The organism is Ideonella oryzae, assembly GCF_024055665.1.
In the GTDB taxonomy this organism is placed as follows: Bacteria; Pseudomonadota; Gammaproteobacteria; order Burkholderiales; family Burkholderiaceae_C; genus Ideonella; species Ideonella oryzae.
This window is the reverse complement of the sequence record NZ_JAMXMC010000016.1, coordinates 1-56,229: the sequence shown is the minus strand read 5'-3', so window position 1 is coordinate 56,229 and position 56,229 is coordinate 1. Positions and strand designations below refer to the sequence as shown.

Genomic DNA, 56,229 nt, shown 5'->3' with positions numbered 1-56,229 from the left:
TCAGGATGTGTGCGGTGAATGCGGACAGTCGGCGCTGATTCGGCGAATGCGCTACGCTGTCAGATTGCCCGGGCGACGGCTGTCGACCGGTGCCGGGATTTTACGCGTTCACCAAGGGAAGACCCCATGTCCGATGCCAGCGCCGTCACCGCTGCCCAGGCCGAGTCCGCTGGAGAGAGCCCCCAGGGGCAGTTCGTCAGCTTTCCGGGCTCACCCTTCCAGCTCTTCCAGCCCTATCCGCCCGCCGGGGACCAGCCCGCGGCCATCGATCAACTGGTGGAAGGGATTGAGGACGGTTTGGCCTACCAGACCCTGCTGGGCGTGACCGGCTCGGGCAAGACCTTCACCATGGCCAACGTGATCGCCCGCCTGGGCCGGCCGGCCATCGTCTTTGCGCCCAACAAGACACTGGCCGCACAGCTGTACAGCGAATTCCGCGAGTTCTTTCCGAAGAACGCGGTGGAGTACTTCGTCAGCTATTACGACTACTACCAGCCCGAGGCCTATGTGCCGCAGCGCGACCTGTTCATCGAGAAGGACAGCGCGATCAACGAGCACATTGAGCAGATGCGGCTGTCGGCCACCAAGAGCGTGCTGGAACGGCGCGACACCATCGTGGTGGCCTCGGTCAGCGCTATCTACGGCATTGGCAAGCCCGAGGACTACACCCAGATGCGGCTGATCGTGCGGGTGGGCGACAAGGTGGGGCAGCGCGACCTGATCGCCCATCTGATCCGCATGCAGTACACCCGCAACGACATGGACTTCGGCCGCGGGACCTTCCGCGTGCGGGGCGACACCATCGATGTCTTTCCGGCCGAACACTCCGAGTTGGCGGTGCGCATCGAGCTGTTCGACGACGAGATCGACGGGCTGGCGCTGTTGGACCCGCTGACTGGTCAGGTGCGGCAGAAGATCCCGCGCTTCGTGATCTATCCGGCCAGCCACTACGTGACGCCGCGCGAGACGGTGCTGGCCGCCATCGAAGGCATCAAGGCCGAGCTGCGCGAGCGCCTGGACTTCTTCGTCAAGGAGGGCAAGCTGGTCGAGGCCCAGCGCCTGGAGCAGCGCACCCGCTTTGACCTGGAGATGCTGCAGGAGGTGGGGCACTGCAAGGGCATCGAGAACTACTCACGCCATCTCTCGGGCGCCAAGCCCGGTGAGCCGCCACCGACCATGGTGGACTACATGCCCGCCGACGCGCTGATGTTCCTGGACGAGAGCCATGTGCTGATCGGCCAGTTCGGCGGCATGTACAACGGCGACCGGGCCCGCAAGACCACGCTGGTGGAATATGGCTTCCGCCTGCCCAGCGCGCTGGACAACCGGCCGCTGAAGTTCGACGAGTTCGAGCGCCGCATGCGGCAGTGCGTCTTCGTCTCGGCCACGCCGGCCGACTATGAGAAGACCCATGCCGGCCAGGTGGTCGAGCAGGTGGTGCGGCCCACCGGCCTGGTGGATCCGCTGGTCGAGGTGCGGCCGGCCACCCACCAGGTGGACGATGTGCTGCAGGAGATCCGGATCACGGTGGACAAGGGCGAGCGGGTGCTGATCACCACACTGACCAAGCGCATGGCCGAGCAGCTGACCGACTACCTCACCGAGAACGGCGTCAAGGTGCGCTACCTGCACTCCGACGTGGACACGGTGGAGCGGGTGGAGATCATCCGCGACCTGCGCCTGGGCACCTTCGACGTGCTGGTGGGCATCAACCTGCTGCGCGAGGGCCTGGACATTCCCGAGGTCAGCCTGGTCGCCATCCTGGATGCCGACAAGGAAGGCTTCCTGCGGGCCGAGCGCAGCCTGATCCAGACCATTGGCCGCGCCGCGCGGAACGTGAACGGGCGGGCCATCCTGTACGCCGACCGCATCACCGAGTCGATGAAGAAGGCCATGGGCGAGACCGAGCGGCGGCGGGCCAAGCAGGTGGCCTACAACGAGGCCCACGGCATCGTGCCGCGCGGCATCCGCAAGCAGGTGCGCGAGATGATCGATGGCGTGGTGGCAGACAAGTCCGGCCAGGACGACTTGCGCTTGGCCCAGCAGGCGGCCGAGGTTGAAGCCTTGTCCGAGAAGGACCTGTCCAAGCGCATCAAGGCCCTGGAGAAGCAGATGCTCGAACACGCCCGCAACCTGGAGTTCGAGAAGGCCGCCCGGGTGCGGGACCAGCTGGCGCAGCTGCGCGAGCAGGCTTTCGGCGGGGGACCGGTCCACGATGGCAATGTGGTGCCGTTCCCGGCCAAGGCCTGAGGCGGGCACGCGATCGGAGAGGGGCCTGTGATCCGTGTTCTCTTCGTCTGCACCGGCAACATCTGCCGCTCGCCCACCGGCGAGGCCGTGCTGCGCCAGCAGGTGGCCCTGCGTGGCTGGGGCGAACGCATTGAAGTCGACTCCGCCGGGGTGGCCGGCTACCATGTGGGCGAGCCGCCGGACCACCGTTCGCAGGCCCATGCCGCGCGCCGTGGCCTGGACCTGAGTGGCTTGCGAGCCCGACAGGTCGGATTGGCGGACTTCTCCCAATTCGACTGGCTGCTGGCGCTGGACCGCAGCCATCTGGTCGCGCTCAGGGCACAATGTCCCCCTGCGCTGCGGTCGCGCGTCTGTCTGCTGATGGACTTCGCCCCCGATCATCCGCTGCGCGAGGTGCCCGACCCTTACTACGGGGGCGCCCAAGGTTTTGAGCAGGTGCTCGACATGATCGAGCTGGCTTGCCGGAACTTTCTGGACCAACTGCCCATGACGGGCGTGTGACGGTTCGCGGAGGCGTCTCCACGCTGGCGGCGATCTTGCTTTTTGCCCCCTGGAACTGCGTCTGCCACCGAGGCTGGGAACTTGTCGCCGTCAATCTCGACTAAAAGACTCGGCTTCGTATATAATCGACCAAAACACTCGGGATAGCCCGAGGGTTGACCCTTCCCCTGCTTGTGGGGGTGGGGTGGCGAGGCCGCTGTTCAGCGGTGCTGCGGCATGGTGCGGTAGCCCGATCGCCAACCGAGTTGACAGGAGATTCACATGCGTCTGACCACCAAAGGCCGTTTCGCCGTCACGGCGATGATCGATCTGGCCCTGCGGTCCACCAATGGGCCGGTGGCGCTGGCTGCCATCAGTCAGCGTCAGCAGATCTCCCTGTCCTACCTGGAGCAACTGTTCGGCAAGCTGCGCCGCCACGAACTGGTGGAAAGCACCCGTGGCCCGGGTGGGGGTTATTCGCTGGGCCGCAAGGCCGAGGAAATCAGCGTGGCCGACATCATCGTGGCCGTGGACGAGCCCATCGACGCCACGGGCTGTGGCGGCAAGGAAAACTGCATGGGCGACGACATCGGCCGTTGCATGACCCACGAACTCTGGGCCAACCTGAACGCCAAGATGATCGAGTACCTCGACTCCATCAACCTGCGCAAGCTGGTGGACGACCAACTGGCCAAGGGCGTGACCATCGAAGAGGCCCCCGTCAAACGGGCCATTTCCTCGGTCCCCGTGGTCAAGCCGATCAAGGTCACGGCGCCGAACTCCGTGTTCGCCCTGGGCAACGCCTTTTCCAAGTAAGTCGACGGCGTCCTTCTCACTCTTTCACGCTGCTTGTTTCGTCAGGGCAGGGCGGCCGCCGATGGGCGGGCCGTGGCTGCGCCATCAAGAAGACTCATCATGGACATGACCCCGCATTTCCCGATCTACATGGACTATGGCGCCACCACCCCGGTGGACCCCCGCGTGGTGGACGCCATGATTCCCTGGCTGCGGGAGCACTTCGGCAACCCCGCGTCGCGCAGCCATGCCTGGGGCTGGGAGGCGGAGGAAGCGGTGGAGAAGGCTCGACAGCAGGTGGCGGACCTGATCGGCGCGGATCCGCGTGAGATCGTCTGGACCAGCGGTGCGACCGAATCCGACAATCTGGCGCTGAAGGGCGCGGCCCACTTCTACCAGGACAAGGGCAAGCACCTCATCACCGTCAAGACCGAGCACAAGGCCATCCTGGACCCCATGCGTGAACTGGAGCGCCAGGGCTTCGAGGTGACCTACCTGGACGTGCAGCCCGATGGCCTGTTGGACCTGGAGGCCTTCAAGGCCGCCATCCGGCCCGACACCATCCTGGCCTCGGTCATGTTCGTGAACAACGAGATCGGCGTGATCCAGGACATCCCGGCCCTGGGCGCGATCTGCCGCGAGCACGGCGTGCTCTTCCATGTGGATGCGGCCCAGGCCACCGGCAAGGTCGAGATCGACGTCAAGACCCTGCCCATCGACCTGATGAGCCTGGCTTCGCACAAGAGCTATGGCCCCAAGGGCATCGGTGCGCTGTACGTGCGCCGCAAGCCCCGCGTGCGGCTGGAGGCCCAGATGCACGGCGGCGGCCATGAGCGCGGTCTGCGTTCGGGCACGCTGCCCACGCACCAGATCGTCGGCATGGGCGAGGCTTTCCGCATCGCCAAGGAAGAGATGGCCATCGAGCTGCCGCGCATCCGTGCGCTGCACGAGCGCCTGGTCAAGGGACTGACCGAGATCGAGCAGGTCTTCATCAACGGCGACCTGAGCCGCCGGGTGCCGCACAACCTGAACATCTCCTTCAACTATGTCGAGGGCGAGTCGCTGATCATGGGCGTCAAGGGCCTGGCGGTGTCCTCCGGCTCGGCCTGCACCTCGGCCAGCCTGGAGCCCAGCTACGTGCTGCGCGCCCTGGGCCGAAGCGACGAGCTGGCGCACTCGTCCCTGCGCATGACCATCGGTCGTTTCACGACCGAGGAAGAGATCGACTACGCCGTTGCCACACTGAAGGACCGCGTGGCCAAGCTGCGTGAGCTGTCCCCGCTGTGGGACATGTACCGCGACGGCATCGATCTGTCATCCATCCAGTGGAGCGCGCACTGAGCGCCGCACCTTGAAGATCAGGAGTTAGCAACATGGCATACAGCGACAAGGTCATCGACCACTACGAACACCCCCGCAATGTGGGCAGCTTCGACAAGGGTGACGACACGGTGGGCACCGGCATGGTCGGTGCACCGGCCTGCGGCGACGTGATGAAGCTGCAGATCAAGGTCGACCCGGCCACCGGCCTGATCGAGGATGCCCGCTTCAAGACCTACGGCTGCGGTTCGGCCATCGCCTCGAGCTCGCTGGTGACCGAATGGGTCAAGGGCAAGACGTTGGACCAGGCGCTGGAGATCAAGAACACCCAGATCGCCGAAGAGCTGGCGCTGCCGCCGGTGAAGATCCACTGCTCCATCCTGGCCGAAGATGCGATCAAGGCCGCGGTGGACGACTACCGTGCCAAGGCCACCAGCGCGGAGAAGGTGGACTGAAGCCATGTCTGTCACGCTCACCGAAGCCGCCGCCCGGCATGTCACCCGCTACCTGAGCCGCCGTGGCAAAGGGGTGGGGGTGCGTCTGGGCGTCAAGACCACCGGCTGCTCCGGCCTGGCCTACAAGCTGGAGTATGCCGATGAAGTCGCGCCCGAGGACATCATCTTCGAAGAGCATGGTGTGAAGGTTCTGGTGGATCCCAAGAGCCTGCCCTACATCGACGGCACCGAGCTGGACTTTGTCCGCGAAGGACTCAACGAGGGCTTCAAGTTCCACAATCCGCGCGAGAAGGACCGTTGCGGTTGCGGGGAGTCCTTCCGCATCTGAGTCCCCTGTCGCCCAGACGGGCTCAGGTTTCGCCGACAATGTCGGCCCCAGGTCATCGGCGCGGCGCCTCTGGGCCGCGCTTTTTTGTTGTCTCTGCATGTCCATGTCTTCCGATTCCGCCCTCGTCATCCGTCCCGAGCGGGCCGACCGTCCCGAGGTCGTGGCCTTGCTGGATGCGCTGGATGCCTACCTGGGCGGCCTGTATGCGCCGGAAGACAACCACATCCTCGACGTGGCGGCGTTGCTGGCGCCGGACGTCGACTTTCTCGTGGCGGAACTGGACGAGCGCCTGGTGGGCTGCGGGGCCATCCGCCGCATGCCGGGTGAGCCCGACACCGCCGGTCAGCCCTATGGCGAGGTCAAGCGCATGTTCGTGGCACCGGCCGCCCGCGGGCGCCGTATTGCCGAGCAGGTGCTGAGCCTGCTGGAGCAGCGTTTGCTGGCCGCCGGCCTGTCCCTTGCAACGCTGGAGACCGGACGCGACCAGCACGAGGCGATTCGTCTGTACGAGCGCTGTGGCTACACGCGTCGGGGACCGTTTGCCGGCTATCCGGACAACGGTTTGTCCGTGTTCTACGAAAAGCGACTCTCGGCATGAACCTGCAAGACGACGATTTCACCCTGTTTGGCCTGCCTCGGCGGTTCAAGCTGGACCGTGCGGCCCTGGATCAGCGCTGGCGTGAACTGCAAGCCCAAGTGCATCCCGACCGCTTTGCGGCCGAGGGGGCCGCCGCCCAGCGGGTGGCCATGCAATGGGCGGTGCGCGTGAATGAAGCCTACCGTCGGCTGAAGGATCCGCTGGCCCGTGGCGGCTATCTGTGCGAACTCGCCGGGGTCGAGGTGGGCGCCGAGAACAACACGGCCATGCCCGCCAGCTTCCTGATGCAGCAGATGGAATGGCGCGAGGCGCTGGACGAGGCTGTCGGGCTGGCCGCCGTCGAGGCACTTGACCGCCAGGTGGCCGCTGAAGAACAACACATGCTGGCCGAGCTGGAACGCCTGCTCGACCAAGCCCACGATGCCGCCGCGGCGGCACAACAGGTTCGCGCGCTGATGTTCGTGAACCGCTTCCGGGCCGACATCGACCGTCGACTGGAAGCTCTGGATTCCTGAATTCCTCTCATGGCACTGCTGCAGATCTCCGAGCCCGGCCAGGCGCCGGATCCCCACCAACGCCGCATTGCGGTCGGCATCGATCTGGGGACCACCAACTCCTTGGTGGCCTCCTTGCGCCACGGGGTGGCCGAGTGCCTGCCCGACGGGCAGGGACGGGTGATGTTGCCGTCGGTGGTGCGGTACCTGGACGGCAGTGGGCGTCAGATCGGCTGGGATGCGGCCGCGGCACAGGCCGAGGATCCCGAGAGCACCATCGTGTCGGTCAAGCGCTTCATGGGGCGACGACTGGCGGATGTGGCTGGTCACGAAAAGCTGCCTTACCAGTTCGTCGACCAGCCCGGCATGGTGGCTCTGCAGACGCGGCAGGGCCTGAAGACACCGGTCGAGGTGTCGGCCGAGATTCTGGCGACGCTGCGTTTCCGGGCCGAGGACACCTTCAACGACGACATCTTCGGCGCGGTGATCACGGTGCCGGCCTACTTCGACGACGCCCAGCGCCAGGCCACCAAGGACGCTGCCCAGCTCGCGGGCCTCAACGTGCTGCGACTGATCAACGAACCCACGGCCGCGGCGGTGGCTTACGGCCTGGACAACGGCTCTGAAGGCTTGTACGCCGTCTACGACCTGGGCGGCGGCACTTTCGACATTTCCCTGCTGCGACTCTCGCGCGGGGTGTTCGAGGTGGTGGCCACTGGGGGCGACGCTGCTTTGGGGGGCGATGACTTCGACCATGCCCTGGCCGACTGGGCAGCCGAGTCCGCTGGCCTGGTGCCGAAAACGCCCCAGGACAAGCGGGGTCTGCTGGTGGCCGCACGGGCGGCCAAGGAGGCCTTGACGGCGTCCGACGTCGTGGAACTGCGTGCGTCTGTGGATGGTCAGGCGCTGGCCGTGTCGATCAGCCGTGCCCAGTTCGACGGGCTGACCCGCCCCCTGATTGACCGCACCCTGCAAGCGGTGCGTCGCGTGCTGCGCGATGCCCGTGTCACGCGGGACGAGGTCAAGGGTGTGGTGATGGTGGGGGGCTCGACCCGGGTGCCGGCGGTGCAGGCCGCCGTGGGCGAGTTCTTCGGCCGGCCGCCACTGACCAATCTGAATCCGGATCAGGTGGTGGCGCTCGGCGCCGCCATCCAGGCCAATGCCCTGGCGGGCAACGCGGTCGATGGCGAACTGCTGCTGCTGGATGTGATCCCGCTGTCGCTGGGCCTGGAGACCATGGGCGGGCTGGTGGAACGCGTGATCGAGCGCAACACCACCATCCCGGTGGCCAAGGCCCAGGACTTCACCACCTTCAAGGATGGCCAGACCGCGATGGCCATCCACGTGGTGCAGGGTGAGCGCGAGCTGGTGTCCGATTGCCGCTCCCTGGCCCGTTTCGAACTGCGGGGCATTCCACCGATGGCGGCCGGCGCCGCGCGCATCCGGGTCAGCTTCCAGGTGGACGCCGATGGCTTGCTGAGCGTTTCCGCACGCGAGCAGACCTCCGGCGTGGAAGCGACGGTGCAGGTCAAGCCCAGCTATGGGCTGGCCGACGAGGAGATCGCTCGCATGCTCAAGGAGGGCTTCTCCAGCGCCGAGGCTGACATGCAGGCCCGCGCCTTGCGCGAAGCCCAGGTGGAGGCGGACCGCATGAGCCTGGCCACCCAGGCCGCGTTGGCGGCCGACGGCGATCTGCTGTCTGCGCAGGAGAGGGGGGAGATCGATGGCCTCCTCCAGGCGCTGCAATCGGCGAAGGCCGGAGAGCGGGCAGAAGCCATCACCGAGGCGGTCGAGGCCCTGGCCAAGGGGACCGAGGCCTTTGCCGCTGCGCGCATGAACCGTGGTATCCAGGCTGCCCTGACCGGGCGGCGTCTGGATGCCTTGTGACCTGAACTGTTCCCGGACCGACCATGCCGATCATCCACATCCTGCCGCACGCCAGCCTGTGTCCCGAAGGCGGTGACATCGAGGCGCCCACGGGCACCTCCATCTGCGAAGCACTGCTCGACCACGGCATTGCCATTGAGCACGCCTGCGAGATGAGCTGCGCCTGCACCACCTGCCATGTGGTGGTGAAGCAGGGTTACCGTTCGTTGGGTGAGCCCGATGAGATCGAGGAGGATCTGCTGGACAAGGCTTGGGGCCTCACGCCGACCTCACGGCTGTCCTGTCAGGCGATTGTGGGGGCCGAGGATGTGACCATCGAGATCCCGAGGTACACCATCAACCACGCGAGAGAGAATCATTGAATAAAAACCCGCCAACCTCCAAGGAGCACGGCGGGTTTTCTTTCAGGAAGTCAGTGGCTGGTGAACAGCTGGAAGGGCCAGCTCAGGCGGCGGCGCTTGGGGAGCTCTTCCTCGGCTTCCCGGGCGTCGAGCAACTCGCAAGTACCCAGGTGGCTGAGCAGGCGCGTGACATCGTGGGCAGAGGCCCCAGTGCATTTCTGCAGATGGATTTCAGTCACGTAGCGCTGCGAGAGTTCACTCACCATGCGCCGGTAGGCGGTTCGGCGAAACTCAGCAGGCAAATCGGGCCAAGCCGTGATCTTGTATTCCTTCATGGTCCCAACGTCCTCGGAAGGGCGGGGCGTTTGTAACGCCCTCATCGATGCACAACAACCCAATTCTCACCAGATTTAGTGACAATATGCTAGCCCTAGATCAAGCAAATTGCGAGATTTCGTGACACTCACTGCTTCCGCCCTGATTCTGGGATTCGAGTCTTCTTGTGATGAAACCGGTGTGGCGGTGGTGCGCTGTGGCTCTGCCGGCGTGCCTCGGTTGCTGGGCCAGGCCCTGCACAGCCAGATCCAGATGCACCAGGCCTATGGCGGCGTGGTGCCCGAACTGGCTTCTCGGGACCATGTTCGGCGTGCCATTCCCCTGGCGCGAGAGGCCTTGCGCGCGGCAGGCGTCGGGCTGAAGGACGTGGATGCGGTGGCCTACACGCAAGGGCCTGGGCTGGCCGGTGCGTTGCTGGTCGGTGCAGGGGTGGCCACTGCGCTGGCGGCGGCGCTGGATCGCCCCACGCTGGCGGTGCACCACCTGGAAGGCCATCTGCTCTCGCCTTTTCTGTCGGCCGATCCTCCCCAGTTCCCCTTTGTGGCCTTGTTGGTCTCGGGGGGGCATACCCAATTGATGCGGGTGGATGGCGTGGGCGCTTATGAGATGCTGGGCGAAACCATCGACGATGCTGCGGGCGAGGCCTTTGACAAGTCCGCCAAACTGCTGGGTCTGGGGTATCCGGGCGGCCCGGCCTTGGCTCGGTTGGCGGAAGAGGGGAGGCCGGACGCCTACGGGTTGCCCAGGCCGCTGTTGCACCAGCCCAATCTGGATTTTTCCTTTGCCGGGTTGAAAACCGCTGTCATGACCACCCTGCAGAAGATGGGGGCCGACCCCTCGGACGCGGCCCGGGCGGATCTGGCGGCCAGCGCCCAGGCGGCCATCGTCGATGTACTGGTGCAGAAGTCCATCAAGGCGATGAAGGCCACCGGTCTGAACCGGCTGGTGGTGGCCGGTGGAGTGAGTGCGAACCGGATGCTGCGCGCTCAACTGGATGCGGCCGCGGCGCGGCGCCAGTGGCGGGTGCACTACCCCGAGCTGGCCCTGTGCACCGACAATGGCGCGATGATCGCCCTGGCTGCGGCCATGCGCTGGCAGGCGGGGCTGGTGCAGCCCTCGCGGGCCTACAGTTTCGAGGTGCGCCCGCGCTGGGAACTGGCCGAGGCTTGAGCCGGCCATCGCTCTGGCGCTGATTGCCTCTTTGGGCTAGAATATTCGACTCTGCACAGGTTTACCCTGTCGGAAGAGCACGGCGCGGGTTGGTTTCACCTGCGACCGCAAGTCATCAACGGAAACCGCAGGCGTCCTGGTCGGCCCCGAGAAGAGGTCAATTCGGAAGTGGCGGAATCCCAAACAAAGGAAATCGCCATGTCCGTGGCAGACCTCAACAAGGCCGAGATCGTCAAGGCCCACGCCCGCGGTGCAGCCGACACTGGCTCGCCCGAAGTCCAGGTGGCCCTGCTGACCGCCCGCATCAACGAGCTGACCCCCCACTTCAAGACCCACGCCAAGGATCACCATGGTCGCCGCGGTCTGCTGAAGATGGTCAACCAGCGCAAGCGCCTGCTGGCCTACCTGAAGGGCAAGGACGCTGAGCGCTACACTGCACTGATCCAGAAGCTGGGCCTGCGCAAGTAAGCCAGGCATCGCTGGTCAAGAGCCTGTCTGGAGTTCCACCCAGCACAGGCTCTTTGTTTTTTCGGAGTGCAACCGGGTTCGGGGTACTGTCGTGTCATTCCAGGGTGAGGGCGGGTCTCTCACGCTGGAATGGCATACCGCCCGACACGGTGACTCCCGGTCCCACGGCGCCGCCGCCAAGAGCGCCGCGTTCACCGGAGACATCCATGAGCATGTTCAACAAAGTCACCAAGTCCTTCCAATGGGGCCAACACCAGGTCACCATGGAAACCGGCGAGATCGCCCGCCAGTCCAGCGGTGCCGTGATCGTCAACATCGAAGACACCGTGGTGCTGGCCACCGTGGTGGCCAAGACCGACCCCAAGCCGGGCCAGGATTTCTTCCCGCTGACCGTCGACTACATCGAGAAGACCTATGCCGCGGGCAAGATCCCGGGCAGCTTCTTCAAGCGTGAAGGCCGCCCCAGCGAACTGGAAACCCTGACCAGCCGCCTGATCGACCGCCCGATCCGTCCGCTGTTCCCTGAGGGCTTCTTCAACGAAGTCCAGGTGGTGATCCATGTGCTGAGCCTGAACCCCGAGGTGCAGGCCGACATCGCCGCGATGATCGCCACCTCGGCCGCGCTGTCCGTCTCCGGCATCCCGTTCAATGGCCCGATCGGCGCCGCCCGCGTGGGCTACGTCAACGGCGAGTACGTGCTGAACCCGGGCAAGACCCAGCTGGCCGACTCCAAGCTGGATCTGGTTGTGGCGGGCACCGAAGCCGCCGTGCTGATGGTGGAGTCGGAAGCCGACCAGTTGTCCGAAGACGTGATGCTGGGTGCCGTGGTGTTCGGCCATGACCAGGGCAAGACCGCGATCAATGCCATTCACGAGCTGGTGCGTGAAGCCGGCAAGCCCGTCTGGGACTGGAAGGCCCCGGCCAAGGACGAGGCCTTCATTGCCAAGGTGACCGAGCAGGCCGAGCCGCAGCTGCGCGCCGCCTACCAGATTCGCTCCAAGCAGGCCCGCACCCAGGCTTGCCGCGAGGCCTACGCCGCCGTGAAGGCAGCACTGACCGAGCAGGGCCTGAGCTTCGACGGCGTCGAGGTTGACGGCCTGCTGTTTGAGATCGAGGCCCGCATTGTGCGCGGCCAGATCCTGGCCGGTGAGCCCCGCATCGACGGTCGCGATACCCGCACCGTGCGCCCGATCGAGATCCGCAACAGTGTGCTGCCGCGCGCCCACGGCTCGGCACTGTTCACCCGTGGTGAGACCCAGGCCCTGGTGGCCGCCACGCTGGGCACCGACCGCGACGCCCAGGTGATCGACGCGCTGGCTGGCGAGTACAGCGAGCGCTTCATGCTGCACTACAACATGCCCCCGTTCGCCACCGGCGAAACCGGCCGCGTGGGCAGCCCCAAGCGCCGCGAGATCGGCCACGGCCGTCTGGCCAAGCGTGCCCTGGTGGCCTGCCTGCCGGACAAGGAAGACTTCCCCTACAGCATCCGCGTGGTCTCCGAGATCACCGAATCCAACGGCTCTTCGTCGATGGCCTCGGTCTGCGGCGGCTGCCTGGCGCTGATGGATGCGGGCGTGCCGATGAAGGCCCACGTGGCCGGCATCGCCATGGGCCTGATCAAGGAAGACAACCGCTTCGCGGTGCTGACCGACATTCTGGGCGACGAGGATCACCTGGGTGACATGGACTTCAAGGTGGCCGGTACCACGCAGGGCGTGACCGCGCTGCAGATGGACATCAAGATCCAGGGGATCACCAAGGAAATCATGCAAGTCGCTCTGGCCCAGGCCAAGGAAGCGCGCATGCACATCCTGGGTAAGATGGTGGAAGCCATGGGCGGCGCCAAGACCGAGGTCTCGCAGTTCGCTCCGCGCCTGTACACCATGAAGATCAACCCGGAGAAGATCCGTGACGTGATCGGCAAGGGCGGCGCCACCATCCGCGCGCTGACCGAGGAAACCGGCTGCACGATCGACATCGGCGAGGACGGCACCATCACCATCGCCTCGACCGACGCCGACAAGGCCGAGTTCGCCAAGAAGCGCATCACCGAGATCACCGCCGAGGCGGAAGTGGGCAAGATCTACGAAGGCCCGGTCACCAAGATCCTGGACTTCGGTGCCCTGGTCAACATCCTGCCGGGCAAGGACGGTCTGCTGCACATCAGCCAGATCGCCCATCAGCGCGTCGAGAAGGTCGAGGACTTCCTGAAGGAAGGCCAGATCGTCAAGGTCAAGGTGCTGGAGACCGACGAGAAGGGCCGCATCAAGCTGTCGATGAAGGCGCTGCAAGAACGTCCGGAAGGCATGGAAGAGGAGCGCTATGAGCGTGCTCCGCGTGATCGTGGCGAACGCGGTGACCGCGGCGAGCGTCGTGACCGCGGCGAGCGCAGCGAGCGCCCCCGCCGCGAGCGTGCCGAGCAGCAGCCGGCTCCTGAGGCGGTGACGGACGACGGCGTCGCCCAGCAGCAGCAACAGCAGCAATAAGCGGCCGCCGATGCGTGCGATCGAGATCACCCGCTTCGGCAAGCCCGAGGTCCTGGTCGAGGCGGTTCGCCCCGATCCGGTCCCGGCGGCCGGTGAAGTCCTGGTGCGTGTGCGTGCCTCCGGCGTGAACCGTCCGGATGTGCTGCAGCGCAAGGGCGCCTACGCGCCCCCGCCGGGAGCCTCCGACCTGCCGGGGCTGGAGATCTCGGGTGAGATCGTGGCGGGCGATGCAGCGGAACTGGCGGCAGCCGGGTTCGCGCTGGGCGATGCGGTGTGCGGCCTCGTGGCCGGTGGCGGCTATGCCGAGCTGTGCGTGGTGCCGCTGGCCCAGTGTCTGCCGGTGCCCGCGGGCCTGAGCATGGTCGAAGCCGCCAGCCTGCCCGAGACCTTCTTCACCGTCTGGTCGAACGTCTTTGATCGCGGCCACCTGGCCGCGGGAGAGACGCTGCTCGTGCAGGGCGGTGCCAGTGGCATCGGCGTGACGGCCATCCAGTTGGGCAAGGCCCTGGGGGCGACCGTGATCGTCACCGCAGGCAGCGACGAGAAGTGTGCGGCCTGTGTGGCGCTGGGCGCCGACCATGCCGTCAACTACCGCACCCAGGACTTCGCCGAGGAGGTCAAGCGCCTCACGGCTGGTCGTGGTGCCGACGTGGTGCTGGACATGGTGGCCGGCGACTACGTCGCCCGCGAGGTGTCTTGTCTGGCCGACGATGGTCGCATCGTGATCATCGCCATCCAGGGCGGTGTGAAGAGCGAGTTCAACGCCGGCGAAGTCCTGCGTCGTCGCCTGACGATCACCGGGTCGACGCTGCGCCCTCGACCGGTGGCCTTCAAGGGCGCCATTGCCGCGGCGTTGCGCGAAAAGGTCTGGCCACTGTTGGTCGCCGGTCGCATCAAGCCGGTGATCGAGCGGGTGTTCCCGGCCGCGCAGGCGGCGCAGGCGCATGCGCTGATGGAATCCAGCCAGCACGTTGGCAAGATCGTGCTGGACTGGGCGGCCTGAGGGCCTGAGAAGAATCGAGAGACAAGAGAGGTTCCATGCGACGCAAGTTGGTGGTTGGCAACTGGAAGATGCACGGCAGCCACAAGGGCAATGCCGAGCTGCTGGCCGGCATCGTCGGTGCGCGCCCCTTCGGTTGCGATGTGGCCGTCTGCGTGCCGTTTCCCTACCTGTCGGAAACGGCTGTGACGCTGGCTGGGGGCGATCTGCGCTGGGGTGCCCAGGACTGCTCGGCTCATGAGCAGGGCGCCTACACCGGTGAGGTGTCCGCGGGCATGCTGGCCGAGTTCGGTTGCCGCTACGCCATCGTCGGGCATTCCGAACGCCGCGCCTACCACGGCGAGACCGATCAGGTGGTGGCGGACAAGGCCAAGGTGGCCCTGTCCCGTGGCATCACGCCCATCGTCTGCGTGGGTGAGACCCTGGCGCAGCGCGACGCGGGGGAAACCGAAGCCGTGGTCAAGCGCCAGCTGTCGGCGGTGATCCAGAAGCTGGCGCACTGCGTCGGCGAGATGGTGGTGGCCTATGAGCCTGTCTGGGCCATCGGCACCGGACGCACGGCTACGCCCGAGCAGGCCCAGGCGGTGCATGCCGTGCTGCGGGCCCAGCTGAAGGCGGCCACACCCCGTGCGGACACCATGGTGCTGCTCTACGGCGGCAGTATGAAGCCGGACAACGCGGCCAGCCTGCTTGCCCAGACCGACATCGACGGTGGGTTGATCGGCGGCGCCGCCTTGAAGGCGGAAGACTTCGTGGCCATCTGTCGCGCGGCCGGCTGAGGACGGCCCGGCACCGTATACATCAATCTTTGGAGTAAGAATTCATGCATATCTGGATGAACCTGCTGGTCGTGCTGCAAATGGTGGCCGCCATCGTCATGATCGGTCTGGTGCTGGTGCAGCACGGCAAGGGGGCCGACATGGGGGCCTCGTTCGGCAGTGGGGCTTCGGGCAGCCTGTTCGGCGCCACTGGCAGCGCCAGTTTTCTGTCGCGCACGACGGCCGTGTGTGCTACGGTGTTCTTCCTGGCGACACTGGGCCTGGCCTTCATGTCCAACAGCGTGTCGCGTGCCCAACCTGCGGATACCGGCAGCAGCGTGCTGGAAAAGGCGGCTCCGGCCGTGCCCCAGATTCCGACGGCGGGTCAGATGCCTGCTTCTGGTGCATCGAACTGACAATCTGTTCGAATGGACTGCCTGGAAGATGAGTTAAGTCATTTTTCAGGCTAGAATCAGTGGCTGTTCGGTGAGCAACACCTCACGCAAACTGGACAGGCACTAGACAGGACTGAACCACGCCGACGTGGTGAAATTGGTAGACACGCTATCTTGAGGGGGTAGTGGCGAAAGCTGTGCGAGTTCGAGTCTCGCCGTCGGCACCAGATTCATCGGCAGAGCCTTCATCCGGAAGCTCTGTCGAGCGCCCTGAATCATCGGGGAAGGCTGGGCGCGCAGTGCCTGGGGGCAAAGCCCCAGGGGGCGCGCCTTTCTCATGTCCGGATGCGCTTTTGACGACTGCTGGAACCTGCCGACCATGGACCTGCAACCTTATCTTCCCGTCATTCTCTTCATTCTGGTCGGAGCGCTGGTCGGGGTTGCCCCGCAGGTGCTGGGCTTTGTGCTAGGCCCCAATCGGCCGGATGCCGAGAAGAACTCCCCCTACGAGTGCGGTTTCGAAGCCTTCGAAGACGCCCGCATGAAGTTCGACGTTCGCTACTACCTCGTGGCGATCCTGTTCATCCTCTTTGACCTGGAAATCGCGTTCCTGTTTCCGTGGGCGGTGTCGCTCAAAGACATCGGGGCGTCAGGTTTCTGGGCGATGATGGTTTTCCTGTCGATCCTGGTGGTCGGCTTTGCCTACGAATGGAAGAAGGGCGCTCTCGACTGGGAGTGATCCCCGGCCGGGTGTTCGAGGCGGCATTCCCTTTGGGGTGTCACGACCACAGCGAGAAGCACACTACACATGGGTAATGAAGGCATTCTGAAGGAAGGCTTTGTCACCACCTCGGTCGACAAGCTGGTGAACTGGTCCAAGACGGGCTCGCTCTGGCCCATGACCTTTGGTCTGGCCTGTTGCGCGGTCGAGATGATGCACGCCGGTGCGGCGCGCTACGACATCGACCGTTTTGGCATGCTGTTCCGCCCCAGCCCCCGTCAGTCCGATCTGATGATCGTGGCGGGCACGCTCTGCAACAAGATGGCCCCGGCGCTGCGCAAGGTCTACGACCAGATGGCCGAGCCGCGCTGGGTGTTGTCCATGGGCTCCTGTGCCAACGGCGGCGGTTATTACCACTACAGCTACTCTGTGGTGCGTGGCTGCGATCGCATCGTGCCGGTGGATGTGTATGTCCCCGGCTGCCCGCCCACGGCGGAAGCCCTGCTGTACGGCATCCTGCAGTTGCAGGCCAAGATCCGGCGCGAAAACACCATTGCCCGCTGAGTGCGGGTGGGTCTACACATGACGCAGAAACTCGATAACCTGCAAGCTGCCCTGACGGACGTGCTGGGTGAGCGCATCCAGCGCCTCCAGCGCGAGCGAGGCGAGATCACCATCACGGTGAAGGCCGCGGACTACCTGGGCGCTGCCAAGGCGCTGCATGACGATCCCCGGCTCCAGTTCGAGCAGCTGATCGACCTGTGCGGCATGGACATGTCCGCCTACCGTAACGCGCCCTGGGAGGGCTCCCGTTTTGTGGTGGTGACGCATTTGCTGTCGGTGTCGCTGAACTGGCGTGTTCGTCTGAAGGTGTTCGCGCCGGATGACGATCTGCCGATGGTGGCCTCGGTGAATGACCTTTGGAATTCGGCCAACTGGTTCGAACGCGAGGCCTTCGACATGTACGGCATCATCTTCGAAGGCCACCAGGATCTGCGTCGCATCCTGACCGACTACGGCTTCATCGGCCACCCGATGCGCAAGGACTTCCCGGTTTCCGGCCATGTGGAGATGCGCTACGACGCCGAAACCCGCCGCGTGGTCTACCAGCCGGTGACCATCGAGCCGCGCGAGATCACCCCGCGCGTGGTCCGCGAAGACAACTACGGCGGCCTGCACTGAGCCCGGGAACCCGTCATGGCAGACATCAAGAACTACACCCTGAACTTCGGTCCGCAGCACCCGGCCGCGCACGGCGTGCTGCGCCTGGTGCTGGAGCTGGACGGCGAAGTCATCCAGCGTGCTGACCCCCACATCGGGCTGCTGCACCGCGCCACCGAGAAGCTGGCCGAGCAGAAGACCTTCATTCAGTCGCTGCCCTACATGGACCGGCTGGACTACGTGTCGATGATGTGCAACGAGCACGCCTACTGCCTGGCCACCGAGCGGCTGCTGGGCGTCGAGGTGCCGCTGCGGGCGCAGTACATCCGCGTGATGTTCTCGGAGATCACCCGCCTGTTGAACCACCTGTTGTGGATCGGCGCGCACGGCATCGACTGCGGGGCGATGAACATCCTGATCTACGCGTTCCGCGAACGCGAAGATCTGTTCGACCTGTACGAGGCGGTGTCGGGCGCGCGCATGCACGCGGCCTACTTCCGTCCGGGTGGTGTCTACCGCGACCTGCCGGACGCCATGCCGCAGTACCAGGCCAGCAAGATCCGCAATGAGCGCGCGATCAAGAAGCTCAATGAGAACCGCCAAGGTTCGATGTTGGACTTCATCGACGACTTCTGCGCACGCTTCCCGAAGAACGTCGACGACTACGAGACCCTGCTCACCGACAACCGGATCTGGAAGCAGCGCACGGTCGGTATCGGCGTGGTGTCGCCCGAGCGTGCCCTGAACATGGGTTTCTCGGGCCCGATGCTGCGCGGCTCCGGTGTGGCCTGGGACCTGCGCAAGACCCAGCCCTACGACGTCTACGCCAACATGGACTTTGACGTGCCGGTGGGCAAGAACGGCGACACCTACGACCGCTACCTGGTCCGCGTGGCCGAGATGCGCCAGTCCAACCGCATCATCAAGCAATGCGTGGACTGGCTGCGCGCCAACCCCGGGCCGGTGATCACCGACAACCACAAGGTGGCACCGCCCACGCGGGTCGAGATGAAGTCGAGCATGGAAGAGCTGATCCACCACTTCAAGCTCTTCACCGAAGGCTTCCACGTGCCCGAAGGCGAGGCCTATGCCGCCGTCGAGCATCCCAAGGGCGAGTTCGGCATCTACATGGTCAGCGACGGCGCCAACAAGCCGTACCGCCTGAAGATCCGCGCACCGGGCTTTGCCCACCTTGCCGCGCTGGACGAAATGGCCCGCGGCCACATGATTGCCGACGCCGTCGCGGTGATCGGCACCATGGACATTGTGTTTGGCGAGATCGATCGATGACACTTTCTGACGCCACCAAGGCCCGCTTCGCCAAGGAAGTGGCCAAGTACCCCAAGGAGCAGGCGCAGTCGGCCGTGATGGCCTGCCTGTCCATCGTGCAGCAGGAGCAGGGCTGGGTGTCCTCCGAGGCCGAGGCCCAGATCGCCGAGTACCTGGGCATGCCCGCCATTGCGGTGCACGAGGTCACCTCCTTCTACAACATGTACAACCAGCAGCCGGTCGGCAAGTTCAAGCTGAACGTCTGCACCAACCTGCCTTGCCAGTTGCGCAACGGCCAGCAAGCGCTGGAACACCTGTGCGAGAAGCTGGGTGTCGAGGACGGCGGCACCACCGCTGACGGCTTGTTCACCGTGGCCAAGTGCGAATGCCTGGGTGCCTGTGCCGATGCACCGGTGATGCTGGTGAACGACCGCCAGATGCTGAGCTACATGAGCAACCAGAAGCTCGACGAGATGATCGACCTGATCCGCTCGGAAGCAGGAAAGGCGGCCTGACCATGGCATTGGATCTCTCCCGTTTCCAAGCCACTGGCCTGGAAACCTGTTTCCATGACCGTCATATCGGCGCCCAGATCTATGCCGGCCTGACCGGCGGCAACTGGCGCCTGCAGGATTACCTGGCGCGCGGTGGCTACCAGGCCCTGCGCAAGATCCTGGGCAAGGATGGCGGCGAAGGCCTGACGCAGGATCAGGTGATTGCCGAGGTCAAGGCCTCGGGTCTGCGTGGCCGCGGCGGCGCCGGCTTCCCGACGGGCCTCAAGTGGAGCTTCATGCCCCGCGCGTTCCCGGGCCAGAAGTACCTGGTGTGCAACTCCGACGAGGGCGAGCCCGGGACCTGCAAGGACCGGGACATCCTGCGCTACAACCCGCACATCGTGATTGAGGGCATGGCCATTGCCGCCTACGCGATGGGCATCAGCCAGGGCTACAACTACATCCACGGTGAGATCTTCGAGGTCTACGACCGTTTCGAGGGAGCCCTGGACGAGGCGCGCGCCGCCGGTCTGCTGGGTGACAACATCCTGGGCAGTGGTTTCAGCTTCAATCTGCACGCCCACCACGGCTTCGGCGCCTACATCTGCGGCGAAGAAACCGCGCTGCTGGAGTCGATCGAAGGCAAGAAGGGGCAGCCCCGCTTCAAGCCGCCGTTCCCGGCCAGCTTCGGCCTGTACGGCAAGCCCACCACCATCAACAACACCGAGACCTTCGCGGCGGTGCCCTGGATCATCCGCAACGGCGGCCCGGCCTACCTCGAATGCGGCAAGCCCAACAACGGCGGCACCAAGATCTTCTCGATGGTCGGCGATGTGGAGCGCCCGGGCAATTACGAGATCCCGATGGGCACGCCGTTCTCCAAGCTGCTGGAACTCGCCGGCGGCGTGAGGGGTGGCAAGAAGCTCAAGGCGGTGATCCCGGGCGGTTCGTCCGCACCGGTGCTGCCGGCCTCCATCATGATGGACTGCACGATGGACTATGACTCCATCAGCAAGGCCGGCTCGATGCTGGGCTCCGGCGCGGTCATCGTGATGGACGAGACCCGCTGCATGGTCAAGAGCCTGCAGCGTCTGTCCTACTTCTACTCGCACGAGTCCTGTGGCCAATGCACGCCTTGCCGTGAAGGCACGGGCTGGCTGTGGCGCGTGGTGGACCGCATCGAGAACGGCCATGGCCGTGCCGAAGACCTCGAACTGCTGGACAGCGTGGCCGGCAACATCATGGGCCGCACCATCTGCGCCCTGGGTGATGCCGCCGCGATGCCGGTGCGCGGAATGCTGAAGCATTTCCGCGACGAGTTCGCGCACCACATCGAACACAAGACCTGCAAGGTCCCGGCCTACGTCTGAGCGGGGCACACACGATATGTTGGAAATCGAACTCGACGGCAAGAAGGTCTCGGTGCCCGAAGGCAGCATGGTGATGCATGCGGCCGATGCGGCTGGCACCTACATCCCGCACTTCTGCTATCACAAGAAGCTCTCCATCGCGGCCAACTGCCGCATGTGCCTGGTGGACGTGGAAAAGGCACCCAAGCCGATGCCGGCCTGTGCGACGCCCGTCACGCAAGGCATGGTGGTGCGCACCAAGAGCGAGAAGGCCGTGGTGGCGCAGAAGTCCGTCATGGAATTCCTGCTGATCAACCACCCGCTGGACTGCCCAATCTGCGACCAGGGCGGCGAATGCCAGTTGCAAGATCTGGCGGTGGGCTACGGGGGGGGGGCCTCGCGCTACGAAGAAGAGAAGCGCGTGGTCTTCCACAAGAACGTGGGCCCGCTGATCTCCATGGAGGAGATGAGTCGCTGCATCCACTGCACCCGCTGCGTGCGCTTTGGCCAGGAAGTGGCCGGCGTGATGGAGCTGGGCATGCAGAACCGCGGCGAGCACTCCGAGATCACGACCTTCGTCGGACAGACCGTGGATTCGGAGCTGTCGGGCAACATGATCGACCTGTGCCCGGTCGGCGCGCTGACGAGCAAGCCCTTCCGCTACAGCGCCCGCACCTGGGAGCTGTCGCGCCGCAAGAGCGTCAGCCCGCACGATGCCACCGGTTCCAACCTGATCGTCCAGGTGAAGAACCACCAGGTCCTGCGTGTCGTTCCGCTCGAGAACGAGGACGTCAACGAGTGCTGGCTGGCCGACCGCGACCGCTTCAGCTACGAGGCCCTGAACAGCGAGCAACGCCTGACCACCCCGATGATCAAGCAGGGTGGCCAGTGGATCTCGGTGGACTGGAACACCGCGCTGGGCTACGTTGCCGACGGCCTCAAGCGGGTCAAGGCCGAGTTCGGCGCCAGCGGTATCGGTGCTCTGGGCTCCGCACACAGCACGGTGGAAGAACTGCATCTGCTGGCCAAGCTGGTGCGCGGTCTGGGCAGCGACAACATCGACCACCGCCTGCGTCATGCCGATTTCACGGCAGGGCAGGGCGTGCGCTGGCTGGGGACCTCCATCGCCGCGCTGTCTTCTCTGGACCGTGCTTTCGTCGTGGGTTCGTTCCTGCGCAAGGATCATCCACTGTTCGCACAGCGCATCCGCCAGGCGGTTCGCCGCGGTGCCCAGGTCTTCAGCCTGAACGCCGTGCATGACGACTGGGCCATGCCGCTGAGCGGTACGGTGACGGCAGCGCCGGCCGACTGGGCCCAGGCCCTGGCCAATGTGGCTGGCTACGTGGCGTCTGCCAAGGGCGTGGCGGCACCGGTCACCGCGCTGGTGTCGACCGAAGCCGAGACCGTGGCGCAGTCGCTGCTGTCCGGCCAGAGCTCGGCCATCCTGCTGGGCAACGCCGCGGCGCAGCATCCGCAGGCGGCCACGCTGCTGGCTCTGGCCAACTGGATCGCTGCGCAGACGGGTGCCACGGTTGGCTACCTGACCGAAGCTGCCAACACGGTGGGGGCTCAGTTGGTGGGCGCGCAACCGGCCCAGGGTGGTCTGAATGCCGGCCAGATGCTGTCTCAGCCGATGAAGGCGCTGCTGCTGCTGAACACCGAGCCAGTGCTGGACGCAGCCGATGCCGCTGCGGCCCGGGCCGCGCTGGAAGGTGCCGGCCTGGTGGTGGCGCTGACCTCGTTCAAGGATGCGGTGGTGCCGAACGCTGATGTGATGCTGCCCATCGCGCCGTTCACGGAAACCGCCGGCAGCTTCGTCAACGCCGAGGGGCGCGTGCAGTCCTTCCATGGCGTGGTGCAAGCCAAGGGCGATACCCGTCCGGCCTGGAAGGTGTTGCGCGTGCTGGGCAACCTGCTGGGCCTGCCGGGCTTCGAGCAGGAGTCGGTCGAGGAAGTCCGTGCCGAGGCCCTGGGCGACGTGTCGACGATTCCCACCCGCCTGAACAATGGCATCGCGCTGGCCGTGAACCTGTCCGCTCCGATGGCCGGTCTGCAGCGCGTCGCCGACGTGCCCATCTACAGCACCGACAGCCTGGTGCGCCGTGCGACCTCGCTGCAGTTGACCCGTGACGCCCAGACGCCGGTGGCCAGCTTGCCGCCTGCGCTGTGGCAACAGCTCGGTCTGACCGAGGGCGCCAAGGTCCGTGTGTCCCAAGGGGCTGCGTCTGCGGTGCTGGCCGCGCGCGAAGATGCCACCCTGGCACCGAACGTGGTGCGCGTGCCGGCCGGCCATGCCGTCACGGCGACTCTGGGTGCGATGTTCGGCGCGATCGCCGTCGAGGCGGCCTGAGGCCAGGGGTAGGAACTCACATGATCGACAACATCTACCAAGCCGGGCTGTCCCTCATGGGCGGCCTGTTGTGGCCCGTCGTTTGGTCGCTGATCAAGATCGTCGCGGTGCTGCTGCCCCTGTTGGGCTGCGTCGCCTACCTGACCCTCTGGGAGCGCAAGGCCATCGGCTGGTCACAGATCCGTCCGGGCCCGAACCGTGTGGGTCCCTTCGGTCTGCTGACCCCCATTGCCGACGCCGTCAAGCTGATCTTCAAGGAGATCATCCGTCCGACGGCCGCGAGCAAGGGTCTGTTCTTCCTGGGACCCATCATGACCATCATGCCGGCGCTGGCCGCGTGGGCGGTCATTCCCTTCGGGCCTGATGTGGCGCTGGCCAACATCAACGCCGGCCTGCTGTTCCTGATGGCGATCACCTCGCTGGAGGTCTACGGTGTGATCATCGCCGGCTGGGCCTCCAACTCGAAGTACGCCTTCCTGGGCGCGCTGCGCGCTTCGGCCCAGATGGTGAGCTACGAGATCGCCATGGGTTTTGCCCTGGTGATCGTGCTGATGGTGACCGGCAGCCTGAACCTCAGCGATGTGGTGATGCAGCAGGGCAGGGGCCACATGGCCGGTATGGGCCTGGGCTTCCTGTCCTGGAACTGGTTGCCGCTGCTGCCCGTGTTCATGGTGTATTTCATCTCGGGTCTGGCCGAAACCAACCGCCACCCCTTCGACGTGGTGGAAGGCGAATCCGAGATCGTGGCCGGGCACATGATCGAGTACTCGGGCATGTCCTTCGCCATGTTCTTCCTGGCTGAGTACGCCAACATGATCCTGGTGTCGATGCTGACCGTGCTACTTTTCCTGGGCGGCTGGCTGAGCCCCGTCGCCTTCCTGGATTTCATCCCGGGCTGGATCTGGCTGGCGATCAAGGTCTTCGTCGTCGTCACGATGTTCCTGTGGGTGCGCGCCTCCTTCCCGCGCTACCGCTACGACCAGATCATGCGTCTGGGCTGGAAGATCTTCATCCCCATCACCCTGATGTGGCTGGTGGTGGTGGGTCTGTGGATCCAGTCGCCCTTCAACATCTGGCAGTAAGGCGAGAGAAAGAGCAATCCATGTCTTCAATCGCATCCCTCAAGACTTTCTTTTCCAGCTTCCTGCTGCTGGAACTGTGGAAGGGTCTGGCGCTGACCGGTCGCCACTTCCTGTCGCCGACCATCACGGTCCAGTTTCCGGAAGAGAAGACGCCGCTGTCGCCGCGCTTCCGCGGTCTGCATGCCCTGCGCCGCTATGAGAACGGGGAAGAGCGCTGCATCGCCTGCAAGCTGTGCGAAGCGGTCTGCCCGGCCATGGCCATCACCATCGAGTCCGATGTGCGGGCCGATGGCTCGCGTCGCACGACGCGCTATGACATCGACCTGACCAAGTGCATCTTCTGCGGCTTCTGCGAGGAAAGCTGCCCGGTGGACTCCATCGTCGAGACGCACATCTTCGAATACCACGGCGAGAAGCGCGGCGACCTGTACTACACCAAGGACATGTTGCTGGCGGTGGGCGACCGCTACGAGAAGCAGATTGCCGCCAACAAGGAGGCCGACGCCAAGTACCGCTGACCGGTCCGGACGGCAAGCCGCCGTCCCCGGGGCAGCGCACCTCACGGGCGCACACAACATGAATCCCACCTCCGTTCTGTTCTACATCTTCTCTGCTGTGCTGCTGTTTGCAGGCTTCCGTGTGATCACGGCCCGCAACACGGTGCACGCGGCGCTGTTCCTGGTGCTCGCCTTCTTCAACGCGTCCTGCATCTGGATGCTGTTGCAGGCCGAGTTCCTGGCCATCACACTGGCCCTGGTCTACGTCGGCGCCGTGATGGTGCTGTTCCTGTTCGTGGTGATGATGCTGGACATCAACACCGACAGCCTGCGTCAGGGCTTCTGGAACCACTTCCCGCTGGCGGCGCTGGTTGGCGCGGCGATTGCCATCGAAATGGCCATCGTGATGAAGGCCGGCTTCAACCTGCCGGAGGCCAAGGCCTTCGACCCGGCTGTGCTCAAGCTTGGTAACTCCCGCGCGCTGGGCGTGGAGATCTACACCCAGTACCTGTACCCGCTGCAGGTGGCCGCCGTGCTGCTGCTGGTGGGCATGATCGCTGCCATTGCCCTGACCCTGCGCCATCGCAAGGACAGTCGCTACCAGAATCCGGCGGAGCAGGTCCGTGTGAAAGCCTCTGACCGCCTGCGCCTGGTGAAGATGGCGCCGACCGTGGAACAACCGTCCGCCCCCAAGGACGCTGAAGGAGGCCAGGCATGAGCCACGGCATCACCCTCTACCATTTCCTGACGCTGGGCGGCTGTCTGTTCGCGCTGTCGGTGGTCGGCATCTTCCTGAACCGCCGCAACCTGATCGTGCTGCTGATGTCGATCGAACTGATGCTGCTCGCGGTGAACATGAACTTCGTGGCCTTCTCCCACTACCTGGGTGACATGGCCGGGCAGGTGTTCGTGTTCTTCATCCTCACCGTGGCGGCGGCCGAATCGGCCATCGGTCTGGCCATCCTGGTCGTGCTGTTCCGCAACCGCTCGACGATTGCCGTGGACGAGCTCGACTCGCTCAAGGGCTGACGCACGGAGCCCCGAAGAACATGTCTGCACAACTTTCCCAGAACCTGCTTCTGACCGTGCCCCTGGCGCCGCTGGCCGGCTCCATCCTGGCGGGTCTGTTCGGCAAGACCATCGGTCGGCGCGGTGCGCACCTGGTGACCATCCTCGGCGTGCTGATCGCCTTCATCTGCTCGGCCATGGTCCTCAAGGCCGTGGCAGTCGACGGTGCGCATTACAACGCCACCGTCTACGAATGGATGACGGTCGGCAGCCTGAAGATGGAGGTCGGCTTCCTGATCGACGGCCTGACCGCGATGATGATGTGCGTGGTGACCTTCGTGTCGCTGATGGTGCACATCTACACCATCGGCTACATGGAAGAGGACCCGGGCTACCAGCGCTTCTTCTCGTACATCTCGCTGTTCACCTTCTCGATGCTCATGCTGGTCATGAGCAACAACTTCCTGCAGCTGTTCTTCGGCTGGGAAGCGGTGGGCCTGGTGTCCTACCTGCTGATCGGCTTCTGGTACAAGAAGCCCACGGCCATCTTCGCCAACCTGAAGGCCTTCCTGGTCAACCGGGTGGGTGACTTCGGCTTCATCCTGGGCATCGGCCTGCTGCTGGCCTACGCCGGTTCGCTGAACTACGTCGAGGTGTTCGCCAAGTCCGAGGAGCTGTCCAAGCTGACCTTCCCGGGTCAGGATTGGGGCCTGCTGACGGTGGCCTGCATCTGTCTGTTCATCGGCGCGATGGGCAAGTCGGCGCAGTTCCCGCTGCACATCTGGCTGCCGGATTCGATGGAAGGCCCGACCCCGATCTCGGCGCTGATCCACGCCGCCACCATGGTGACCGCCGGCATCTTCATGGTGACCCGCATGTCGCCGCTGTTCGAGCTGTCGGACGCCGCGCTGAACTTCGTGCTGGTGATCGGCTCGATCACCGCGCTGTTCATGGGCTTCCTGGGCATCATCCAGAACGACATCAAGCGCGTGGTGGCCTATTCCACGCTGTCGCAGCTGGGCTACATGACCGTGGCCCTGGGCGTGTCGGCCTACAACGTGGCCGTGTTCCACCTGATGACCCACGCCTTCTTCAAGGCGCTGCTGTTCCTCGGTGCGGGCTCGGTCATCATCGGCATGCACCATGACCAGGACATGCGCAACATGGGCGGCCTGCGCAAGTACATGCCCATCACCTGGATCACCTCGCTGGTTGGGTCCCTGGCGCTGATCGGTACCCCGTTCTTCTCGGGCTTCTATTCGAAGGACTCGATCATCGAAGCCGTGGCGGCCAGCCACCTGCCGGCCGCCGGCTTCGCGCAGTTCGCCGTCGTGGCGGGTGTGTTCGTGACCGCCTTCTATTCGTTCCGCATGTACTTCCTGGTCTTCCACGGCAAGGAGCACTTCCACCACAAGCCCTTCCCGGGCGAGCATGACCACCACGATGACCATGGCCACTCGCACACCCCGCACGAATCGCCCTGGGTGGTGACGCTGCCCCTGGTGCTGCTGGCCATTCCGTCGGTGATCATCGGCTACTTCACCATCGAGCCGATGCTCTACGGCGACTTCTTCAAGGGCGTGATCTTCGTGAACAGCGAAGCCCACCCCGCGATGGAAGAGCTGGCGCATGAGTTCCACGGCCCGCTGGCCATGGGTCTGCACGCCTTCACCTCGCTGCCGTTCCTGCTGGCCCTGGCTGGTGTGGTCACTGCCTATGTGTTCTACATGGTGGCACCGGCCATCCCGGCCACGCTGGCCCGGGTGCTGGCCCCGCTGGTGCGCGTGCTGGAGAACAAGTACTACATGGACTGGATCAACGAGAACATCATCGCCGCGGGTGCCCGCCTGATCGGGCGTGGCCTGTGGAAGGGCGGTGATGTCGGTCTGATCGATGGTCTGCTGGTGAATGGATCGGCCCGTGTGGTCGGCTGGTGTGCCGGTGCCCTGCGCGTCGTGCAGACCGGTTTCCTGTCCTGGTATGCGCTGGTGATGGTGCTGGGTGTGTTTGGTCTGATGACGTGGCAGCTGTGGCCCCATCTGACGACCCTGCTGGGCCGTTGAGAGAAGGCGGAGAACAACAATGGGTCTTTTGAGTGTTGCCATCTGGCTGCCGATCGCCTTCGGCGTCATCCTGCTGGCCTTGGGGCGCAGCGAGAACCCGGGAGCGGCCCGCTGGACCGCGCTGGTCGGCTCCGTCGTCAGCTTCCTGGTCACCTTGCCGCTGATCACTGGCTTTGACACCGGCACCGCAGCAATGCAGTTCGTCGAGAACCTGAGCTGGATCGAGCGCTTCAATGTGCGCTACCACCTGGGTGTGGACGGCATCTCGGTCTGGTTCGTGCTGCTGACCGCCTTCATCACGGTGATCGTGGTGGTCGCTGCCTGGGAGGTGATCCAGGAACGCGCGCACCAGTACCTGGGCGCCTTCCTGATCCTGTCGGGCCTGATGATCGGCGTCTTCTCGGCGCTGGACGGTCTGCTGTTCTACGTGTTCTTCGAGGCCACCCTGATCCCGATGTACATCGTGATCGGCATCTGGGGCGGTCCGCGGCGCGTCTATGCGGCGTTCAAGTTCTTCCTCTACACGCTGCTGGGCTCGCTGCTGATGCTGGTGGCCCTGACCTACCTGTACATCAAGTCGGGTGGCAGCTTCGAGATCCTGGACTGGCACAAGCTGCCCCTGCCGCTGAACGCGCAGGCGCTGCTGTTCTTCGCCTTCTTCGCCGCCTTCGCCGTCAAGGTGCCGATGTGGCCGGTCCACACCTGGCTGCCGGACGCCCACGTGGAAGCGCCGACCGGGGGCTCCGTCGTGCTGGCCGCGATCATGCTGAAGCTGGGGGCCTACGGCTTCCTGCGCTTCTCGCTGCCGATCGCGCCGGACGCCGCGCATGAATATGCCTGGTTCATCATCACGCTGTCCCTGATCGCCGTGGTCTACATCGGCCTGGTGGCGATGGTGCAGCAGGACATGAAGAAGCTGGTGGCCTACTCGTCCATCGCGCACATGGGTTTCGTCACCCTGGGCTTCTTCATCTTCAGCGAGCTGGGCATGTCGGGCGGCATCGTGCAGATGATCTCGCACGGCTTTGTCTCGGGGGCGATGTTCCTGTCCATCGGCGTGCTGTACGACCGCGTCCACTCGCGTGAAATCTCGGCCTACGGCGGCGTGGTCAACACCATGCCCAAGTTCGCTGCCTTCGCGCTGCTGTTCTCGATGGCCAACTGCGGCCTGCCGGGCACCGCGGGCTTCATCGGCGAGTGGATGGTGATCCTGGGCGCGGTGGGCTACAACTTCTGGATCGGCCTGCTGGCGGCCACCGCTGTGATCTTCGGCGCGGCCTACAGCCTGTGGATGTACAAGCGCGTCTACTTCGGTGACGTCACCAACGACCATGTGCGTGAGTTGAGCGACATCAACGCCCGCGAGTTCGGCATGCTGGCCGTGCTGGCCATCGCCGTGCTGGCCATGGGCCTGTACCCCAAGCCCTTCACGGATGTGATGCACGTCTCGGTGACCGAACTGCTCAAGCACGTGGCCGTGTCCAAGCTCAACTGACACAGCCGGGATGCACACCATGACTCAAATGAACTGGCTCGTTGTCTACCCTGAAATCCTGCTGCTGGTGGCCGCCTGCGTGGTGGCCCTGGTGGACCTGTACGTCACCCAGCCCACGCGCTGCCTGACCTTCTGGATGACCCAGGCCGCCCTGGCCGGCGTGGCCCTGCTGCACGGCCTGGCCTTGCAGAACGGGCTGGGCGCGGAAGGTGCCAAGGCCTCGGTCTATGCCATGCAGGGCCTGGTCGTGTCCGATCCGATGGGCCATCTGCTGGCTCTGAGCGCTGCGATCGCGATGATGATCACCATCGCCTATGCGCGTCCCTACATCGGCAGCCGCGAGCTGCTCAAGGGGGAGTTCTTCACCCTGGCGATGTTCGTCGTGCTGGGCATCTCGGTGATGATCTCGGCCAACAACTTCCTGGTCATCTACGTGGGCCTGGAGCTGATGAGCCTGTCGCTGTACGCGCTGATCGCGCTGCGCCGCGACCACGCGGTGTCCACCGAAGCGGCGATGAAGTACTTCGTGCTGGGCGCGCTGGCCAGCGGCTTCCTGCTCTACGGCATGTCCATGCTGTACGGCGCCACAGGATCGCTCGACATCCCCGAGGTGTTCGACGCCATCGCCACCGGTCAGGTCAATGCCACCGTGCTGAGCTTCGGCCTGGTGTTCATCGTGGCCGGTCTGGCCTTCAAGCTGGGCCTGGTGCCGTTCCACATGTGGGTGCCCGACGTGTACCAGGGCGCACCTACCTCGATGACGCTGATGGTCGGTGGGGCGCCCAAGCTGGCTGCCTTCGCCATCACCATCCGCTTGCTGGTGGAGGGTCTGAGCGGCGTGGCGCACGACTGGCAGCAGATGCTGATCGTGCTGGCGGTGCTGTCGCTGGTCATCGGCAACGTGGCCGCCATTGCGCAGACCAACCTCAAGCGCATGCTGGGCTATTCGGCCATCGCGCAGCTGGGCTTCATGCTGCTGGGCCTGACCCCCACCGTGGTGGCCGGTTCCACCCAGCTGGCCGCCAACGGCTACAGCTCGGCGCTGTTCTACCTGGTCACCTACGTCCTGACCACGCTGGGCACCTTCGGCTTGATCATGTACATCAGCCGCCAGGGTTTCGAGAGCGAGGAGATTGCCGATCTGGCCGGCCTGGCCAAGCGCAGCCCCTGGCTGGCGGGCGTGATGACCGTGTTCATGTTTTCGCTGGCTGGCGTGCCACCGATGGTGGGCTTCTACGCCAAGTTCGCCATCCTCCAGTCGCTGGTCAGCACTGGGGATTCGACCTATCTGATCCTGGCCATCGCGGCCGTGCTGCTGTCCCTGATCGGTGCTTTCTACTACCTGCGTGTGGTGAAGGTCATGTACTTCGACGAGGCGCGTGAGAGCCAGGCCTTTGCAGGCGCCAGCTACGCCGGAGTCGGCGTGGTGCTGGCGGTCAATGGCTTTGCCGCTCTGGCGCTGGGCCTGCTGCCAGATGGCCTGATGGCCCTGTGCCGCGATGTGATCGTCGCGGCCCTGGCAGGCTGAGGCGAAAGAAGGCAAGGGCTTTCGATGACCCAGGACGTTGCCGTGTGGATGGTCTTGGTGGCTGCGTTGCTGGCCGCCAATCTCCCGTTCCTGTCGCAGCGGGTGCTGCTGGTCGGCCCCCGCCAGCAGGACAAGGCCTTCGGCTGGCGTCTGCTGGAGTTGGTGTTGCTTTGGCTGGCCGTGCTGGCCGCCGGATTCGGGCTGGAGAACCAGTTGGGACAGCGTTCACCGCAGGGCTGGGAGTTCTTCGCGGCCCTGGGCTGTCTGTTCCTGACCCTGGCGGTGCCCGGCTTCATCTGGCGCTATCTGCGGCGTCGGCGCGTCGCAGAGGTTCCGGATGCCGGATGAGCGGCATCTGATCGAGACGACGGTCTCGTCAGAAGTGGTCTATCGAGGGCACTTCCTGGAGGTGCGCAAGGACCAGATCGCACTGCCTGATGGTAGCCAGGCCGGGCGTGAGTACATCATCCACCCCGGTGCGGTGGTGATCGTGCCCATCCTGGATGACGGCCGTCTTGTGCTAGAGCGGCAGTACCGCTACCCCTTGCAGCAAGTGCTGCTGGAGTTCCCGGCGGGCAAGCTGGATCCGGGCGAGTCTCGCCTGTCCGCCGCCGCGCGTGAACTGGCCGAGGAGACCGGATACCGGGCTCGGGAGTGGGCCCGTGCCGGCGTCCTGCACAACGCGGCAGCGTATTCCGACGAGTTCATCGAAATCTGGTTTGCGCGCGGGCTGGTGCCTGGCGAACGACACCTGGATCATGGCGAACTGATCGACCTCTGCCTGATGACAGAAGAGGCGTTGGACGCCCTGGCCGCCGAGGGCGGACTCACCGATGCCAAGACCCTGATCGGGCTGCAGTGGCTGCAGAAGTGGCGGGCCGGTCGCTGGTCACTCGACTGGCAGACGACCGATCCGGTGCAGGGATGAGGCCATGAAGGTCTGGAACCTGCGCTGTGCACAGGGGCACGGCTTCGAAGGCTGGTTTGCCTCTGAGGATGACTTTCAAAGCCAGCAGCTGCGAGGGTTGCTCACCTGTCCGCTGTGCGGTGTGGCCGAAGTGGTGCGCGCCCCCAGTGCCCCGCGGCTGAACCTGTCGGGTGCGCGGGCCGAGCCGCAGGCCGCCATTCCCCGCCGTCCGGAGGAGGCAGCCGCGGTGCCAACGATGGCCGCCAGCGGCGAGATCGCGGCATCGCCCATGCTGCAGCAGATGCAACTGGCCTTTATGCAGGCCGTGCGCCATGTGGTGGCCCATACCGAGGACGTGGGGCCGCGCTTCCCGGAGGAGGCCCGCAAGATCCACCATGGCGAGGCCCCTGCCCGTGGCATCCGCGGTCAGGCCACCGAAGAAGAGCGCGAGGAACTGCGCGATGAGGGCATCGAGGTCTACAGCCTGCCCCTCCCCGAGGCCCTCAAAGGGCCGACGCACTGAGAGAGCCCGCAGGGGCCGCTGCTCACAACACCCGATTCGGGTTCAGCCGCCCCAGCGGGTCCAGCGCCGATTTGATCTGCCGCATCAGGCGCAGGGCCACTGGTGACTTGTAGTGGGGCAACTGCTCCCGCTTGAGAGCGCCAATGCCGTGCTCGGCCGAGATCGAACCACCGAAGCGGCAGACTGCGTCGTAGACCAGCGCGTTGAAGGCCTCTTCATGGGCGGCCAGGAACGCGGAGGCCGAATCGCCCTCGGGCGCCTGGACGTTGTAGTGCAGGTTGCCGTCGCCCAGGTGGCCGAAGTTCACCAGCCGCACGCCGGGCACCCGCGCTTGCAACGCGGCATCGGTTTGCGCGACAAAGGCCGGGATGGCCGACACCGGCAGCGAGATGTCGTGCTTGATGTTCAGGCCTTCCTCGCTCTGCGCCAGCGAGATCGACTCGCGCAGATGCCACAGGGCATGCGATTGGGCCAGGCTTTCTGCCACCACCGCGTCGTCGATCAGCCCCTGTTCCAGCGCCAGTTCCAGCATCGATTCCAGCGCCGTCTGTGCCTGGCCGTCGTCGCTCGCCACCAGTTCCAGCAGGATGGACCAGGGCGCGGTGGGGAAGGGGTTGGGGATCTGCGGGAAGTGCTTGCCGACCAGTTGCAGCGAGAAGGCGCTCATCACCTCGAAGCCGGTCAGGCCGGCATCCAGGTGGCGGCGGGCCAGCTCCAGCAGGGCGACGGCCTGGGGCAAGCCCTGCGCTGCCGCGAGCGCTGTGCGGCGGCCCACAGGGCGCGGATAGAGCTTCAACGTGGCTCCGGTGATGATGCCGAGGGTGCCTTCGCTGCCGATGAAGAGGTCACGCAGGTCGTAGCCGGTGTTGTCCTTGCGCAGGCCGCTCAGGCCATCCCACACCTCGCCGGTGGCGGTCACCACCTCCAGGCCCAGGCACAGTTCGCGGGCATTGCCGTAGCGCAGCACCTGGGTGCCACCTGCATTGGTCGAGAGGTTGCCGCCGAGGGTGCAACTGCCTTCGGCCGCCAGGCTCAGCGGGAAGAGCAGGCCGGCATCGTCGGCGGCTTGTTGGGCCTGCTGCAGGATGCAGCCCGCGTCCACCGTCATCGTCAGGTTGGCCGGGTCGATGGCCCGCACGCGGTTCATGCGGGACAGGCTCAACAGCACCTGCCGACCGCTGGCATCGGGCACGCCGCCGCCGACCAGGCCGGTGTTGCCGCCTTGCGGCACGATGCTCACGTCATGCAGCCCGCAGGCCTGCACCACGGCCGCCACCTCCTCGGTGCTGCCGGGGCGCACCACCGCCAGCGCCTTGCCATGGTAGCGCTTGCGCCAGTCGCGCTCCCAGGCGCTCAGGTCGCCATCGGTCAGCACATGGGCCGGGCCCAGCAGTTCACGCAGTTCGGTCAGCAGGGCATGGCTCATGGGGCGCTGCCTTCCTGTTGGGCCAGGTGAGCACGACGCAGGCGCCAGCGCACCTGCCAGGCACTGGCCGTGAACAGCAGCAGGCACAGCAGCACCTCCAGCCAGGCCAGCCAGCGGCCCGGTCCGTGTTCGCTGGTGGCACGCACCAGGCCCTCGGTGCAGTAGAGCCAGACCAGCAGGCTGACCCAGCGGTAGGTGTAGAGACGATGGCGCCACAGCCCCAGCACTGGCACCAGCAGCGGCACGACCTTGAGCGCCAGGCTGCCGTTGCCCGTGGGGGCCAGCCACAGTTCCCAGGCCAGGCCCAGCACGATCAGGCCGATCAGGCTGGCCAGCGCGATGGCGCGCGTGGCGCGGACGACGCCGTCCGGCGCCAGGGTCACCAACGGAGTCTCCGACATGTTTGGCATGATAGCCGGCATGACTTGGATCACCGCCCTGCGGGCCCACTGGACATCGCAGGTGGGCCTGCTGTTCACCACACTGCGAACCTGGCCCTGGTTCGACACGGTCCGCACGCTGCGGATGCGCTTTCGCGAAGACCGCTTGGGTCTGAGTGCCGGCAGCCTGACCTTCACGACGCTGATCGCACTGGTGCCGTTGCTGACGGTGATGTTGGCCTTGTTCACCGCCTTCCCGGTGTTCGCCAAGTTCCAGGTGGCGCTGCAGAAGTACTTCCTGCAGAGCCTGGTGCCCGATGCGATCGCCAAGCCGGTGCTGGTCACCCTGACCCAGTTCGCCAGCAAGGCCAACAAGGTGGGCGGGGCAGGGTTGTTGTTTCTGCTGGCCAGCGCCATTTCGCTGATGCTGACCATCGACCGCACCCTGAACGGCATCTGGCGGGTGCGCAAGCCGCGGCCCATCGCCCAGCGGGTGCTGGTCTACTGGGCCGCGCTGACATTGGGACCGCTGGTGCTGGGGGTGAGCCTGAGCCTGACCTCCTACGCGCTGTCGGCGTCCAAGGGCCTGGTGGGGGCCCTGCCGGGCGGGGTGCGTTTCGTGCTCGACGTGGTGGAGTTCCTGATGCAGGCTGGCGCCACGGCGGCCCTGTTCTATTACGTGCCCAACACCCATGTGCGTTGGCGCCACGCGCTGGGCGGGGCGCTGTTCGTCGCGGTCACCTTCGAACTGGCGAAATCGGTGCTGGCCTGGTACGTCGGCTCGGTCGCCACCTACTCGGCCATCTATGGGGCCTTTGCCACCGTGCCCATCTTTCTGCTGTGGCTCTACCTGGTGTGGGTGATCGTGTTGTGCGGCGCGGTGATCGCCGCCTATGCGCCCAGCCTGCAAATGCGGGTGGTGCGTCAGCCCGATGTGCCGGGGCGGGCCTTTGCGCTGGCCATTGCGGTGCTGCGTGTGCTGGAGGAGGCGCGACGTGCGGGGCAGGGTGGCTTGACACTGGACGCGGTGGCCTCGCGGCTGCGGGTGGACCCCCTGCAGATCGAACCCGTGCTGGACACCTTGATCGCGCATGATTGGGTGGGGCGGCTGGACGAGGGCGGTGGCCAGCGCCACACCCTGTTGTGCGACCCAGCCAGCACGCCAGCGACTCCTTTGGTGGACGCCTTGCTGCTGGCCCCCCAGTCGGCCGCCCAGGCGTTCCGGCAGCGGACCGGCCTGGCGCAGATGTCCCTGGCCGAATTGCTGAAGGGCTGAGAACGCCGGTTCAGCCGGCGTGCACCACCACCAGCAGCGCCCGGGCGGCTTCACGGCCGGTGTTGCGGATGGCGTGGGGCAGGTCGACGGCATAGCGGGCCGTGTCGCCAGGCTCCAGCACCTGGGTCTGCTCGCCAGCCTCCACCGCCAGGGTGCCCGTGTGCACGGTCAGGTGCTCGCGGGTGCCCGGCTCATGCGGCTCGCTGGCCAGCACGCCGCCAGGCTGCACGGTCAGCTCGTACCACTCGAACTGCCCAGCCAACTCGATCGGCCCCAGGATGCGCAGCTCGCACAGCCCGTCCGGGCTGCGCAGCGACGGGATGGCATGCGGGGGCACCGTCACCATCGCCGGTGCGCCCGGTTCCTCACCACTGAGCAGCTCGGCCATCGGCACGCCCAACGCATTGGCCAGGCGCCAGACCACCGCCACCGTCGGATTGGCCTGGTTTCGCTCGATCTGCGAGAGCATGGACTTCGAGACACCGGCCTGGCGCGAGAGCTCGTCCAGCGACAGGCCGCGGGCCTGGCGCAGACTGGCGAGCGTCTGGCCGACGCGAGGGGGTTCGGAAGAGGGCACGCGCGACATGGTGGTCTTTCAGCGTCCAGGCTTGACGGATCGGGATGTCGTCATGATACTGCACTCATGTTCGATATATCGAACAAACGAACAGTTATTGAACACGATGTGAGCCACCCGTTCACCTGCCAAGGACTCCACCATGTCTGATGCCCACGCGTCCACCGACGCCTTCTATGCCCACCTGCGCCAGGAGCTGCAGACCCTGCGCGAGGACGGTCTCTACAAGAGCGAGCGCATCCTGACCACGCCGCAGGGTGCCCTGGTGCGCACCACCGATGGCCGCGAGGTGATCAACCTGTGCGCCAACAACTACCTGGGCCTGTCCAGCCACCCGGAGGTGATCGCCGCGGCCCATGAGGCCCTGGACACCCATGGCTACGGCCTGAGCTCGGTGCGTTTCATCTGCGGCACCCAGGATCTGCACAAGACCCTGGAAGGCCGGCTGGCCCGCTTCCTGGGCACCGAGGACGCCATCCTCTACGTGGCGGCCTTCGACGCCAACGGCGGCCTGTTCGAACCACTGCTGGGCGAGCAGGACGCGATCATCAGCGACACGCTCAACCACGCCTCCATCATCGACGGCATCCGCCTGTGCAAGGCCCGTCGCTGGCGCTACACCCACAACGACATGGCCGATCTGGAGCGCTGCCTGGAGGAGGCCCGCGCCGGTGGTGCGCGCTTCATCCTGGTGTTCACCGACGGCGTGTTCTCGATGGACGGCACCATCGCCCAGCTCGACCGCATCCGCGCGCTGTGCGATCGCTTCGGCGCGCTGCTGGGCGTGGACGAAAGCCACGCCACCGGCTTCATGGGCAAAACCGGCCGCGGCACCCACGAGCACCGCGGCATCTTCGGCAAGGTGGACATCATCACCGGCACCCTGGGCAAGGCCCTGGGCGGTGCCTCGGGCGGCTTCACCGCGGCCCGCAAGGAGGTGGTGGAGCTGCTGCGCCAGCGCTCGCGGCCCTACCTGTTCTCCAACACCGTGGCGCCGTCCATCGTCGGCGCCTCGCTGAAGGTGCTGGACCTGCTGGAGGGCTCCACGGCGCTGCGCGACAAGCTGGCCGACAACACCGCCTACTTCCGCCGGGCTATCGTCGAGGCCGGTTTCGAGATCAAGCCGGGCGAGCACCCCATCGTGCCCATCATGGTCTACGACGCCGTCAAGGCGCAGCAGCTGGCCGCGCGCCTGCTGGAGCTGGGCGTCTATGTGGTGGGCTTCTTCTACCCGGTGGTGCCGCAGGGTCAGGCCCGCATCCGCGTGCAGCTCAGCGCCGCGCACGACCGCGCCCAGCTCGAGCGCGCGGTGGCCGCCTTTGCCCAGGCCGGGCGCGGGCTGGGGCTGCTGAAAGGGGACGCCCGGTGAGCACGCCCCGCATCCTGATCATCGGCGCCAACGGCCAGATCGGCACCGACCTGGCCGGCGTGCTGGCCGAGCGTCATGGCCGCGAGGCCGTGGTGACCAGCGACCTGTCGCCCCGGGGCCGCGTGCCCGGCTTGGCCCATGAAGCCCTGGACGTGACCGATGCCGCGGCCCTGACCGCGGTGGTCGAGCGCCACGGCATCACCCAGATCTACCACCTGGCGGCGGCGCTGTCCGCCCGCGGTGAGCAGCACCCGATGTGGGCCTGGGACCTGAACATGAAGGGCCTGCTCAACGTGCTGGAGCTGGCCCGCACCCACCAGTTGGAGCGCGTGTTCTGGCCCAGCTCCATCGCGGCTTTCGGTCCCAGCACCCCGCGTGACCAGACGCCGCAGCAGACGGTGATGGAGCCCACCACCGTCTACGGCATCTCCAAGCTGGCGGGGGAGGGCTGGTGCGCCTGGTACCGGCGCAACCACGGTGTGGACGTGCGCACCGTGCGCTACCCCGGCCTGATCAGCTGGAAGACCGCGCCCGGGGGCGGCACCACCGACTACGCGGTGGAGATCTTCCACGAGGCGCTGCGCGCGGGCCGCTACACCAGTTTCCTGGGCCAGGACACGGCGCTGCCAATGATGTACATGGACGACGCCATCCGTGCCACGCTGGAGCTGATGGAGACGCCGCTGGCGCGCTTGCCCCAGTACAAGGCCTACAACCTGGCGGGCATCAGCTTCACCCCGGCACAGATCGCCCAGGCCATTCGGGCCGAGCTGCCCGAGTTCACGATCGACTACGCTCCGGACTTCCGCCAGGCCATCGCCGACAGCTGGCCGCGTTCGCTGGACGACCGCGAGGCCCTGGCCGACTGGGGCTGGACCCCGCGCTTCGGCCTGCAGGAGATGGTGCGTGAGATGCTCGCGGCGCTGAAGCCCGGCATCGCGGCCGCTGCGGCGTCCGCCACCGCCGGCAGCCCGGCCTGAGCCCCGGGCACTTTCAGGTCGCCGCGCCCAGCGCCGCCAGCACCGCCCGCGCGACGGCCTCGGGCTGCTCCTGCAGCATCGTGTGTCCGCCGGGCACCATCCGCACCTCGGCCTTCAGGGCCTCCACCAGGGCCACCGTGGCCTTGGCCGGTGTCATGCGGTCGGCCTCGGCTTGGATCAGCGTGACCGGGCAGCGCACCCGCGCGGCGGCGGCCAGGCCATCGGTGTAGCGGTCACAGAGCTGGAAGTCGTGCAGGAAGAGGTTGCCCTCGGTGCAGCCGGCCTGGGTGCGGGCCATCAGGGCTCGGCTGGCGGCACGGGCCTCGGCCAGCGGCCCCTCGGTCTGGGCGGCCGCCGCGGGCGAATAGGACAGGGTGTTGATCAGGTCCATGCCCGCCTCGGGCGTGGCCACGGCCGATTCCAGCAGGGCGGGGCTGACCCGCATCGGAAAGGCGGTGCCCAGCAGCAGCAGGTGCGCGACGCGCTCGGGCGCCTGCGCTGCGACTTCCAGGGCGATCAACGACCCCATGCTGTGGCCGGCCACGCTGAAGCGATCCAGTCCGGCGGCATCCGCCACCCGCAGTACCCAGGCGGCCAGGGCGTCGATGTCCGGCAGCAGCGGGCCGGCGCTGCCGCCGTGGGCGGGTTGGTCTGGCGCGAGCACCTGGTGGCCTGCCGCCGCACAGGCCGGGCCCAACCGGTGCCAGACGCTGGCGTCGTTGAGGGCGCCGTGCAGCAGCAGCAGGGCGGGGGCATTCGGGCCGGCGGGCGAGGGCGCCCAGCGCGACAGCTTCACGGGATGGTGGTCGACAGTGAGTTGCATGGGTGACGCAGCGTCTGAGGGTAGGGCTGCGCCATCGGGTGGATTCGCGCGGCCCTTGGTTCGTCAGGGTAAGAAAGCCGGCGATTGTGTGCTATGTTGACAACCCCGATACCCATCCGTCGGCACAGCCTGAGGAGACAGCCACCATGAAAGTCAGCGACATCCTGCGCGTGAAGGGCAACACCCTGTTCACCGTGTCACCGGACCTTCCATTGGCCGAGGCCGTGCGGACCATGGCCGAGCAGGACATCGGTTCGGTGGTGGTGATGGAGCACGGTGACCTGACCGGCATGCTCACCTTCCGTGAGGTGATCGCCGCCATCGTGGGCAACAACATGATCATCGGCAGCCGCCTGGTGCGTAGCGTGATGGACGATGCGCCCCTGACCTGCACCCCCGAGACCGAGATCGACGAGGTGCGCCGCATGATGCTGGGCCGCCACGCCCGCTACATGCCCGTGCTCAACGGGCGCACGCTGATGGGCGTGATTTCGTTCTACGACGTTGCCAAGACCGTGGTGGAGGCGCAGGACTTCGAGAACCGCATGCTCAAGGCCTACATCCGGGATTGGCCGGGCGACGAAACACCGTCGTCCTCCGAGGGCCTGGCGGCCCACTGAGTCCGGGGCCGGCGCGAACCTCGGCCAGACGGGGCAGTCTGGCCCTCAAGCCTTGACGGTGGCGGGCAGGACCAGTTCCCGCGGGGCGCTGTTCGGCCGGGTGTGGATTTGCACCCAGGCCTGCGCTTCCTCTGGCGGCAGCGGCTTGCAGAAGCGGTAGCCCTGTGCAGCCTCGCAGCCATGCGATTGCAGGAAGGCGGCTTGCTCGTCGGTTTCCACGCCCTCGGCGATGGTGGTCAGGCGCAGCGCGCGGGCCATCTGGATGATGGCCTGAACGATGGCGCGGTCGTCCGGATCGGTGCTGATGTCGCGCACAAAGGACTGGTCGATCTTCAGGGTGTGGATCGGGAAGCGCTTGAGGTGGCTCAGCGACGAAAAACCGGTGCCGAAGTCGTCGATCGACAGGCGCACGCCCAGGGCATGCAGCCGGTCCATCATCTGGCCGGCCTCGGCCGGGTTGTGCGCCGCCACGCTTTCGGTCAGCTCCAGCTCCAGGCAGCTGGGCGGCAGGCCCGCGTCGTCGAGCACCTTCTGAACCAGCTCTGGCAAGCCAGGGTCGCGGAACTGCACCGCCGAGAGGTTGACCGCCACCACGTTCGAAGGCAGGCCCTCGTCGATCCATTGCTTCATCTGGTGCACGGCCGTGCGCATCACCCAGGCGCCGATGGACAGGATCTGTCCGCTGCTTTCGGCCAGCGGGATGAACTCGGCGGGCGAGATCATGCCCAGCTCGGGGTGCTTCCAGCGGATCAGGGCCTCCATGCCGACCAGTCGGCCCGAATGCAGGCAGATCTGGGGTTGGTAGACCAGCGCCAGTTCGTCGCGCTCCTCGGCCCGGCGCAGCGCGGCTTCCAGCTGCAGTTGGCGGGCCGAGCGGTTGACCATGTCGGCCGAGTAGAAGCACCAGCGGCCGCGGCCTTCGAGCTTGGCCCGGTACATCGCAGTGTCGGCACAGCGCAGCAGGGCCTCGGGCGTGTCGGCGTCGTCGGGTGACAGGGCCACGCCGATCGAGAAGGTCAGGCTGAATTCATGGCCCTCGACGCGACAGGGCAGGGCCAGCCGTTCGATGAGCTTGTCGGCCACCTGGGTGGCGCCTTCGGCGGTGGCACCGGGCAGCAGCACGGCGAACTCGTCCCCACCCAGCCGAGCGACCGTGTCGACCTCGCGCAGGCTCTGGCGCAGGCGCAGGGCCACTTCGCGCAGGATGCCGTCTCCCGCGGTGTGGCCGAAGTTGTCGTTGACATGCCGCAGCTGGTTCACGTCCAGGAAGAGCAGGGCCAGGGGTTGCTGGTGGCGCCGGGCCTGGGCCAGGGCCTGGGTCATGCGGTCCACCAGCAGCTGCCGGTTGGGCAGATCGGTCAGACCGTCGAAGTGGTCCCGACGCAGCAGCTTCTGTTCGACCTGCCGCACCGAGGTGACATCGTGCACGATGGCGATCAGGTGGCCGCTGCGCGGGTCGGCGTCGCGCCGCAGACTCAGCGACACCCAGGCGGTCAGTGGCGCGCCGTTGCGTCGCATGCTGATCACCTCCCCCTGCCAATGGCCGTCCCGGCGAAGCTCTTCCTGCATCACCTGGGGCAGCGCCGCTTCCTGCAGCAGCGGGGCGAGCAACTGGATCGACTGTCCTTGCAGTTCCTCCGCCTGGAAGGCCGTGATCTCGCAGAAGGCTGGGTTGACCGAGAGGATCACGCCCCTCAGGTCGGCGATCAGGACCCCTTCGCGGGTCTGTTCGTAGACGGCCGCCGCGAGACGGAGCTTGTCCTCGACCTGGCGTCGTGCGGTCACGTCCTGCGCCTCGATCAGCAGATGTCCCTGGGGCTGGCCGGGCAGGGCGGCCACAGGGCGCACCGTCATCTCCATCGTCCGGGGGGCGCCACGGTCGTCCAGGCTGCTCAGCTCCAGCTTGGCGATGCGCCCACCGGCGGCCTGGGCAATGGCCATGCGCAAGCGCTCACCCTGTCGGCCGTCCTGGCCCCACATCGGGTGACGCCAGAGCGGCGCAGACTCCGGTGCCTGGGGCTGCAAAGAGGCCTGCATCCAGCGCCGGGCGGTCCGGTTGCCCCGAACCACCTGTCCGTCCGGGGTGATCAGGGCCAGGCATTGCGGGCTGTGGTCGAGCATGGTCTCGACCAGGGCCTTGTCCGCCGTGCCGCGCTGGCGTACCAGGCGCCACAGCAGCGTCAGCCCCCCCAGGCCGCCCAGGGCGGCGCCGCTCCAGAGCCACCCGGGGAGCGTGCGGCTGGCCTCCAGGGGCTGCGCCCAGCTCTGCAGCGGCAGCGCAGCGCCCAGGCCGGCCCACAGCCGCAGGCGGCGCAGCAGGGGTTGGACAGGGGCAGAGACCTTCATGGATGCGGGATGGGATGGGACAGACACGCAGATGCGAGGCGTACCCTCACTGTCGCCGAAAGCAGGGCCTTGTGAAGGCGCAAAGGAGCGCCCAAAAGCGGTCCTGTTTCACACCTCGGCCTCTTTCGTGCATCGACCGATAAAATCGAGGCTCCCTGAAACAAGGCAGGGCACGGTCCGCCTTGCGGCGGGTCGGCCCCCATTCCCATGTCCGGCAGCACCTTTGGCGAACTCTTCCGCGTGACCAACTTCGGCGAGAGCCATGGCCCGGCCATCGGCTGCGTCATTGATGGCTGCCCCCCTGGCATGGCGCTCTCCGAAGCCGACATCCAGCCCGAGCTGGACCGTCGCCGGCCGGGCACCAGCCGCCACGTCACGCAGCGCAACGAGCCCGATGCGGTTGAAATCCTGTCCGGCGTCTACGAGGGCAAGACCACCGGCACCCCCATCTGCCTGCTGATCCGCAACACCGACCAGCGCAGCAAGGACTACGGCAACATCGTCCAGAGCTTTCGGCCCGGCCATGCCGACTACACCTACTGGCACAAGTACGGCATCCGCGACCCCCGCGGTGGCGGCCGCAGCTCAGCCCGCCTGACCGCTCCCATGGTCGGGGCGGGGGCAGTGGCCCGCAAATGGCTGGCAGAGCATTTCGGCATTCGCATTCGGGGCTGCATGACCGCCATCGGCGAGATCGAGATCCCCCGCGACGACTGGAGTCAGGTGGAGCAGAACCCGTTCTTTGCCGCCACGGCCGGCAAGACCGACGAACTCGAGGCCTACATGGACGCCTTGCGCAAATCGGGCGACTCGGTGGGCGCACGCCTGTATGTCGAGGCGTCGGGCCTGCCTGTGGGTTGGGGGGCACCGCTCTTTGACAAGCTGGACGCTGACATCGCCTACGCAATGATGGGCATCAATGCGGTCAAGGGGGTGGAGATCGGGGCCGGTTTCGAATCCGTCCGTCAGCGCGGCAGCGAACATGGCGATGAACTGACCCCCGAGGGCTTCGTCGGCAACCACGCCGGCGGTGTGCTGGGGGGCATCTCGACTGGGCAGGACATCACTGTCAACATCGCCATCAAGCCCACCAGCTCGATCCGCGTCCCGCGCCGCTCGATCGATCTGCAGGGGCATCCTGCCCAGGTGGAGACCTTCGGTCGCCACGATCCTTGTGTCGGCATCCGGGCCACGCCCATCGCGGAAGCCATGCTCGCCCTGGTGCTCATCGACCACGCTCTGCGCCACCGCGCGCAGTGCGGTGATGTGCAGGTGGCCACGCCGGACATCGCGGCAGCGCGTCGTTGAGCAGGCGCAGTTCGTCGCTGCCTGATGCAGTTCATCGGCCCGGGGGACGGTTCGTCCGCCGGGCCTTTTCTTTTGCCTGGCTGCCCCTACACTGCGACCGCTCCACGAGAGCAATCAACAGAAGAGGCGGGAACAGACATGCGACAACGCAGGTGGATCGGAGGGGTAGCGCTGGTGGTGCTGGTCGTCCTGGTGGGGGCGGTGGTGGCCCGGAAGTCGGGTCAGCCCAAGGATGACAAGCCCAAGGAGGCCACCCTGGTCTTCAGCACCCAGGAAGTGGTGCAACCCCAGCAGATGGCCCTGCCCGGGCGCGTCACCTTCTCCGGCCCCCTGGTGGCGCCATCGACAGTCACGGTCCGTGCCAAGGCCGCCGGCACGCTCGTCAGTCTGCGCGTGGACGAAGGCAGCCGGGTGGTCCAGGGGGAATCCCTGGGCGTGATCGATCTGGCCGAACTCAACGCCCGCCTGAACGAGAAGACGGCCCAGGCCGAGGCAGCCAAGGCAGTGCTGGCCCAGGCCCAGCGCAGCCATGACTCCAACCTGGGGCTGGCCGAGCAGAAGTTCATCTCGCCGATCGCGCTGGAGAACTCGCGGGCCTCGCTGGAAAGTGCCAAGGCGCAGTACAACGCCGCACTGGCCCAGGTGGAGACGGCCCGCATCCAGCTGCGCGAGGCGGCCCTGGCCGCCCCCATCAGCGGCATCGTCTCCAAGCGCCACGCCCTGCCGGGCGAGAAGGTCGCGGCCGAGCAGGAATTGCTGACCATCGTGGACCTGCGCAAGCTGGAGATGGCCGGCAGCGTCGGCACCCACGAGGTCGGTCAGCTGCATCCGGGCATGTCGGTCCAGCTGCAGGTGGAAGGCGTGGAGGAGCCCATCGAAGCCAAGCTGGCCCGCATCGCCCCGGCCGCCGAGGTGGGGACGCGTTCCATCGGCGTGACGCTGACGCTGGACAACCCCAAGGAGTTGCTGCGTGCCGGCCAGTTCGCTACCGCGAACGTGACCCTGCCCGCGGGGGCGCCGCGCCTGACGGTGCCGGTCACTGCGCTGTCCTCCAGCTCGGGGCAGGACTATGTCTGGACCCTGGAGCAGGGCAAGCTGCTGCGCCGCACGGTGACCACCGGACGCCGGGATGCAACGCGCGGTCTGGTGGAGATCACCGACGGCCTGGCCGCCGGCAGCCAGGTGCTGGCCGCCCGCTTCGACAATCTGCGCGAAGGCCAGGAAGCCCGCATCCAGAACGCCACCCAGGCGGCCTCGGCCGCCTCGGGCCCGGCCAAGACGCTCTGACGCGTCGTCCCGTCACGTCTCGGAGGAAGACCTCATGTGGATGACCCGCGTCGCCATCAACAACCCCGTGTTCGCCACCATGATGATGGTGGCGGTTTGTGTGCTGGGGCTGTTCTCCTACCTGCGGTTGGGTGTCGAGCAGATGCCCGACATCAACCCGCCGGTGGTGTTTGTCTCGATCAGCTACCCCGGGGCCTCGCCCTCGGCAGTGGAGACCGAGATCACCAAGCCGGTCGAGTCGGCGCTCAACAGCATCGCTGGCGTGAAGATGATCCGCTCCAACAGCCTGGAAGGGCGCAGCGAGACCGTGGTCGAGTTCAACCTCGACGCCGACATCTCCCAGGCCAACCAGGATGTGCGCGAGAAGATTGCGGCCCTGCAGGCCTCGCTGCCGGAGGATGCCAAGGCGCCGTTCATCAGCCGCTTCGACAACGACAACGCCCAGCCCACCGTGGTGCTGGCGCTGGTGGGGCACCACCGCAGCGAGCGTGAAATTTCGCTGCTGGCCGACCAGACCGTGGTCAAGCGCCTGGAGCGGGCCGAAGGCGTGGCCCGCGTCGTGGCCAGCGGCCTGAACGTGCGCCAGGTGCGGGTGGAGCTGGATCCGGCCCGTCTGCGCGCCGCGGCGCTCACCCCGGCCGATGTGGCGGCGGCCCTCAAGCGCAGCAATGCCGACGAGCCGGTGGGCCTGGTCAGCAACGGCACCGCCGATGCCATCGTGCGGGTGGAGGGGCGGGTGCGTGATCCCAAGGACTTCGCGCAGATCGTCGTTGCCCGCACCGGCAATGGCGTCACCACCCTGGGCGACCTGGGCCAGGTGGTCGAGACCGACCAGGAAGCCGAGTCCATGTCCCGCGTGAACGGCGACCCCGCCATCACGCTGCAGGTCTACAAGCAGAAGGACGCCAACATCGTCCGGGCCGGCGAGTCCATCAAGGAGGCGGTGGAAAGCATGCAGGGCAGCATGCCGCCGGGCGTGGAGCTGCGCATCATCTACGCCAACAGCGACTGGGTGCAGGACTCCCTGCACGGCGTGCAGCGCACCCTGATCGAGGGCGCACTGCTGACGGTGGCCATCGTCTTCCTGTTCCTGCAGAGCTGGCGCTCCACCGTCATCACCGGCCTGACGCTGCCGATCTCGGTGATCGCCAGCTTCATCGCGGTCTATGCCTTCGGCTTCACGCTGAACTTCATGACCATGATGGCGCTGTCGCTGTGCATCGGCCTGCTGATCGACGATGCCATCGTGGTGCGGGAGAACATCGTCCGCCACGTGGACATGGGCAAGGACCACCTCACGGCGTCCCGCCAGGGCACCGAGGAGATCGGCCTGGCGGTGATGGCCACCACCTTCGCCATCTGCGCGGTGTTCGTGCCCGTGGCCTTCATGAAGGGCATCGTCGGCAAGTTCTTCTACCCTTTTGGCATCACGGTGACCGTGGCGGTGCTGGTCAGCCTGTTCGTCAGCTTCACACTCGACCCGATGCTGTCGTCCATCTGGCCCGATCCGCCCACCGACCGTTTCCGCCGCCTGCCGGTCATCCGCCATCTGCTGAAGGCGGTGGATGTCGGCATGGATGTGCTGCACAGGGTCTATGCGGCGCTGGTGGATTGGGCCTTCAGCCATCGCCGCTACCGCCTGTGGGTGCCACCGGTGCCGGCCTGGGGCCATCCGGTCAACGCCCAGGGGGATGTGGACCGTGCCGCCCCGCGCCGCCTGCGCTGGGCCACCATCACGCCACGTGGCATGGTGCTGTGGTTGGCCGGGCTCTCTCTGATTGCGGCCCTGATGCTGGCGCCCTTGATCGGCGCGGAGACCATTCCCGAGACCGACCAGGGCTTCACCCAGCTGCAGGTCAAGCTGCCCGTGGGCTCCAGCCTGGCCCGCTCGGACCAGAAGATCCGCCAGGTCGAGACCATCATCCGTGCCAAGTTCCCCGAGGTGGAGTCGATGACCACCACCGTCGGGGGCGAGGATGGCCGCAACACCGCGGGCATTGGCCTGGTGCTCAAGCCCAAGGCGCAGCGCCACCGCACCCAGAAGGAGCTCGAGGACGCGCTGCGCAACGAGCTGGCCTCGGTGCCGGGCATCCAGATCATCCTGGGCTGGAACCGCCCGATCAACGTGGCGATCCTGGGGCCTGATCCCACCGTGCTGGACCAGATCACGAACGACCTGAGCGCCAAGATCAAGAAGATCAAGGGCGTGACCGATCTGCAGAGCTCGGTGGAGCCCGGTGTGCCGGCCTATGCGGTGCGCATCAAGCCCAGTGCCGTGCGCGAACTGGGCCTGAGCACCACCCAGGTGGCCACGGCACTGCGCACCTACGTCAATGGCGATGTGGCCAGCTACTGGACCACGCCCGATGGCGAACAGGTGGAGGTGCTGCTGCGTTTGAAGAGCCTGGACCGACAGCAGGTGGCCCAACTGCGCCAGCTGCCGGTGGCCTACGCCAAGGACGGCACGCCCATTCCGCTGGAGCGGGTGGTCGCGGTGGAGCCGGTGGAGAACCCGGTGGTCATCAAGCGCCAGAACCTGGAGCGCCGCCAGGCCATCTATGCCGGCGTGGACCATGCCTCCGGCCGGGCCGTGGGCGACGTGAGCGCGGATGTGCAGAAGCTGATCCAGGCCACCGTGCTGCCACCGGGCTACCGCTTCGACGTGGGCGGTCAGGCCAAGGACCAGGCCGAGATCTTCGGCAACATGGTGGCGGCGCTGGCCCTGGCCGTGGTATTCATCTACATCGTGCTGGCCAGCCAGTTCGGCAGCTTCCTGCAGCCGCTGGCCATCATGGCTTCGCTGCCCTTGTCACTGATCGGCGTCATGCTGGCGCTGCTGCTCACCCACTCGACCATCAACCTGTTCTCGCTGATCGGCCTGATCATGCTGATGGGGCTGGTGACGAAGAACGCCATTTTGCTGGTGGACTTTGCCAACCATGCGGTGCGGGCGGGCAAGAGCGTGGCCGAGGCGGTGAAGGAGGCCGGCCTGATCCGGATGCGCCCGATCATCATGACCACCGCGGCCATGGTGTTCGGCATGCTGCCCATGGCGCTGGCCTTCAACGAAGGCGGCGAGATCCAGGCGCCGATGGGACGCGCCATCATCGGCGGCGTGCTCACCTCCACGCTGCTGACGCTGCTGGTGGTGCCGGTGATCTACAGCTACCTGGTGCGGCCCGAGGCGCTGCGCCGGGCGGCGCAGCGCGAGGCCCGGCTGCACGAATCCGATGAGGCCGTGGTCTCAGGCGGGGAGAGCCTGGGGCATTGAGCCCGCGGTGGAACCGGCCGGAGCAGCCTGGTGGTCGGCCCCGGCCGATGACGGTACGGCGCTGGCAGCGCTGGTGCTGCGGTAGATGCCGCAGCCCAGCAGCAGCCGGTCGTTCAGGGCCACCACATAGCTGGCCTTGGGTTGCACCTTGCCGGTGTCGGGGTTGACGATGTCGTACTCCACCCAGTGCTGGCCATTGGCCGAGGCGGCGGCCCAGGCCTCGTGCACGAAGCGGTCACCGTCGATGCCGGGCAGTTCGTGCACGCGGTGGCCGTTCATGGCCGGCTTCAGGCCGTGGACCAGGTAGCGGCCCTCGCGGTCGACGATGAAGATGTAGAGGTCGCGGTCGATGAAGCCGCCATCGGCCCGGGTGAAGACCTGGCTGGCGCGCTCCACGCCGTCGCGGCTGACCAGGGCGTGGGCCTTCTCCACCAGGGCGCAGGCCTCGTCGGCGCTGCCCTGGCGCAGCCGGATCGAGGCGACGGCTTCGCCCAGGGCCTGGGCCCGGTGCACCAGTTCGCTGGCATCCTTGGCCGATTCCTCCACCATGGTCGCGTTCTGCAGCGTGATGTCTTCCAAGGCGCCGACGGTCTTGGTCACCTCGGCCAGACCCACGCTTTGCTGGGTGCTGGCCTCGGCGATGGTGCGCAGGCGGTCCGACACATTGCGCACGCCGTCCACCACCTGGTTCAGGGTCTGTCCCACCGATTGGATGCGGGTGACCGAGCGGGCCACCTCTTCACCGGACTGGCCGATCAGCGTGCGGATTTCCGCCGCCGCCGATGCACTGCGCTGGGCCAGCTGCCGGACCTCGGTGGCCACCACGGCAAAGCCGCGGCCGGCCTCGCCCGCACGGGCCGCTTCCACGGCGGCATTCAGGGCCAGGATGTTGGTCTGGAAGGCGATGCCGTCGATCACGCTGATGATCTCGCTCATGCGGCGAGAGCTGCCCTCCAGCGAGCCCATGGCCCCCACCGTCTGCTGCATGGCAGTGCCCCCGGCCTCGGCCCGCTCGCGCAGGGCCTGGGTCAGGTGGTCGAGTTCCTGGGCCGCCTGGGCATTGACCGTGACCGCTTCGCTGAGCTGGCTGACCGTGGCCATGGTCTGACGCAGGCTGGCCGCCTGGGCGTCGGTGCGCTCGGCCAGAGCCTGGCCACGGGCGGCGGCTTGCTGGCCGGCATAGCCCACGCGGATGGCGCTGCTGCGGATGTCGGCCACCATGGCCGAGAGTTGGCCCGACATCTGCTCGATGCCATTGCCCATGTCGGCGATCTCGTCGCTGCCTTCGATCTTGACGCTGTGGGCCATGTCGCCGGCGGACATGGCCTTCACGCTGTGCTGGAGCGCGCGCAGTGCGCCCATGACGCTGCCGTAGAAGCTGAAGCTCAGGTAGAGCATCAGCACCAGACCGATCACGCTGACCCCCATCTTCACCCAGAACATGTTCACCAGATGCGTCTCGCGCAGGGTCAGGCGCTTGCTCAGTTCCTGCGCGGCAGCGCCCTGGAAGCCCTTGACCGCATCGATCACGCTGCTGACCTGGGTGAAGAATCCGGCGGCATCGCCCTGCAAGGGCTCGGCGGCGAAGCTCTGCTTCAGTGACTGAGCCAGACGCTCGGTGTTGTCGCGGGCCTCCTGCCAGCCTTTGGGGGCGGCCACGTCGACGCGTCCGAGGGCACCCACCGAGAATTGCACATCATGCAGGATGGACTGGAGCGCAGCGCCGTGGGCCAGTACGGTGGCCCGCTCCTGGGCGCTGGCCTGTCCGGCCGCCAGCAGTCCGGCGCCCAGTCCGCGAACCTGCCCCAGGTGCTCGGTCCAGGGCAGGGCTTCCAGGGTGGACAGCGACATCAGGAAGTAGGTGTCGGCGTCCGGGTCGAGCAGCAGGGAAGAGCGCTCGGCCACGGTGGTGATGAGGTTGCGCAGGCCCTCGATGCGGTCCGTGTGATCTGCAAAGACGGCTGCGGGCTCGCCCTGGGCCGTCGGGCCGGCGAGCCCCTCCAGCGCCGTGCGCAGCGATGACCACTCATCCTTGGCGGCAAACGCGTCGGTCTGGGCGAGCGCCTGGTCGACTTCGCCCAGGTGGGCTTTGAGCCGTTCAGCGCTTTGGGCCAGGGACGCCTGCGCACTGCCGTCGCCGCGCATGACTCGGTTGGCCAGCCCGCGATGCACCTGGACTTCGTAGGCCGTTTGCGACAGCGGCATCACCAGCGCCAGTCCCTGGCGCTCGGCCCGGGTGACGCGGATGGCCTCCTGGTCGTGCAGCGCACCGGTGACCACGTTGATCAGCAGAGGAATCAGCAGCATGCTCCCCAGCAAGGAGAGCTTGAGCGGCATGCTCAGCCGGCGCATCAGGCGGTTGCCTGCACGCATCACGATGCGAAGAATCCCCATGGTCACTGTCCCCTTGTCTTGGGCTGCAGGCAGGGCATGAGCGACCCGCAGCGGCAATTGGTCTCTTGGGGCCGATGGTGACGCAGTCAGGGAAATCTGAAACGGTCAAACAACACGGAAAGCACCCCGGTGTTGTTCGCCAGGGGGCGAGGAATCCCGGATTCAGTCAGCGGGCCAGGGTGTCGAGCACCTCGTGGCAGGCGCCGAGGTTGTGGTAATCCACCTTGCCGGCAGGGCTCTTCTCGTCGGTCAGCTTGCGGTTGTCCGGCCCCAGGATGCGGTACCAGGCACCGTGGTCGTGATCCACGAAGTGGCGCCAGACATAGGCCCAGATTCGGTCGTACCAGTCCCAGTAGCCCCCTTCGCCGGTGCGCTGGGCCAGCGCGGCCGCGGCGGCCAGGGTCTCGGCCTGGACCCAGTGGTACTTGTCGCCGTCGCTCACCTTCAGATGGGTGTCCGTGGCCGGATCGCCCAGGGGCCCCAGGCCATAGACCAGGCCGCCATGGACGTTGTCCCAGCCCAGATGGACGGCGGCCGCAAACAGTTCGCGGGCCCGTGGCAGCATCCAGCCGGTGTCGGCGTCCGGTGGGCTGAGCCGTTCCAGCGTGAGCAGCAGCTTGGCCCACTCCGTCCAGTGGCCGACCTGGTAGCCCCAGGGACGGAACAGGTTGGCGGGGTCGTGCCGGTTGAAGTCCCAGTCCGGCGTCCAGTCGGCGTGGAAATGCTCCCAGACCCAGCCATGGCAACGCCCGGCCAGGGTTTGGGTGACCTGTTGCGCCAGGGCGTGGGCACGCTGCAGGCAGAAGCGGTCGCCCGTGGCCTCAAAGGCGGCCATCAGGGCTTCGCAGGCATGCATGTTGGCGTTCTGGCCCCGGTAGGCGTGCAGGGTCCAGTCGGGGCCAGCCTCGTCGGCGTACAGGCTGGCGCCCGGTTCCCAGAAGTGCCGTTCCATCAGCGCCAAGGTTTGCTGCAGGGCCGGACGGGCCTCTTCGAGCCCGCTCAGCAGGGCCTGGGCCTGGGCCAGCAGCACAAAGGCCAGGCCATAGGCATGCTGGGTGGCGTCCAGCACGTCGCGCTGCCCGTCGCGCCAGCGCAGCAGCCACAGGTAGCCATCGTTGGCCTCGTCACGGTGGATGTCCTGCACGAAGCGCAGGGCGTGGCGGGCCGTGTCTTGCCAGCCCGCGGCCCGGGGATGATCGGGAAAGCGGCGGGCCATCATGGCGTGGGTCACGACAAAGCGCGTGCTGCTCACCAGGTGCCGGGTGGTGTGGTCGTAGACGCTGCCGTCGTCCCGGTAGAACTGGTAGAGCCCGCCACGGGGGTCCACGCAGCGGCCATCGTAGAACGCCATGGTCTGCAGCAGGTGCTGCTGCAGAAAGGCCGGATCGCGGAAGTCGGGAGCGGAGCGCATGGGGCGGATGCTAAGGCGCCTCTCGACCTGGGGCCAGTGCCCAGGTGACACCCGCCCTGATTTGTCACAATGATCGACAGGTCCCCCCCATGGCAGTCCGCGCGTCCCCCTTCCTTTCCTTCGCCTTCCTGGCCATGGCCCTCGGCTTCGCGGGGGGAATGCCCGCGGCAGCGGTCGAGCCGCCGGCGTACGCCGCTTCGCCCACGCTGCGCAAGATCCATGACACCGGCCTGATCACGGTGGGCTACCGGCTGTCCTCGCCGCCGTTCTCCTACCTGAACCTGGACCGCCAGCCGGTGGGCTACAGCGTGGACCTGTGCCGCCAGGTGGTGCGGGCGGTGCGTCAGCGCCTGGAGATGCCCGATCTGGAGGTGCGGATGATGGGGGTCAGTTCGGCCACCCGCCTGCCGCTGGTGGCCAACGGCACGGCCGACCTGGAATGCGGCGTCACCACCCACAATGTTGAGCGCGAGAGCCAGGTGGCCTTCTCTCTGACCATCTTCGTGGCCAGCAGCAAGCTGCTGTCTCGCAAGGACGCGCCGGTGCTCAGCCTGGACGACCTGCGCGGCCGCCCGGTGGCCACCACGCTGGCCACCACCAGCATCCAGTTCCTGCAGGCTGAGAACCGCCGCCGGGGGCTGGAGATGAAGATCCTGGCCGGGCTCTACGACATCGAGGGCTTCCGCATGGTCACGGCGCGCCAGGCCGCCGCCTACGCCATGGACGACGTGCTGCTGCAGAGCCTGCTGGCCGAGGCGCCCGATTCCGCCGAGTACATGATCGCCCCGACGCCGCTGACCAGCGAGCCCTATGCCCTGGTGCTGCGCAAGGGCGATCCGGTGTTCAAGCGCCTGGTGGATGACGTGCTGGCGGGCCTGTACCGCAGCGGCGAGATCCAGGCCATCTACGCCAAGTGGTTCCTGCAGCCCATCCCGCCGCGGCACATCAACCTGCAGCTGCCGATGAGCCCGGCCCTGCAGCGGGTGATTGCCCACCCGACCGATTCACCCGACCCGGCGGTGTACCGCTGAGGAACGTTCTTCAGCGGAAGCGGCCGGGGTCGATCCCGTGCCGGTGCAGCTTGTCGTACAGCGTCTTCTTGGGCGTGCCCAGCTGCTGCATCACATCCTGCATGCGACCCTGGCAGCGCTGCAGCGCCTGCTCGATCAGGGCCTTTTCCACCTTGTCCATCTGCTGCGCCAGGGGCACCGGGTCGCTGCCGGCATCGGCCAGCAATTCGCCCAGGTCGCCTTCCAGCACGAAGCGGTCGGCCGCGTTGCGGATCTCCCGCACATTGCCCGGCCAGTCGTGGGCCATCAGGTCGCGCAGACGCTCGGGGCTCAGCTCGGGCGCGCTCAGTTCGTAGCGTTCGGCGGCCTGGCCGACGAAGTACTCGAACAGCAGCGGGATGTCCTCGCGCCGCTCGCGCAGGGGCGGCAGCTGCACCTGGGCCACGTTCAGGCGGTAGTAGAGGTCGGCGCGGAACTTCTGCTGCTCGCTCAGTTCGCGCAGGTCGCACTTGGTGGCCGCCACCACGCGCAGATTGATCGGCAGTTCCTCGTTGGAGCCCAGGCGCTCGAGCTTGCGTTCCTGCAGCACCCGCAGCAACTTGATCTGCATCTGGATCGGCATCGATTCGATCTCGTCGAGCAGCAGGGTGCCGCCGTTGGCGTGCTCGATCTTGCCGATACGGCGCTTGCCCGCCGAGGTGAAGGCGCCCGGCTCGTGGCCGAACAGCTCGCTCTCGAACAGGGTTTCGGGCAGACCGCCGCAATTGATCGCCACGAAGTTGCGGTCGCGCCGGTTGCTCTGGTCGTGCAGGCAGCGGGCCACCAGCTCCTTGCCGGTGCCCGTCTCGCCCAGGATCATCACGTCGGCCGAGGTGGCGGCCAGGCGCAGCACCTTGCGCCGCACCTCCTGCATGGCCGAGGAATGGCCCAGCAGCACCGACTCGATGCCGATGCGCTGCTGCAGCTGCGTCCGCAGGTCTTCCAGCGCCATGCGCATGACCCGCTTGTCCAGCGCGCGGATGGCGGTCTCGACGAAGCGCTCGGGGTCGAAGGGCTTCTCCAGGAAGTCGTAGGCACCGGCCCGCATGGCCCGCACCGCCATCGAGATGTCGCCATGCGCGGTCACCACCACCACCGGCAGACCGGCATCGATCTCCTGCACCTTTTCCAGCAGCGTCATGCCGTCCATGCGCGGCAGGCGCACATCGGTGATGACGATGGCCTGGGCCCCTTCGGTGATGTGGGGCAGGGCGTCCTCGGCGGTGCCGAAGGCCTTGACCGCCAGGCCGGAGAGCTCCAGCGTCTGCGCCACGCTGGAGCGCACCGGGGGGTCGTCCTCGATGTAGATCACGTGGTAGCCGTCAAACATGTTCATCCTCGGAAGGGCTGGCGGGCCCGTGTTCGGTCGAAGGGAAGGGCGCCTCGGCGGCCAGGTCGAATTCGAAGCGCATGCCCTGGGCGGTGCGTTGCGCCCGCAGCGTGCCGCCGAACTCCCGCACGATCTTGGCCGAGATCACCAGGCCCAGGCCCAGGCCCTGGCCGGCGGGCTTGGTGGTGAAGAAGGGCTCGAACAGGCGGGCCATCTGGGCCTCGTCGATGCCCGGGCCGTTGTCCTCCACCGACATCCACACCCGCTCGCCTTCGCGCCGTGCGTGGAAGCTGAGCACGGCACCGTCGGTGCTGGCCATGGCGTCCAGCGCGTTGCCGGCCAGGTTCAGCAGCACCTGTTCCAGCCGGTTGGCATCGCCCTGGGCGCTCAGCGCCTCGGGCACGTCGTGCACGACCTGCACGTCCTGGTGGCGCAGTCGGTGGTCCAGCATCAGCAGCACGTTGCGCACGGCCAGGGCCGGCGACACCGGCTGCTGGCGCAGGCTGTCCTTGCGGGCGAAGGACTTCAGCTGGGTGACGATGCGGCCCATGCGCTCCGACATTTCGTCGATGGTGCGCAGGTTGCTGGCCACATCGGCGTGGCGGCCAACCTCCAGCAGGCGCAGGCTGTTGCGCGAGAGCACCCGCAGCGCGGTCAGTGGCTGGTTGATCTCGTGCGAGATGCCGGTGGACATCTGGCCCAGCACCGCCAGCTTGCTGGCCTGCTGCAGTTCGTCCTCGGCCAGCACGCGCTGCGCGATCTGGCGCTTGAGCTCCTCGTTGGTTGTGCGCAGTTGGGTTGTGCGCAAGTCCACCTGGCGCTCCAACTGGTCGTGCGCCTGTTGCAGCGCATTGCGGGCCTGCAGCAGCTGGCGCTCGGCGCGGCGGCGGAAGAAGAGGTAGAGCAGCAGGCTGGCCACCAGGGCGCCGGCTGCCGCGCCGCCCCAGGCTGCGGTGCGCGCCTGGCGCCACACCTCGGACGGGTCGGACAGGCTCAGCAGGCGACCGCCCAGGGCCCACAGTGAGCGCTCCTGGCGCAGCAGACGCGGCGGCAGCGTGCCGTCCCCCGTGGGGACCCTCACCAGGCTGACCGAGGGGCTGAGCTGGCGATCCACCGCCAGCTGGAGCTGACCATTGGCATGGGGCGGCGGTCCCAGTGGCCCGATCTCGCCCGGGTTGGGCGCCAGCCAGCGGTACTTCCAGCGGGGCACCGAGGTGATGACCACGGTGTCACTCTCATCGAGCACCAGCAGACGCTCGCTCTGCGAGCGGGCGCCCAGGTCGACCCAGGTGGCCTCCAGCGGGGCCAGATTGAGCTTGAGCACAACCTGGCCGCGGCTGGCGCCCTCCAGCACCACCGGGTGGACGAAAAGGTAGTCCGTGCTGCCATCACCGGGGTTGCGGGCAAAGTGGTCCGCGGGCTTGGCCAATTCCGGTGCGGGGGTGCTGCCGCCGTTGGGGTCGCTGCTGACCAGCAGGTGGCCCTCGGCGTCGGTCAGCATCACCTCGGATGCACCGGCCCGTACACCGATGCGGGCCAGGGTCAGGCGGGCGGCTTCCCGGGCCGTGCTGGAGTGAGGCTGCAGCAGCAGGGCGCGCACATCGGCATCGGCGGCGATCAGGCTGGGGAGGTAGGCATAGCGGGCCAACTCCGACTCCAGCGTGGCTGCATAGAGCTCCAGCCGCTCGTTGGCCACGGCGGACAGGTTCTCCAGCCCGGCCCGTTCATTCCAGCGGTAGCCCACCCAGCTGCCCAGGGCCACCCAGGCCAGCACGCCCAGCACCAGCAGGCCCGAACGCAGCAGCCGCTGGCGCAGCGGCGGGGCATCCGGCGGGGACAGAACGGGGAAGGACGCGGGCATCAGGGTGCGTAGTGTGCCCAAAGCCGAGACCCCTGAAGCGACCCGGCGCCGCGTTCTGTGCGGCGTTTCGGAACCCGGTGGGGGTGGCGGTGTGGAAAACCGCACTAGGCGTCGAAAGTGGGGTGTGGATCATCGCCCCATCGCCGCACGGCAGATGTGCATGGCAGGGCACCGGGGCGGGGCAAACGGGTGGTTTCGGCCCGAAAACGGCGGGGTTATCCCTGAACCATCTTGGTGCTTACCCCAGCTGGCACAAGCCGTGCGATAGAGCGCCTCATAGGCTGGACGCGGCTCGCCGCACAACAACAAGGTTTTTGAATGGACATCTTCGTTCAACAGATCATCAACGGTTTGGTGTTGGGGAGCATGTACGCTCTGGTGGCGCTGGGCTACACGATGGTGTACGGGATCATCAGCCTGATCAACTTTGCGCACGGCGAAGTGCTGATGGTGGGTGCGATGGTGTCGTGGTCGGTGGTGACGGCGCTGGCGGACTCGGGTCTGCCGGGCTGG

At 66.6% G+C, this 56,229-nt stretch carries 52 protein-coding genes and 1 tRNA gene; 43 read left to right on the top strand and 10 right to left on the bottom strand.

Going from position 1 to position 56,229, the window contains the following annotated elements; all coding sequences use genetic code 11:
* The first annotated feature begins 126 nt into the window (after positions 1–126).
* The 10 genes from uvrB to fdx all read left to right on the top strand — a co-directional run bounded on the left by uvrB (position 127) and on the right by fdx (position 8,969).
* A complete protein-coding gene (gene uvrB / locus M0L44_RS20585) occupies positions 127–2,250 on the top strand; it encodes an excinuclease ABC subunit UvrB (protein WP_252772060.1) in 2,124 nt (707 codons plus the stop codon).
* A 27-nt stretch (positions 2,251–2,277) separates the two neighbouring features.
* Entirely contained in the window at positions 2,278–2,751 is a 474-nt protein-coding gene (locus tag M0L44_RS20580; RefSeq protein ID WP_252772059.1) for a low molecular weight protein-tyrosine-phosphatase, read from the top strand.
* Between the two features lie 261 nt (positions 2,752–3,012).
* Positions 3,013–3,546 (top strand): Fe-S cluster assembly transcriptional regulator IscR, encoded by a 534-nt coding sequence (gene iscR / locus M0L44_RS20575; RefSeq protein WP_022979017.1) that lies wholly within the window; start codon positions 3,013–3,015, stop codon positions 3,544–3,546.
* A 99-nt stretch (positions 3,547–3,645) separates the two neighbouring features.
* Complete coding sequence (locus tag M0L44_RS20570; RefSeq protein WP_252772058.1) at positions 3,646–4,866, top strand: IscS subfamily cysteine desulfurase; 1,221 nt, start codon at positions 3,646–3,648, stop codon at positions 4,864–4,866.
* 32 nt (positions 4,867–4,898) lie between these two features.
* Entirely contained in the window at positions 4,899–5,300 is a 402-nt protein-coding gene (gene iscU, locus M0L44_RS20565; protein ID WP_252772057.1) for a Fe-S cluster assembly scaffold IscU, read from the top strand.
* A gap of 4 nt (positions 5,301–5,304) precedes the next feature.
* Complete coding sequence (gene iscA / locus M0L44_RS20560) at positions 5,305–5,628, top strand: iron-sulfur cluster assembly protein IscA (protein ID WP_252772056.1); 324 nt, start codon at positions 5,305–5,307, stop codon at positions 5,626–5,628.
* A 103-nt stretch (positions 5,629–5,731) separates the two neighbouring features.
* The gene (locus M0L44_RS20555) at positions 5,732–6,226 is read left to right on the top strand and encodes a GNAT family N-acetyltransferase (RefSeq protein WP_252772055.1); all 495 of its coding nucleotides are present in this window, start codon (positions 5,732–5,734) and stop codon (positions 6,224–6,226) included.
* Positions 6,223–6,741: a Fe-S protein assembly co-chaperone HscB gene (gene hscB / locus M0L44_RS20550; RefSeq protein WP_252772054.1), complete on the top strand. Its 519-nt coding sequence runs from the start codon at positions 6,223–6,225 to the stop codon at positions 6,739–6,741. The genes M0L44_RS20555 and hscB overlap by 4 nt, the downstream gene beginning before the upstream one ends.
* A 9-nt stretch (positions 6,742–6,750) precedes the next feature.
* The gene (gene hscA, locus M0L44_RS20545; RefSeq protein WP_252772053.1) at positions 6,751–8,607 is read left to right on the top strand and encodes a Fe-S protein assembly chaperone HscA; all 1,857 of its coding nucleotides are present in this window, start codon (positions 6,751–6,753) and stop codon (positions 8,605–8,607) included.
* 23 nt (positions 8,608–8,630) lie between these two features.
* Positions 8,631–8,969, top strand: a complete 339-nt coding sequence (fdx, locus tag M0L44_RS20540; RefSeq protein ID WP_252772052.1) for an ISC system 2Fe-2S type ferredoxin — start codon at positions 8,631–8,633, stop codon at positions 8,967–8,969.
* A gap of 50 nt (positions 8,970–9,019) precedes the next feature.
* On the opposite strand, the gene M0L44_RS20535 is transcribed toward fdx, so the two are convergent.
* Positions 9,020–9,283 (bottom strand): hypothetical protein, encoded by a 264-nt coding sequence (locus tag M0L44_RS20535; RefSeq protein WP_252772051.1) that lies wholly within the window; start codon positions 9,281–9,283, stop codon positions 9,020–9,022.
* 121 nt (positions 9,284–9,404) lie between these two features.
* Here M0L44_RS20535 and tsaD point away from each other — a divergent pair, with 121 nt between their 5' ends.
* The 24 genes from tsaD to M0L44_RS20415 all read left to right on the top strand — a co-directional run bounded on the left by tsaD (position 9,405) and on the right by M0L44_RS20415 (position 32,008).
* Positions 9,405–10,454, top strand: a complete 1,050-nt coding sequence (tsaD, locus tag M0L44_RS20530) for a tRNA (adenosine(37)-N6)-threonylcarbamoyltransferase complex transferase subunit TsaD (protein WP_252772050.1) — start codon at positions 9,405–9,407, stop codon at positions 10,452–10,454.
* Positions 10,455–10,652: 198 nt separating this feature from the next.
* The gene (gene rpsO, locus M0L44_RS20525; RefSeq protein WP_252772049.1) at positions 10,653–10,922 is read left to right on the top strand and encodes a 30S ribosomal protein S15; all 270 of its coding nucleotides are present in this window, start codon (positions 10,653–10,655) and stop codon (positions 10,920–10,922) included.
* Positions 10,923–11,128: 206 nt separating this feature from the next.
* Positions 11,129–13,408: a polyribonucleotide nucleotidyltransferase gene (gene pnp / locus M0L44_RS20520; protein WP_252772048.1), complete on the top strand. Its 2,280-nt coding sequence runs from the start codon at positions 11,129–11,131 to the stop codon at positions 13,406–13,408.
* Between the two features lie 10 nt (positions 13,409–13,418).
* Positions 13,419–14,411 carry an NAD(P)H-quinone oxidoreductase gene (locus M0L44_RS20515; protein WP_252772047.1) on the top strand — a complete coding sequence of 331 codons (993 nt, stop codon included), beginning with the start codon at positions 13,419–13,421 and terminating at the stop codon, positions 14,409–14,411.
* A 35-nt stretch (positions 14,412–14,446) separates the two neighbouring features.
* Positions 14,447–15,187 (top strand): triose-phosphate isomerase, encoded by a 741-nt coding sequence (gene tpiA / locus M0L44_RS20510; RefSeq protein ID WP_252772046.1) that lies wholly within the window; start codon positions 14,447–14,449, stop codon positions 15,185–15,187.
* Between the two features lie 44 nt (positions 15,188–15,231).
* The gene (gene secG / locus M0L44_RS20505) at positions 15,232–15,582 is read left to right on the top strand and encodes a preprotein translocase subunit SecG (protein WP_252772045.1); all 351 of its coding nucleotides are present in this window, start codon (positions 15,232–15,234) and stop codon (positions 15,580–15,582) included.
* Between the two features lie 121 nt (positions 15,583–15,703).
* Positions 15,704–15,788, top strand: a tRNA-Leu gene (locus tag M0L44_RS20500).
* 152 nt (positions 15,789–15,940) lie between these two features.
* Positions 15,941–16,300, top strand: coding sequence for an NADH-quinone oxidoreductase subunit A (locus M0L44_RS20495; RefSeq protein ID WP_252772044.1), 360 nt, complete (start codon positions 15,941–15,943; stop codon positions 16,298–16,300).
* A gap of 69 nt (positions 16,301–16,369) precedes the next feature.
* Positions 16,370–16,846, top strand: coding sequence for a NuoB/complex I 20 kDa subunit family protein (locus M0L44_RS20490; protein WP_022981287.1), 477 nt, complete (start codon positions 16,370–16,372; stop codon positions 16,844–16,846).
* Between the two features lie 18 nt (positions 16,847–16,864).
* Positions 16,865–17,464 (top strand): NADH-quinone oxidoreductase subunit C, encoded by a 600-nt coding sequence (locus M0L44_RS20485; protein ID WP_252772043.1) that lies wholly within the window; start codon positions 16,865–16,867, stop codon positions 17,462–17,464.
* A gap of 15 nt (positions 17,465–17,479) precedes the next feature.
* On the top strand, positions 17,480–18,733 hold the full coding sequence (locus M0L44_RS20480) for an NADH-quinone oxidoreductase subunit D (protein ID WP_252772042.1): 1,254 nt from the start codon (positions 17,480–17,482) through the stop codon (positions 18,731–18,733).
* The gene (locus tag M0L44_RS20475; RefSeq protein ID WP_022981284.1) at positions 18,730–19,227 is read left to right on the top strand and encodes an NADH-quinone oxidoreductase subunit NuoE family protein; all 498 of its coding nucleotides are present in this window, start codon (positions 18,730–18,732) and stop codon (positions 19,225–19,227) included. The genes M0L44_RS20480 and M0L44_RS20475 overlap by 4 nt, the downstream gene beginning before the upstream one ends.
* A 2-nt stretch (positions 19,228–19,229) precedes the next feature.
* On the top strand, positions 19,230–20,576 hold the full coding sequence (nuoF, locus tag M0L44_RS20470) for an NADH-quinone oxidoreductase subunit NuoF (protein ID WP_252772041.1): 1,347 nt from the start codon (positions 19,230–19,232) through the stop codon (positions 20,574–20,576).
* Between the two features lie 16 nt (positions 20,577–20,592).
* Positions 20,593–22,905, top strand: a complete 2,313-nt coding sequence (nuoG, locus tag M0L44_RS20465) for an NADH-quinone oxidoreductase subunit NuoG (RefSeq protein WP_252772040.1) — start codon at positions 20,593–20,595, stop codon at positions 22,903–22,905.
* A 20-nt stretch (positions 22,906–22,925) separates the two neighbouring features.
* On the top strand, positions 22,926–23,987 hold the full coding sequence (gene nuoH / locus M0L44_RS20460; protein WP_252772039.1) for an NADH-quinone oxidoreductase subunit NuoH: 1,062 nt from the start codon (positions 22,926–22,928) through the stop codon (positions 23,985–23,987).
* Positions 23,988–24,007: 20 nt separating this feature from the next.
* On the top strand, positions 24,008–24,505 hold the full coding sequence (nuoI, locus tag M0L44_RS20455) for an NADH-quinone oxidoreductase subunit NuoI (protein WP_151123140.1): 498 nt from the start codon (positions 24,008–24,010) through the stop codon (positions 24,503–24,505).
* 58 nt (positions 24,506–24,563) lie between these two features.
* On the top strand, positions 24,564–25,202 hold the full coding sequence (locus tag M0L44_RS20450) for an NADH-quinone oxidoreductase subunit J (RefSeq protein WP_252772038.1): 639 nt from the start codon (positions 24,564–24,566) through the stop codon (positions 25,200–25,202).
* The gene (gene nuoK, locus M0L44_RS20445; RefSeq protein WP_252772037.1) at positions 25,199–25,513 is read left to right on the top strand and encodes an NADH-quinone oxidoreductase subunit NuoK; all 315 of its coding nucleotides are present in this window, start codon (positions 25,199–25,201) and stop codon (positions 25,511–25,513) included. Before M0L44_RS20450 ends, nuoK begins: the two co-directional genes overlap by 4 nt.
* A 20-nt stretch (positions 25,514–25,533) precedes the next feature.
* A complete protein-coding gene (gene nuoL, locus M0L44_RS20440; protein ID WP_252772036.1) occupies positions 25,534–27,555 on the top strand; it encodes an NADH-quinone oxidoreductase subunit L in 2,022 nt (673 codons plus the stop codon).
* A 19-nt stretch (positions 27,556–27,574) separates the two neighbouring features.
* Positions 27,575–29,050 carry an NADH-quinone oxidoreductase subunit M gene (locus M0L44_RS20435; protein ID WP_252772035.1) on the top strand — a complete coding sequence of 492 codons (1,476 nt, stop codon included), beginning with the start codon at positions 27,575–27,577 and terminating at the stop codon, positions 29,048–29,050.
* Between the two features lie 19 nt (positions 29,051–29,069).
* Positions 29,070–30,578: an NADH-quinone oxidoreductase subunit NuoN gene (gene nuoN / locus M0L44_RS20430; protein ID WP_252772034.1), complete on the top strand. Its 1,509-nt coding sequence runs from the start codon at positions 29,070–29,072 to the stop codon at positions 30,576–30,578.
* A gap of 24 nt (positions 30,579–30,602) precedes the next feature.
* Positions 30,603–30,926, top strand: coding sequence for a DUF2818 family protein (locus M0L44_RS20425; RefSeq protein ID WP_252772033.1), 324 nt, complete (start codon positions 30,603–30,605; stop codon positions 30,924–30,926).
* Positions 30,916–31,506, top strand: coding sequence for an NUDIX domain-containing protein (locus tag M0L44_RS20420; RefSeq protein ID WP_252772032.1), 591 nt, complete (start codon positions 30,916–30,918; stop codon positions 31,504–31,506). Before M0L44_RS20425 ends, M0L44_RS20420 begins: the two co-directional genes overlap by 11 nt.
* A gap of 4 nt (positions 31,507–31,510) precedes the next feature.
* On the top strand, positions 31,511–32,008 hold the full coding sequence (locus tag M0L44_RS20415; RefSeq protein WP_252772031.1) for a DUF1178 family protein: 498 nt from the start codon (positions 31,511–31,513) through the stop codon (positions 32,006–32,008).
* Positions 32,009–32,030: 22 nt separating this feature from the next.
* Here the strand turns inward: M0L44_RS20415 and M0L44_RS20410 are convergent, their stop codons facing one another.
* Together M0L44_RS20410 and M0L44_RS20405 are read right to left on the bottom strand one after the other, a co-directional pair.
* Entirely contained in the window at positions 32,031–33,434 is a 1,404-nt protein-coding gene (locus M0L44_RS20410; protein WP_252772030.1) for an FAD-binding oxidoreductase, read from the bottom strand.
* Entirely contained in the window at positions 33,431–33,835 is a 405-nt protein-coding gene (locus M0L44_RS20405; protein WP_252772029.1) for a DUF2069 domain-containing protein, read from the bottom strand. Before M0L44_RS20405 ends, M0L44_RS20410 begins: the two co-directional genes overlap by 4 nt.
* A gap of 19 nt (positions 33,836–33,854) precedes the next feature.
* On the opposite strand from M0L44_RS20405, the gene M0L44_RS20400 reads away from it, so the two are divergent.
* On the top strand, positions 33,855–35,090 hold the full coding sequence (locus M0L44_RS20400) for a YihY family inner membrane protein (RefSeq protein ID WP_252772028.1): 1,236 nt from the start codon (positions 33,855–33,857) through the stop codon (positions 35,088–35,090).
* A 10-nt stretch (positions 35,091–35,100) separates the two neighbouring features.
* Here M0L44_RS20400 and M0L44_RS20395 read toward each other — a convergent pair whose 3' ends face one another.
* Positions 35,101–35,676: a helix-turn-helix domain-containing protein gene (locus M0L44_RS20395; RefSeq protein WP_252772027.1), complete on the bottom strand. Its 576-nt coding sequence runs from the start codon at positions 35,674–35,676 to the stop codon at positions 35,101–35,103.
* Between the two features lie 133 nt (positions 35,677–35,809).
* Between M0L44_RS20395 and kbl the strand changes: the two genes are divergently transcribed.
* Positions 35,810–37,036: a glycine C-acetyltransferase gene (gene kbl, locus M0L44_RS20390; RefSeq protein ID WP_252772026.1), complete on the top strand. Its 1,227-nt coding sequence runs from the start codon at positions 35,810–35,812 to the stop codon at positions 37,034–37,036.
* The gene (locus M0L44_RS20385; protein ID WP_252772025.1) at positions 37,033–38,016 is read left to right on the top strand and encodes an NAD-dependent epimerase/dehydratase family protein; all 984 of its coding nucleotides are present in this window, start codon (positions 37,033–37,035) and stop codon (positions 38,014–38,016) included. The genes kbl and M0L44_RS20385 overlap by 4 nt, the downstream gene beginning before the upstream one ends.
* Positions 38,017–38,029: 13 nt before the next feature.
* Here M0L44_RS20385 and M0L44_RS20380 read toward each other — a convergent pair whose 3' ends face one another.
* A complete protein-coding gene (locus tag M0L44_RS20380; RefSeq protein ID WP_252772024.1) occupies positions 38,030–38,839 on the bottom strand; it encodes an alpha/beta fold hydrolase in 810 nt (269 codons plus the stop codon).
* A 146-nt stretch (positions 38,840–38,985) separates the two neighbouring features.
* Here M0L44_RS20380 and M0L44_RS20375 point away from each other — a divergent pair, with 146 nt between their 5' ends.
* The gene (locus M0L44_RS20375) at positions 38,986–39,459 is read left to right on the top strand and encodes a CBS domain-containing protein (protein ID WP_252772023.1); all 474 of its coding nucleotides are present in this window, start codon (positions 38,986–38,988) and stop codon (positions 39,457–39,459) included.
* Positions 39,460–39,504: 45 nt separating this feature from the next.
* On the opposite strand, the gene M0L44_RS20370 is transcribed toward M0L44_RS20375, so the two are convergent.
* Positions 39,505–41,805: a putative bifunctional diguanylate cyclase/phosphodiesterase gene (locus tag M0L44_RS20370; RefSeq protein ID WP_252772022.1), complete on the bottom strand. Its 2,301-nt coding sequence runs from the start codon at positions 41,803–41,805 to the stop codon at positions 39,505–39,507.
* Between the two features lie 207 nt (positions 41,806–42,012).
* On the opposite strand from M0L44_RS20370, the gene aroC reads away from it, so the two are divergent.
* From aroC to M0L44_RS20355, 3 genes are all read left to right on the top strand, one after another.
* Positions 42,013–43,113 carry a chorismate synthase gene (gene aroC, locus M0L44_RS20365; protein WP_252772021.1) on the top strand — a complete coding sequence of 367 codons (1,101 nt, stop codon included), beginning with the start codon at positions 42,013–42,015 and terminating at the stop codon, positions 43,111–43,113.
* A 138-nt stretch (positions 43,114–43,251) separates the two neighbouring features.
* Positions 43,252–44,400: an efflux RND transporter periplasmic adaptor subunit gene (locus tag M0L44_RS20360; protein ID WP_252772020.1), complete on the top strand. Its 1,149-nt coding sequence runs from the start codon at positions 43,252–43,254 to the stop codon at positions 44,398–44,400.
* 34 nt (positions 44,401–44,434) lie between these two features.
* Positions 44,435–47,671, top strand: coding sequence for an efflux RND transporter permease subunit (locus M0L44_RS20355; RefSeq protein WP_252772019.1), 3,237 nt, complete (start codon positions 44,435–44,437; stop codon positions 47,669–47,671).
* Here the strand turns inward: M0L44_RS20355 and M0L44_RS20350 are convergent.
* Together M0L44_RS20350 and M0L44_RS20345 are read right to left on the bottom strand one after the other, a co-directional pair.
* A complete protein-coding gene (locus M0L44_RS20350; protein WP_252772018.1) occupies positions 47,645–50,065 on the bottom strand; it encodes a methyl-accepting chemotaxis protein in 2,421 nt (806 codons plus the stop codon). The genes M0L44_RS20355 and M0L44_RS20350 overlap by 27 nt on opposite strands.
* Positions 50,066–50,231: 166 nt before the next feature.
* Positions 50,232–51,476: an AGE family epimerase/isomerase gene (locus tag M0L44_RS20345; protein WP_252772017.1), complete on the bottom strand. Its 1,245-nt coding sequence runs from the start codon at positions 51,474–51,476 to the stop codon at positions 50,232–50,234.
* An 89-nt stretch (positions 51,477–51,565) separates the two neighbouring features.
* On the opposite strand from M0L44_RS20345, the gene M0L44_RS20340 reads away from it, so the two are divergent.
* The gene (locus tag M0L44_RS20340) at positions 51,566–52,507 is read left to right on the top strand and encodes an amino acid ABC transporter substrate-binding protein (RefSeq protein ID WP_252772016.1); all 942 of its coding nucleotides are present in this window, start codon (positions 51,566–51,568) and stop codon (positions 52,505–52,507) included.
* Positions 52,508–52,517: 10 nt separating this feature from the next.
* On the opposite strand, the gene M0L44_RS20335 is transcribed toward M0L44_RS20340, so the two are convergent.
* Positions 52,518–53,861 carry a sigma-54-dependent transcriptional regulator gene (locus tag M0L44_RS20335; RefSeq protein WP_252772015.1) on the bottom strand — a complete coding sequence of 448 codons (1,344 nt, stop codon included), beginning with the start codon at positions 53,859–53,861 and terminating at the stop codon, positions 52,518–52,520.
* Entirely contained in the window at positions 53,848–55,716 is a 1,869-nt protein-coding gene (locus M0L44_RS20330; protein ID WP_252772014.1) for a sensor histidine kinase, read from the bottom strand. The genes M0L44_RS20335 and M0L44_RS20330 overlap by 14 nt, the downstream gene beginning before the upstream one ends.
* A gap of 318 nt (positions 55,717–56,034) precedes the next feature.
* Here M0L44_RS20330 and M0L44_RS20325 point away from each other — a divergent pair.
* Positions 56,035–56,229, top strand: a 195-nt coding sequence (locus M0L44_RS20325) for an ABC transporter permease subunit (protein WP_435526385.1), incomplete at its 3' end; no start/stop codon positions are given.

Bases quoted from the DNA above. Each gene is read 5' to 3' on its own strand.
- tpiA (WP_252772046.1), top strand. From the start codon at position 14,447: ATGCGACGCAAGTTGGTGGTTGGCAACTGGAAGATGCACGGCAGCCAC.
- M0L44_RS20375 (WP_252772023.1), top strand. From the start codon at position 38,986: ATGAAAGTCAGCGACATCCTGCGCGTGAAGGGCAACACCCTGTTCACC.
- M0L44_RS20425 (WP_252772033.1), top strand. From the start codon at position 30,603: ATGACCCAGGACGTTGCCGTGTGGATGGTCTTGGTGGCTGCGTTGCTG.
- iscR (WP_022979017.1), top strand. From the start codon at position 3,013: ATGCGTCTGACCACCAAAGGCCGTTTCGCCGTCACGGCGATGATCGAT.
- fdx (WP_252772052.1), top strand. From the start codon at position 8,631: ATGCCGATCATCCACATCCTGCCGCACGCCAGCCTGTGTCCCGAAGGC.
- M0L44_RS20485 (WP_252772043.1), top strand. From the start codon at position 16,865: ATGACGCAGAAACTCGATAACCTGCAAGCTGCCCTGACGGACGTGCTG.
- M0L44_RS20450 (WP_252772038.1), top strand. From the start codon at position 24,564: ATGAATCCCACCTCCGTTCTGTTCTACATCTTCTCTGCTGTGCTGCTG.
- nuoI (WP_151123140.1), top strand. From the start codon at position 24,008: ATGTCTTCAATCGCATCCCTCAAGACTTTCTTTTCCAGCTTCCTGCTG.
- M0L44_RS20555 (WP_252772055.1), top strand. From the start codon at position 5,732: ATGTCTTCCGATTCCGCCCTCGTCATCCGTCCCGAGCGGGCCGACCGT.
- iscU (WP_252772057.1), top strand. From the start codon at position 4,899: ATGGCATACAGCGACAAGGTCATCGACCACTACGAACACCCCCGCAAT.
- nuoG (WP_252772040.1), top strand. From the start codon at position 20,593: ATGTTGGAAATCGAACTCGACGGCAAGAAGGTCTCGGTGCCCGAAGGC.
- nuoL (WP_252772036.1), top strand. From the start codon at position 25,534: ATGTCTGCACAACTTTCCCAGAACCTGCTTCTGACCGTGCCCCTGGCG.
- hscB (WP_252772054.1), top strand. From the start codon at position 6,223: ATGAACCTGCAAGACGACGATTTCACCCTGTTTGGCCTGCCTCGGCGG.
- M0L44_RS20495 (WP_252772044.1), top strand. From the start codon at position 15,941: ATGGACCTGCAACCTTATCTTCCCGTCATTCTCTTCATTCTGGTCGGA.
- iscA (WP_252772056.1), top strand. From the start codon at position 5,305: ATGTCTGTCACGCTCACCGAAGCCGCCGCCCGGCATGTCACCCGCTAC.
- M0L44_RS20420 (WP_252772032.1), top strand. From the start codon at position 30,916: ATGCCGGATGAGCGGCATCTGATCGAGACGACGGTCTCGTCAGAAGTG.
- M0L44_RS20515 (WP_252772047.1), top strand. From the start codon at position 13,419: ATGCGTGCGATCGAGATCACCCGCTTCGGCAAGCCCGAGGTCCTGGTC.
- M0L44_RS20410 (WP_252772030.1), bottom strand. From the start codon at position 33,434: ATGAGCCATGCCCTGCTGACCGAACTGCGTGAACTGCTGGGCCCGGCC.
- M0L44_RS20400 (WP_252772028.1), top strand. From the start codon at position 33,855: ATGACTTGGATCACCGCCCTGCGGGCCCACTGGACATCGCAGGTGGGC.
- pnp (WP_252772048.1), top strand. From the start codon at position 11,129: ATGAGCATGTTCAACAAAGTCACCAAGTCCTTCCAATGGGGCCAACAC.
- M0L44_RS20355 (WP_252772019.1), top strand. From the start codon at position 44,435: ATGTGGATGACCCGCGTCGCCATCAACAACCCCGTGTTCGCCACCATG.
- M0L44_RS20370 (WP_252772022.1), bottom strand. From the start codon at position 41,805: ATGAAGGTCTCTGCCCCTGTCCAACCCCTGCTGCGCCGCCTGCGGCTG.
- M0L44_RS20490 (WP_022981287.1), top strand. From the start codon at position 16,370: ATGGGTAATGAAGGCATTCTGAAGGAAGGCTTTGTCACCACCTCGGTC.
- M0L44_RS20340 (WP_252772016.1), top strand. From the start codon at position 51,566: ATGGCAGTCCGCGCGTCCCCCTTCCTTTCCTTCGCCTTCCTGGCCATG.
- M0L44_RS20350 (WP_252772018.1), bottom strand. From the start codon at position 50,065: ATGGGGATTCTTCGCATCGTGATGCGTGCAGGCAACCGCCTGATGCGC.
- M0L44_RS20405 (WP_252772029.1), bottom strand. From the start codon at position 33,835: ATGTCGGAGACTCCGTTGGTGACCCTGGCGCCGGACGGCGTCGTCCGC.
- M0L44_RS20345 (WP_252772017.1), bottom strand. From the start codon at position 51,476: ATGCGCTCCGCTCCCGACTTCCGCGATCCGGCCTTTCTGCAGCAGCAC.
- M0L44_RS20330 (WP_252772014.1), bottom strand. From the start codon at position 55,716: ATGCCCGCGTCCTTCCCCGTTCTGTCCCCGCCGGATGCCCCGCCGCTG.
- M0L44_RS20395 (WP_252772027.1), bottom strand. From the start codon at position 35,676: ATGTCGCGCGTGCCCTCTTCCGAACCCCCTCGCGTCGGCCAGACGCTC.
- M0L44_RS20335 (WP_252772015.1), bottom strand. From the start codon at position 53,861: ATGAACATGTTTGACGGCTACCACGTGATCTACATCGAGGACGACCCC.
- M0L44_RS20480 (WP_252772042.1), top strand. From the start codon at position 17,480: ATGGCAGACATCAAGAACTACACCCTGAACTTCGGTCCGCAGCACCCG.
- M0L44_RS20475 (WP_022981284.1), top strand. From the start codon at position 18,730: ATGACACTTTCTGACGCCACCAAGGCCCGCTTCGCCAAGGAAGTGGCC.
- M0L44_RS20415 (WP_252772031.1), top strand. From the start codon at position 31,511: ATGAAGGTCTGGAACCTGCGCTGTGCACAGGGGCACGGCTTCGAAGGC.
- M0L44_RS20360 (WP_252772020.1), top strand. From the start codon at position 43,252: ATGCGACAACGCAGGTGGATCGGAGGGGTAGCGCTGGTGGTGCTGGTC.
- secG (WP_252772045.1), top strand. From the start codon at position 15,232: ATGCATATCTGGATGAACCTGCTGGTCGTGCTGCAAATGGTGGCCGCC.
- M0L44_RS20435 (WP_252772035.1), top strand. From the start codon at position 27,575: ATGGGTCTTTTGAGTGTTGCCATCTGGCTGCCGATCGCCTTCGGCGTC.
- uvrB (WP_252772060.1), top strand. From the start codon at position 127: ATGTCCGATGCCAGCGCCGTCACCGCTGCCCAGGCCGAGTCCGCTGGA.
- rpsO (WP_252772049.1), top strand. From the start codon at position 10,653: ATGTCCGTGGCAGACCTCAACAAGGCCGAGATCGTCAAGGCCCACGCC.
- nuoK (WP_252772037.1), top strand. From the start codon at position 25,199: ATGAGCCACGGCATCACCCTCTACCATTTCCTGACGCTGGGCGGCTGT.
- nuoF (WP_252772041.1), top strand. From the start codon at position 19,230: ATGGCATTGGATCTCTCCCGTTTCCAAGCCACTGGCCTGGAAACCTGT.
- M0L44_RS20570 (WP_252772058.1), top strand. From the start codon at position 3,646: ATGGACATGACCCCGCATTTCCCGATCTACATGGACTATGGCGCCACC.
- aroC (WP_252772021.1), top strand. From the start codon at position 42,013: ATGTCCGGCAGCACCTTTGGCGAACTCTTCCGCGTGACCAACTTCGGC.
- M0L44_RS20535 (WP_252772051.1), bottom strand. From the start codon at position 9,283: ATGAAGGAATACAAGATCACGGCTTGGCCCGATTTGCCTGCTGAGTTT.
- nuoN (WP_252772034.1), top strand. From the start codon at position 29,070: ATGACTCAAATGAACTGGCTCGTTGTCTACCCTGAAATCCTGCTGCTG.
- kbl (WP_252772026.1), top strand. From the start codon at position 35,810: ATGTCTGATGCCCACGCGTCCACCGACGCCTTCTATGCCCACCTGCGC.
- hscA (WP_252772053.1), top strand. From the start codon at position 6,751: ATGGCACTGCTGCAGATCTCCGAGCCCGGCCAGGCGCCGGATCCCCAC.
- nuoH (WP_252772039.1), top strand. From the start codon at position 22,926: ATGATCGACAACATCTACCAAGCCGGGCTGTCCCTCATGGGCGGCCTG.
- M0L44_RS20380 (WP_252772024.1), bottom strand. From the start codon at position 38,839: ATGCAACTCACTGTCGACCACCATCCCGTGAAGCTGTCGCGCTGGGCG.